The organism is Pantoea sp. Nvir (assembly GCF_009829915.1).
GTDB lineage: Bacteria > Pseudomonadota > Gammaproteobacteria > Enterobacterales > Enterobacteriaceae > Pantoea.
In genome coordinates this window covers 57,672-115,342 of sequence record NZ_SZZW01000003.1, presented here as the reverse complement: position 1 = coordinate 115,342, position 57,671 = coordinate 57,672, and the positions used below count along the sequence as shown (strand labels likewise).

Genomic DNA, 57,671 nt, shown 5'->3' with positions numbered 1-57,671 from the left:
TCCTTATCAGTAACAGCCACATTAATATGTTTTATACCACATAAATAAAATTTAGCAGTTACTGCTATTTTTCCCCCAGACCCTGTACGCTTATATAAAAATATTTAATAAAATAAATATTTTATATACATAATATACACTTATATTAATTTGGTTTCGGCGGTTGCAAAACGAGAAAAATTAAATCTATCAAATAATATTTTTTATATTAATTTTTGAATATTATCGTTTTGTAGTAAAAGTATAAATGGTTAAGCACATCTTATTTTACGATTTTAACGATGCAACTTTTAATCATCTTATAGCACCTGTTGCTACCATCGTCTTAGATTTTTTATGTATATCTTACTGAAGACATAATTAATCTGCACAGCAATATGATGAACTTTAATTACTACAAATATACACGAATGATAAATTTAGATTAGTACCCACCAACGTATTTAATCCATTCCTGAGCGGAAGGAATGGTAAAACAGTACCGATACTGAAACAAGATTATACATAGCAGTGCATTCGGCAACCATTATAACGAGAAAAAGCTTACAAGTAGAAAGAAGTCCGCCTTACTAATAAGGCGCTTAACAGGTTCTATAATATTGCCAATCTAGGTACTGATGATTTTAACTATGCAATATATACTAAAAAGTGGCCTTATCAGCTTCGTGCCATTCTACATAACAGTGTAACACAAAGTTACTCTGCAGAGTAAGAGTATAAAAGAATTTCTCCAGTGACTAGTAGAAGATGTTAAAACATTAGATACAAAGCTATTTTTGGAAGTCAACTTCAGTATAGCCTTATCTTTACATATCTTAATTAAAGTGATGTATTACAATACATATATTTTGCCACTTAACTTTCTTAAAGTTTTACTCTGCCTTCTATATCCGTTAATTCAGTGGGTACATACCGTTAAACTGCTAACTGATACTTCGTGTTAATCCAGAATACCCGAATTTGAAAGTAATATATGCTAAAGTATTAGCATATTTATTTATGATATAAAATTTATAGAAGTTAATCTCCTATCTGCTAAAAGCGCCTTATTAGCTCTATTAGCTTCAGCAACCGAGTAGCAAAGAAATACATGACTACAGCGTGTGTTGAAAAGCAGTGGAAGAGATTGGTAATTATGGGGTTATTAGATTCGAGCGATATGTTACAAAATTATTAATTTTTATGTATTAATTACTATTTACTTTCGTAAATTCCACAAAATTTTACATGTCTGATTAGAAATTTATTATGAATCAATCAAGCTATAACGCAGATGCTATTGAGATTCTGACTGGCCTTGAACCAATTCGCCGTCGTCCTGGTATGTATACTGATACAACACTTCCTAATCATATGGGTCAAGAAGTTATTGATAATAGCATCGATGAAGTACTAGCGGGCTATGCGAAACATGTTGAGGTCATTCTGCATGCAGATCAGTCCTTGGAAGTAATTGACGACGGACGCGGTATCCCTGTAGATATCCATCCGGGAGAAGGTCTGCCTGCGGTCGAATTGATTCTTTGTCGTCTACATACTGGTGGTAAATTTTCCAACAGAAATTACCAGTTTTCTGGTGGCCTGCACGGCGTCGGCATTTCTGTGGTAAACGCGCTATCGAAACGCCTTGAAGTCACAGTACGCCGCAATGGGGAAGTATATGATCTCTTATTCGAGAATGGGAAAAAGATACAGAAAATGACTAAAACTGGCACGGTGGCTAAACGTAATACTGGCACGCGGGTGCAGTTCTGGCCTAATGAAAGTTTTTTTGATAATCCGCTCTTTTCCGTTCATCGTTTAACCCATTTGCTAAAAGCTAAAGCAGTGCTTTGTCCTGGTGTCAAGATCCTTTTTAAGGACAAAATCAACAATACTGAACGGTACTGGTGTTATAAAAATGGACTATCTGAATACTTGTGCGAAGCGGTAAATGGTCGATTGACACTGCCGAAAAAACCTTTTGTCGGCAGCTTTTCCAGCAAGATTGAAGCGATTGACTGGGTTCTGCTATGGCTACCCGAAGGTGGAGAGCTAGTGACCGAAAGCTACGTTAACTTGATTCCAACCATGCAGGGTGGTACGCACGTCAACGGTCTGCGCCAGGGGCTACTTGATGCCATGCGCGAGTTTTGTGAATACCGTAATATCCTACCGCGAGGTGTAAAGCTGGCGACGGAAGATATCTGGAGTCGCTGCTCTTATGTGCTTTCAGTGAAAATGCAAGATCCACAGTTTGCTGGCCAGACCAAAGAGCGCCTCTCATCGCGCCAGTGCACTGCCTTAGTCTCAACGGTAGTAAAAAAGTCATTTAGTTTCTGGCTTAACCAGAATATTCAATTAGCGGAACAGCTAGCAGAGTTAGTAATTAATAGTGCGCAGCAACGTGTGCGCGCTGCGAAAAAAGTAGTGCGTAAAAAGCTCACTAGCGGTCCGGCGTTGCCAGGTAAACTGGCAGACTGCACTGCTCAGGATCTAAATAAAACTGAGCTATTTCTCGTAGAAGGAGATTCGGCAGGGGGATCTGTTAAACAAGCACGGACCCGAGAATATCAGGCAATCATGCCTCTAAAGGGCAAAATTCTCAATACTTGGGAAATTTCTTCCGATGAAGTACTAGCGTCACAGGAAGTACATGATATATCTGTGGCAATCGGCATTGATCCTACTAGTAAAGACCTTAGCCATCTACGTTATGGCAAGATCTGCATACTCGCCGATGCAGACTCAGACGGTTTGCATATCGCTACACTACTGTGTGCGCTCTTTATGAAGCACTTTAGACCTTTAGTTAAAGGCGGCCACGTCTATGTGGCAATGCCACCGCTTTACCGTATCGATCTCGGTAAAGAGGTTCATTACGCGCTTGATGAGAGTGAAAAAGAAAAAGTTCTATATCAGCTCAAGCGCAAGAAAGGCAAGCCGCATGTACAGCGTTTTAAAGGTTTAGGCGAAATGAACCCGCTACAGTTACGAGAAACTACGCTTGACCCAAATACACGTCGTCTAGTGCAGTTAACGGTAGGAGAAGAGGATATTGAGAAGACACTTCGCGTAATGGATATGCTTTTGGCTAAAAAGAGATCTTCAGATCGCCGTCACTGGCTGCAGGAAAAAGGCGATATGGCCAACATTGAAGTGTAATGATTACCACACTACATACACGCATTATTTAGGGCTAGAGCGCTGATTAGCATATTATCCGTACAGGATGAGTAGATAATAATAAGAAACATTACTTTAGAGATTTGTGTATGCTCATTTCGACTACAGCGCTATGGTTCGATATTGCATTTGCTGAGCTGTCTAAGAAATCAAACTAATACAAGCTTGACCTCGTGTTCTAAACAGACTGGCAGAAAGCCTTAAAGTGTTTTTTCGTACTGTGTACCATACAGTACTTCCACTTTCATCAAAGACAGGTCGCTTTTTCTACCTGTGAGAACTAATTCTCTCATACTAATTGAGAATAGCCTAGTGTGCCTGTTTTGTTTGTTGGTCACCGCGTACTACTCCAAAGAAGTACGGCGGACTATATATTTTTGAGGTCCTGTGCACAACATGAAGATGGAATATTGCCCATTTAGCCGACCTATCGTTCGTTATAAGCGGAGTAATCATACGCTAACTTATGCTAGCTGGACAATGGTATAGCGCAAATGACAGATTTTCACACATAACTTTCTCATTAATAACTTGTGAAAATAGAGATGATTACAATGACCTAAGAAATCGATCGTCCGTGTATTTTTTTATTACCTGATTTATCGCAATGCGAATCTGATAGCAGCGTTATATGTATTTCTAATTTGCTTCTTCACAAGTAATGTTTGCAGTAGAGTATAATGTTGTTCTGTAATTTTTTACCAGCTTTTTCATGTTTACTATATTATTTTAGATTTTTTACAATACGATTTTTAATAAACCGCCCCCTATTCCACCATTATGTGCCACAAAGTAAGGATGAGAGTTTAATGAGTGAATTACTGCAGGATAGTGCAGAAGAGCGTATTGCCCTGCACAAATTTACAGAAAATGCGTACCTAAATTATTCCATGTATGTCATTATGGACCGCGCGTTACCTTATATCGGCGATGGGCTCAAGCCAGTGCAACGCCGGATTGTGTACGCTATGTCGGAACTTGGCCTTAACGCTACTGCAAAATTTAAAAAATCTGCGCGAACCGTGGGCGATGTATTAGGGAAATATCATCCGCACGGTGACATAGCCTGCTATGAAGCAATGGTATTAATGGCGCAGCCTTTCTCATACCGTTATCCACTGGTGGACGGACAGGGAAACTGGGGAGCCTCAGATAATCCGAAATCATTCGCAGCAATGCGTTATACCGAATCACGCCTTTCTAAATATTCTGAAATATTACTCAGTGAGTTGGGTCAGGGCACAGCGGATTTTGTGCCTAACTTTGACGGTACGCTTCAGGAGCCAAAGATACTACCAGCACAGCTTCCTAATATTCTGCTAAATAGTACTACTGGCATTGCAGTTGGCATGGCAACCGATATTCCTCCTCACAACCTACGTGAGGTAACACAAGCACTTATTGCCTTGATCGATAAATCAAATACTACTCTTGATGTGTTACTGGATATAGTACGGGGACCGGATTTCCCGACTGAAGCAGAAATCATCACTTCGCGTAATGAAATCCACAAAATTTATCAAAATGGACGTGGCTCTATTCGACAGCGTGCTGTCTGGAAGAAAGAGAACGACCAAGCAGTGATTACCGCACTACCTTATCAGGTTTCCGGTGCACGAGTGCTGGAGCAGATCGCTGCTCAGATGCACAATAAAAAGCTGCCTATGGTGGCAGATCTCCGCGACGAGTCTGATCATAAAAATTCTATACGTCTAGTGATTGTGCTACGCGATAAGTTCTCAGATGTTAATAAGTTAATGTACTATTTATTCGCTACCACCGATCTAGAGAAAAGCTATCGTGTTAATCTAAACATGATCGGCCTAGACAACCGTCCGGCCGTAAAAAATTTACATGAAATCCTATCAGAGTGGCTGGTATTTCGCAGAGATACTGTGAAACGTCGGCTTAATCATCGCCTTGAGTGCGTGCTGCTCCGTCTCTACATTCTTGAAGGCTTGCTGGTTGCTATTCTTAACATTAATGAGGTAATCCATATCATTCGTAGTGAAGATCAACCAAAGTCGGTGCTAATCTCACGTTTCAGGATCGATGAAACCCAAGTGGAAGCGATTTTAGAACTAAAACTACGTAACTTGGCAAAATTAGAAGATATAAAGATCCGCGGCGAGCAAATTAATCTAGGAAAAGAACGCGATAGGATTCAGGCAACTCTCTCCTCCGAACGCAAGATAAATATGCTGTTAAAAAAAGAACTACAGGCTGCTGCTTTTACCTATGGTGACGATCGCCGTTCACCTCTAAACGAACACGAAGAAGTTAAAGCGCTGAGCGAAAATGAGCTGGTGACCTCAGAGTCGGTCACCATCGTGCTATCAAAGATGGGTTGGGTACGTAGTGCTAAGGGGCACGATGTCGATCCGACAGTACTGAGCTATAAGGAGGGCGACAGTTATTTAGTAGCGGCACGTGGCGAGAGTAATCAGCCGGTCGTTTTTATCGACTCTATAGGTCGTAGTTATACACTGAATCCTAACTCTCTGCCACCAGTGCGAGGATATGGTGAGCCGCTGAGCGGCAAATTGTCTTTGCTGCCTGGCACAGTGGTGGAACAAGTATTGATGGCGGCGAGAGATAATAAATTGCTCATTGCCTCTGACGCCGGTTATGGCTTTATTTGCATCTTTGCTAATTTATTGTCTCGCAACCGCTTTGGTAAAACGTTGCTGACGCTACCAGATAAAGCGCGTGTAATGCCTTTATTGGCAATACATCATGAAAATGACATGCTGCTGGCGATCACTAAGGCAGGACGTATGTTGATCTTCCCAGTAGACGAGCTACCGCAGATGTCAAAAGGTAAGGGTAAAAAAATTATTTCTATTCCAGCGGCATCTTTGGTGGACGGTAGTGATAAACTATTGTGGCTGATGATTTTACCGCAGCACAGTATAATTACGCTCTATGCTGGCAAGCGCAAGCTAGTATTGAACAACGAAGACTTGCAAAAATTCCGTGCTGCCCGTGGACACTGCGGGAAATTGTTGCCGCACGGTCTACAATGCATCAAAAAAGTAAAACTGGACACTCCAAGCTCGTGCTATTACCAATAGAGGTAAATTCCCAGAAACAAGGCGCATCTAATCTTTTCTATCGAGCTATAATGAGAAATATATGATATTGATGTTTCGTGCTATTTTTGTTGTTGTCTACTCTATTGTAATTTGTGTTTTTGGTAGCATCTGGTGTCTTTTTTCACCTCGTGATCCGCGACACGTTGCAACTTTTGGTCATTTGTTTGGGCGTCTCTCTTGGGTATTCGGCATTAAGGTAGAGCTGCGTAAGCCAAAAAATGCAGATAAATACGGCAACGCTATCTATATAGCTAATCACCAGAACAACTACGATATGATCACAGTAGCAAATATCGTTCAAGCGAGGACAGTGACAGTCGGAAAAAAAAGTATACTCTGGATCCCTTTTTTCGGTCTACTTTATTGGTTGACCGGCAATTTACTCATAGATCGCAATAACGGAACGAAAGCTTATAGTACTATCAGTCAGCTCATTGACCAGTTTAAAAAAAGAGATATTGCGTTTTGGATGTTCCCAGAAGGGACTCGTAGCCGTGGTAGAGGTATTCTACCTTTTAAACCAGGTGCTTTCCACGCTGCCGTGGCGGCAGGAGTGCCTGTCATCCCTGTAGTAGTTTCTAATACACATGGCAAAATCAACCTCAACCGCTTGAAAAATGGTCTTGTGATTGTCGAAATGCTTCCTCCGGTTGACACTAGTAAATATACTATGCAGTCAATACGCAATCTGATGACTCACTGCCGTACTTTGATGATGGAGAAATTAAACATACTTAATATAGAAGTTGAAATACGAGAAAAGAGCAGCAAACTTTAATTGAACTTTTCCTAGATGCTATTAATTCGATGACGCATGCACATGGCTTTAACAGATTTTTTTCTTCGATAAAATCTTTTTTATAAAAGTGACTTACAAAGCAAAATCTATAAAATAATCGCCTGAATAATTTTTTATCTATGAACAGGATGCAATACCGGTATCAAGAATATGCTTGCTCAATACCCCCTATTAAATATTTTTGCTAACTGATAACTATCCTCTTACTATTATTTAATTATATCCAGCCAGTTATCAGGGTATTGATGCTGTCTTTGATTGTAGTCACATAGCCCTTCTTGCTGTATTTTGATTAATTGTACGGAGGTCCTAATTGACAAGTTTTAAGACGGCGAGGCATCGATATAAAAATATAAACGATGTCGGATAAAAATGTTGACTGGTTTAAGCTATGTGCGCATGTGGATGGATTCGCCATCTGTTAATCAATAAATTTCAGATGTAGGTGCTAGTAGATTAGATCTCGTAAGTACGGATGAAGTGCTAAGGCTATAAGAGTTTTGAAGAGCTTCGTCTTATTCGGTAAAGTACAGGTAAGGTATACTTAAATACACTTTTTAAAAGTTACAAGGGGGATGAAGATTAAGTAACAAACAGGATCTTTTTTCAGTTGTTGGTACCTATTCCCACCACTGATTTTGGAACGTTTTGCTTATTTTATTTCTCTTTTGGTAGTGAATTTTCATTATCTTAGTCTACTTATTTCCTTCTTTACTTTTATGTTTTAGAAGAATATGTTTAGTGTATGAAGCATATTCTTCTAAAACCAGCAAATTAATCATAATTTCAAATAAAATAAGTAGTAAGTAAAAGGATAAACCACTTTGTTAAGTGGTAAACGTTAGCTTAATGCTAACCGTGTTACTGCCATAGAGTAAAAAAAGTTAAGCTGGAGGATAAATATCTTGTATGTTCCTGACAGGTGATATTGCTAGATTTCATGAACTATTAATTAAAAATAACTATGATAACGAATAGGGATTCTTAGACATAAAAAAATTTTCTGTATCTATTCAGCGCGCCTCTATACCAGTACTAGTGAATGTCTCAGCAGGTAACAGCTAGATTATTTATACGTTATACATAATATTGAAATCATTATTTATATAACTCAACGTTATACATTGGGGCAGAAGTAGATATCGGAGTCTTAACGCTTCACGCAACTGTAATATAATCCGCAAAATTTGTTATTTCAGGATTTATAGAACTATCTTGCGGTTATATCAGTTTACGGTTATGAAGACGGACTGAAACTATCATTCCGTTGAGGGAATATAATTAATCGCATGCATGTTAGATGAATGATCTCTAAAAAACTTATATTCATACATCGTTTTACTAGGCTCGCTTCTACCTCCGTTTTTTCCAGATCACTGTAATACTACCTAATAAACCTATTAATAGTAAAATAATAGGCAGTAACATCAGAATAGTCATCATCTGATCTTCATGGCGTTTGATAAAGGGTACCTGATTGATGCCGTAGCCCAATACCACCAAAATCACTACCCAAAGTAGCGCACTAAGCCAGTTCAGCAATTGAAACCGGTTGTTTTGTAGTCCAGAAATACCCGCTATAGTAGGCAGAATAGTGCGAACGAATGCGAGAAAACGTCCTACCAACAATGCTACTAGGCCATGACGCCTAAAGAGTTGCCACGCGCGTTGATGATATTGAGCCGGTAGATTTATCAACCAGCTTTTTACCAGATTTGTATTACCAAGCCAACGTCCCTGAAGATAGCTTAGCCAGCATCCAAGGCTGGCAGCAGTAGTGAGGATAATCATAGTCGGGATGAAATCCATCACACCTTTAGAGATCATAGCGCCCGCCAGTAGAAGCAAACTGTCTCCCGGTAAAAATGCAGCAGGAAGTAATCCGTTTTCTAGAAATAGAGTTAGAAACATCGCGCTATAGACTACCCAAACTAAATTTGGATCTGCCAATGCGGTAAAATCCTGATTCCAGAGAGCGCAAACCATCTTATGTAAAACACTCATCTACGATCCTATATAAGTACAAGGAATTTATTAGCTTTAATCCGCTCTCAAAATTTGAGCGGCGGTCGGTCACCCATTCTACTGTTAAGTGCATATTTAAATTATTCCTGCGTAATGCGTTCAAAACCTGCTGTTAAATCAGCAATTAGGTCCTCAACGTGTTCTAAACCAATATGTAGACGTACTAAAGTTCCCTTAAAATCTATCATTCTGCCTGATGGACGACTCCCTACCATTTCTTCTGGTTGAGTCGCCAGAATCAGCGATTCATAACCGCCCCATGAGTAGGCAATGCTAAAATATTGGAAGTAATCGAGATACAACGCCATTTTTTTGGCGCTCAGTTTTTCATGTAAAATAAAAGAAAAAAGGCCACTACTGCCGCTGAAATCACGTTTCCAGAAGGTATGTCCTTTGCTTTGCGGCAGAGCCGGATGGTTGACGCGTGCTACTTCCGGACGTGTTGTTAGCCACTCAGCTACATGGAGCGCGCTCGCTTCGTGTTGGCGTAGGCGTATGGCGAGGGTGCGCAGACCACGACTAGCCATGTAAGCACTATCAGCATCTATCGTCTGACCCATCATATAAGAGTTCTCACGAAGTTGATCCCAGCAGCGAGTGTTTGCCACAGCCGTTCCGATCATTACGTCGCTGTGGCCAATAAGATATTTAGTACCCGCTTGAATTGAAATATCTATGTCGTACGATAGCGCATTAAATAAAATACCTGCTGCCCAAGTATTATCCATTATGATTACTACTTCAGGTGCTTTTTCGCGTACTGCCGTAACGATTGCAGGAATATCTTGCACTTCCATGGTAATAGAGGCTGGAGACTCCAAAAATACCACACGGGTTTCCGGACGCACTAGCGTACCAATTTCGCTACTAATAGTGTGATCGTAGAAAGTGATTGTAACGCCAAATTTGCCTAATATTTTGGTACAGAAATCCTGGGTCGGCCCATAGGCTGCGTTGCACATTAGCACATGATCGCCTGCTTTGATGAAAGAAAGAATAGCATTAGCTATTGCCGCAACACCGCAGGGATAGAGAACACAACCTGCCCCACCTTCCAGTTCACTCATTGCTTCCTGTAGTGAGAAGTGGGTCAGAGTACCGCGACGACCATAAAAAAGTTCACCTTTTGTACGCCCTAATGTAGCTTTTTTTTTATCGATGAGAGTATTAAAAATTAGGGAAGAAGCACGTTGAATAACGCTGTTGACGGCGCCATGAGTATACCGGTTACTGCGTCCCGCATTGACTAATGTGGTGTCTATTTTTTTTGTTTTCATAAATATCCTGACCTACCGCTTGCTTCCAGGTTTTTACATTACCATAAATGACGATGAGGTTTTACTCAAAACACTGAGATAAAAAGTTCGCTTTGTGGTAGGCGGGCCTGAGATAGCTACGCGCGACATGCAGTTTGTGGTAAAGGCGCAAAGATGTAATGAAAAAATAAAACGATAGGTTAATTTTTATTAATTAATTTAATTTTTATATAAAAATATATAATTTATAATATATTCTATATTAACTAATAAACAAAGCAAGATTGTATCTTGCTATCTGTTATCGCGTAGCTATAAGGTGTAATTTATTAACTGAAGGGCTTTAACTTCTTACATGCATCTCTATAAACCTCCTGATCGATATCTATTATTATGTGTACATTTCGTTATTCAAAATGTGCACATAACAAACAAATTTTCTTAGAGGTTTCCACCGGCGTATGCAAGTAGTTATGCTATTTCAGCTTTCACAAAAGCTAGACGAGCGTAGTCATCGCTAATGTAGAATATGCATTCTCGACCACTATTTTTGGTGAAATTACGTTATGCTTGGTGTTTTTACCAGCCAGATTTTCAGAAATATAATTACTTTGCAGAGTCCTCTTTATGAGGATTATTGCTTCAATGAGAAGAATTTCACCTATGTCTAATTTTTTGCAAGAGGTGGTGCGTCGCCGCACCTTTGCAATTATTTCGCACCCCGATGCTGGTAAAACTACCATAACTGAAAAATTGCTATTATTCGGACAAGCAATTCACACTGCCGGTACGGTAAAAGGTCGCGGCTCTAACCAATACGCTAAATCCGACTGGATGGAAATGGAAAAGAAGCGCGGTGTCTCGATAACTACCTCTGTCATGCAGTTCCCCTATCGAGAAGTGTTAATTAACCTGCTCGATACTCCAGGTCACGAGGATTTCTCAGAAGATACCTACCGTACTTTGACGGCGGTAGACTGCTGTCTGATGGTAATTGATGCGGCAAAAGGCGTTGAGGCTCGGACTCGGAAGTTGATGGAAGTTACACGTCTACGGGATACGCCTCTGTTGACCTTTATGAATAAGCTCGATCGGGATATTCGGGATCCTATAGATTTGCTAGATGAAGTAGAGAGTGAACTGAAGATCTCCTGTGCTCCTATTACTTGGCCTATCGGTTGTGGAAAAATGCTTAAAGGCGTCTATCATCTTTATAACGACGAAATCTATCTCTATCGTTCCGGACAGGGCCATACAATTCAGAAAGTGCGCACTGTCAAGGGACTAAATAACCCTAAGTTAGATACTATAGTCAGCGAAGAGCTAGCAGTACAACTGCGCGATGAACTAGAGTTGGTTAAAGGCGCTTCGCACGAATTCAATAAAGAATTATTTTTAAAAGGCAAAATTACACCAGTATTTTTTGGGACTGCGCTAGGTAACTTTGGCATCGATCATATGCTCGATGGTCTAGTCTTTTGGGCACCTGCACCGATGCCGCGTGCTACCGATGTACGTACAGTAACTGCACAGGAAGAGAAGTTCAGTGGCTTTGTGTTCAAAATTCAAGCTAACATGGACCCAAAACACAGGGACCGTGTTGCTTTTGTGCGCATTGTTTCAGGTAAATATGAAAAAGGTATGAAACTGCATCAGGTACGAACTGGCAAAAAAATAGTAATCTCCGATGCATTAACCTTTATGGCTGGTGACCGCTCGTACGTGGAAAAGGCCTGGCCAGGCGATATAATTGGTCTATACAACCACGGAACTATTCAGATCGGCGATACCTTTACACAAGGTGAAAATATGAAGTTCACTGGCATCCCAAACTTTGCTCCAGAGATGTTCCGCCGTATTCGCTTGTGTGATCCACTTAAGCAGAAACAGTTATTGAAAGGATTATTACAACTGTCGGAAGAAGGAGCAGTACAGGTGTTTCGCCCACTCAAAAACAACGACCTAATTGTAGGTGCAGTGGGGGAGTTACAGTTTGACGTTGTAGTAGCACGTTTGGCAAGCGAATACAATATTGAGGCAATTTATGAAACAATAAATGTATCTACAGCGCGATGGGTTGAGTGCAACGATACTAAGAAGTTTGACGAATTCCGGCGTAAAAATGAAGCTAACCTAGCATTAGACAGCAGTAATAATTTGACCTACATTGCACCGATGATGATGCATTTAAATATAATCCAGGAGCGCTATCCTCAGATAATTTTTCGTAAAACTCGTGAACATTAAACTTGTCCTTCTAATAAAGTTATCTATCCTGAAATAGCCCTCTTTTTGTCTGTTTAGATTTTTAACATTTTATTTTTACTTAACTAGGAAGCCATCAACTAGTTATTCAAGCAAAATACGTAACACTGACTATTATTATTTTGTCGGTTTGCAAAAAGGAGTAGTTTTCCCCTACATCCTAACTTACACAGGCGTGCCATTTTCTGCTGTTATTTTCTTCGTATGCACGCTGGTGGGTAAGCTGACTAAAAGGAGGAAGAGATTGATGAATAAGACTAAGATTATTGGAACATTAATGACTGTAGTGGTGGTTAGCAGCACACTGTTAAATAATAAAGCTTTGGCCGTAGACTCGTTGTCACAGCAAGCCCGTCAAAGCGCTAACAACTTTGGTAAAAAAATTAATGGTTCAATGAAAAAAATAGACGGTTTTATGGATGATAGTGTAGTCACTGCAAAAGTTAAAGCAGCTCTGTTGTATGCCAAAAAAATAAATAGCACAAATATTTCCGTAAATACGAATAATGGCGTAGTAACTCTCAGTGGTTTTGTTACTTCGAAGGATCAAATTAAAAAAGTGATCGCAGTTGTGCAAAAAATAGAAGGCGTGCAATCCGTCAGCGATAAATTGCACGTTAAAGAAAGTAATTTACAAAGTTTGAAAAGATATCCCCGTGGGGATACAGTAATAACTAGGGAAATTAAAGCTCAGTTTTTAGCTGACAATATCATTACGTCCCATAACATTACGGTTAAAACTATCAACGGCATTGTGAAACTTTCAGGTACAGTTGCGACCAAAACTCAATCGGATCATGCTGAAAGTATCGCAAAAGAGATTGAAGGCGTTAAAAGCGTAGAGAATAATTTAACCATACGGTCTTAATGTTACGACTTGGCAGGCCACATTATACCTGATTGACATAAAAAACTAAATTGCTAAGAAATAAGGAGTTAGATTTCACTATAGTTATAGTAAGGAGATACTTATGTTTCGTTGGGGAATTATTTTTTTGGTAATTGCATTGATCGCAGCGGCTTTAGGATTTAGTGGCCTCGCCGGTACAGCAGCATGGTCAGCTAAGGTTGTTTTTGTCGTCGGTATTATTATGTTCCTCATAAGTTTGTTTAGCGGCCGCAAATAAATTTGATTATGAGCATATCGGCATCCAGAGTATAACCAAGCGCCTAAATCCCTAGGCACCACTTAGTAGACCGTATGAGAAGTCATATCACACCATCCCTATGTTGATGATGGAATGACCAGCAGGCAGGCCAGCAGGCAGGATTTAGCCTGCAAGTTCTGTTTTCATTCTGTATCTCATTAATCTTTTTATCGTCATTAATTGGCCGTTGGTAGTTATAATAGTACCAAATCTCTAGTAACTATTGGAGTAGCGATACAAACGTGCATATTAAATAAATTTATTCATTTAGAGAAATTTATTTCGGGGAATAGATAGTAGTGCACGCTCTGCTCTGGAGTACAACATGAGTGCTAGCTAATCCTTAATACATAACTAGATATACATTGGAATTGGATAGCCGTTTATTTATAACTCTTACAACAAGATGTTAGTCCTGTATGATTCTAAATTCAATAACAGGCGAGGATGATGTGACTTCATCACGTATATATTCGTCATGTACTACACTTCATCCCCTTTTGAAGGCATAAGCCGCATGCTCTCTTCTGTTTCAACAAACACGAAATAATTAAATAAAAATAATCTCAGATTGAGTTATTTTAATTAACATTAAACAATAGTTTTAAACTAGATCATTATGGTTAAAAAAATGACTGATATTAAAAATATTATTATAGTTTTTACGTCCTGAACTTTTTCTGTTTGTAGGGCTCAGTCCTTCTTGTAACTTACCGTATAGAATTATATTAACCATATAGAAATAATTAACGCTGTGTTTTCGTTGTTGATTATATACAAATATATAGTGTTATAGAGAGCAACGAGGTCATAAATGTTCGGATTAGACGCTTTTCACTTGGCTAGGATACAGTTCGCTTTTACTGTCTCCTTTCACATAATTTTCCCAGCTATTACCATCGGTCTTGCCAGTTTTTTAGCAGTTCTTGAGGGTATGTGGCTAAAAAGCCGTGACGAAACTTATCGCGACCTCTATCTCTTCTGGTCCAAGGTATTTGCTGTTAACTTTGGTATGGGCGTAGTATCCGGTTTGGTAATGGCATACCAGTTCGGCACTAACTGGAGTGGATTCTCTCAATTCGCAGGCAGTATCACCGGCCCTCTCCTTACCTATGAGGTGCTAACTGCCTTCTTTCTTGAAGCAGGATTTCTCGGCGTAATGCTATTTGGCTGGAACCGTGTCGGTCCTGGCTTGCATTTTTTAGCTACTTGTATGGTGGCGCTAGGTACACTCATCTCTACCTTTTGGATTATTGCCTCCAATAGCTGGATGCATACACCGCAAGGCTATCTTATCCAAAACGGCATTATGGTACCTGAAGATTGGTTGAAAATAATTTTTAATCCATCGTTCCCGTACCGTCTGTTCCATATGTCAGTAGCAGCATTTCTTTCCAGCGCATTTTTTGTCGGGGCGTCTGGTGCATGGCATTTGCTACGCGGCAACAATAACCGTGCTATCCGTACGATGTTTTCTATGGCACTCTGGATGGCGATAGTTGTATCCCCAATTCAGGCGATTATAGGTGATCTTCATGGGCTAAATACTTTACAGTATCAGCCGGCGAAGATTGTTGCGATTGAAGGACACTGGGAAAATTTACCTGGTAAAGCAACACCTCTAATTCTATTCGGAATTCCTGACATGAATGAGGAGCGTACTAAATACGCTCTGGAAATTCCTTACCTTGGCAGCTTGCTATTGAACCACAGTTTGGACAAACAGTTGATGACGTTGAAAAGCTTCCCGAAAGAAGATCGTCCTAATTCGCTGATTATTTTCTGGTCATTCCGCATAATGGTGGTTATGGGATTGCTAATGATTACGCTTGGCTTGGTCAGTCTGTGGCTACGTTATAAAGGTCGTATCTATCAATCACGTCCATTTTTATGGTTTACTCTGTTGATGGGACCTTCTGGGCTGATTGCGTTGTTAGCAGGCTGGTTTACCACTGAGATTGGTCGTCAGCCTTGGGTAATTTACGGAGTGCAACGCACTATTGATGCAGTATCAGGCCGCAATACTCTTCACATGAGCGTTAGCCTAGTAGCCTTTATCCTTGTTTACTCTGCAGTATTTGGCGTGGGTTGCATCTATATGATTCGTCTAGTTCAGAAAGGGCCGATTACAGGCGAAGGTAAAGATGTGCGTTATGGTGGTCCAGGTCATAGTAAAACCCCAGCTCGTCCACTATCTGCAGCATATGGAAGCCTGAACGATCTGCACGAGGAGGGGGAAACAGAATGATTGATCTTTCCATTATCTGGTTTGCGATTATTGTTTTTGCTACCTTGATGTATATAGTTATGGATGGTTTTGATCTCGGTATCGGGTCGCTGTTCTTTTTTAACAAAGATCCGATCGAACGTAACGTGATGGTTAACACCGTAGCACCGGTATGGGACGGTAATGAAACATGGTTAGTTCTAGGAGGAGCAAGCTTGTATGGGGCGTTTCCCCTTGCTTACTCTGTCGTTGCTGATGCTCTCTCGATTCCGTTGACAGCGATGCTGATTGGTCTAATCTTCCGTGGTGTAGCTTTTGAGTTTCGCTTTAAAGCAACGGAAACGCATCGTCCATTCTGGGACAAGTCCTTTATGGCAGGTTCCATCCTCGCAGCCTTTAGCCAGGGAGTCGTAGTTGGAGCGATGATAGATGGTATTCCTGTGATAGACCGTCACTTTAGTGGATCCGTAATGGACTGGCTGGCGCCTTTCCCACTTTTTTGTGGAGTAAGTTTAATAATCGCTTACACATTGCTAGGTTGTACTTGGCTTACTATGAAAACTGATGATGACCTGCATCGGAAAATGTCTGCGTTGGTAACACCGTTGGTGATTGCACTGTTGGTGGTAATTGGCATTATTAGTCTCTGGACACCGTTCAGTCATGAAGCTATCCGGCACCGTTGGTTTAGTTTTCCAAATTTGTTCTGGTTTCTACCAGTCCCAGTTCTAGTGCTACTTTGTTCATGGGGTATTATTCGTACAACCAAGTGCAAAGCGCATTACTTACCGTTCCTGTTAACTCTAGCACTAATTTTCTTAGGATTTTCCGGTCTTGGCATCAGCGTGTGGCCAAATATTGTGCCCCCTTCCATCACTATCTGGCAAGCAGCTGCTCCAGCAATTAGCCAGGTCTTTATGCTAATAGGTAGTCTACTAATTATTCCAATTATCCTTGGCTATACTTTCTGGAGTTACTATGTGTTCCGAGGAAAAATAAAAATGGAAGAAGGATACCATTGATATGCAATATTCAAAATGAGATGGAAAATGTTGAAAACCAAAATCAAAATAGATCTACATTGTGGAAACGTATTCTATGGTTAGTGTTGATCTATGGAGCAAGTGTGTTGGCACTTGGTATCGTGGCTAGTTTGTTACGTATAATGATGACTGCAGCTGGCATGAAAATCCACTAATGCTTTTAATTCTAGAAAAGTCGTAGAGGTTTTGACAAATGGATATTACGAACTGGAAAGAAAATCATTCTGCGGTAATTGGTATGGGTTCTGGAGCGAATATTAAAAATTAAATAAGTGATTACGAAGAGAATAAAAATTGATGTTACAGCATAATAGGACGTCCGGTCTGCTCCCATCAATGAAGTTAGTATGTTATATTGTGCTGGGTGGACAACAATCATAGTGCTTCGGCTACAGATAGCTACTCTTAGTGCCGGTCAGCAGTTACTGGTACAACTCTCGAGTTGTCGTACATTATTTTCAGCGCCATCACAATAATTTTACCTTTATTTGTAGTATGTATGCGTATGCTAAACATAGCAAGCAACCTTAATTAATCCGGCACAGAAGAGGGGGGGTCTCTCCTGTGCCGGATTAATGTGTTTTTTCGAATCCTCTATTTAGGTAACAGTCGGAACTGTTTTTAAAGGCTCACTCTTTTGTCAATGAAAAATAGAAGAGAATAAAAGACGTGCATGATTAAATCAACACCTTTAATCCGCCAAAATTAGTACATAATTACGCTTTTATGGAATATATCAATTACATCTTTGTATTTTAATGTAAAGCAAGTAATTTTATTTACTTTCGTATACTATTCTTCATAGAAGTTTTTTCTTACTTTTAAAAAGTAGAATAATTCTAATGTTAAATGGACAATGTATTAAATATGGCTAATTTTACAAGTAGATAATGATACAATTCAGTCTACTTTTTATGCCAATAAGAAGTGGAGTTTCTCCATGTTTTTTTACCTAAAAACTGCTCAATATTAATTTCATTACTGCATCCCCATTCTAAGAGGATGCGATTAATAGGCTTGTTTTGCTTTATTTATTAAGAAAACATTTATATTTGAAATAATAATACAAAACGCATGAAACTTAGCTCTCTATTTGGTGTACTTTAAGAACAAACTGATATAATACTAATTATATAGTAAGACCTTAGTCTCTACTAATACTACATCTGAAGTTATTTTTTGGAGACAGCATGCCTTAATGCAAGGATAGCAAGTTTTAGCAGGATGCTTTAACAGAAGCTGTTTCATTTTTTGACTTGAAAACATAAAATGTCATGATTTAGCTGTACCATACGTAGGAAAGATGGCAGCTCGCCAACTTTAGTATTCCTTGTAAGACTGTTTACTAAAGAACAGTGTTATCTTGGTCTAGAGAAATACTACTTACTGACAAAACACCCACAAATATCCAGATAAATAATCTAGTATAGGTGTTGACTCAATTTAAGTAGTATGTAAAAAAATATCCGCGATACCTTTAAATTATTTTTAATGATTTAAAGATGTTCCACTGAGTTAATGCCGAGGTTAATATAAAGATGGGGCTGGCTGTCACCAGAAGGTTTATAATTTATATGTATTCATAAGCTATAAAATTTCCCCCTCTATAATTTAAAAAGTAACTGTTAGCGCTAGCGGAATTCTGTAGGAGCTAACAAGCCCCTTGCCTAATAATTTAGGCGTTAGTATCTTACTAACTAGCTGTAAGTGCGCCTCTTTGGCTCCAGATGTTCATAAAACAAAACATACAGATTTATTATTGTATTAATTAATACATAATTATTACAGTCCGAGTATACCGCAACTATCGCATGCTTCTATAAAAAACTTTTTCTATAATTTCTTCATTATTTTATTAACAGAAAGAATAAAAATTCATATGTGGCTGTTGGTTCACGGCAAGGTATTAGCCATCAGCTCTTGCTAGGAAAATATCAAAGTCAAAGTCTAGATTAAAACTTGTCAGGTTGCCTAATGTAATACACCCGCGATATAGTTCGGTAACTACCAAATTAATTGCGTACATTAAATAAATTGCCTATTAGTATCGATGGTAACTATGTTGTACCATGCTTACTTTATATAAATAGCGCCGTGATTCTACAGAAGGATGCCTTGTCATTAGAATGTTATAAACTTGGCTGGGCGACATATTATTAATTACATTAAAAGCACGATCTCTATAGCTGGAGAAGACACGTAGCACACTGCCCGCACCACTATTGTAAGCAGTAATAACTGCATAACGGCGCGATAAAGGATCATGGATGCCACCCAAATAACTTTTTTGCAACAGAGAAAGGTAGGCGGTTCCAGTGTCTATATTGTTCTCTGGGTCGAGTAAATAGTTACGACTTGGCTTGCCCCACTTGCCCTTCATACGAAATACATCGACACCTGCTGTGTGCTGTACTACCTGCATCAGGCCAAGCGCATCAGAATGGCTTACCGCATAAGGATTAAAGCTTGATTCAGTCTGCATGATCGCAAGAATCAGAGACACATCAACATCATACACACCAGCGGCTTTATGCACCATAGGTAGGAACTTATGTGCACGTTTATCAAGATGATTAGGCACCATCAGCATAGTCACTGAATAAATTACATGTAGGTCGGAGACGCGACATTGCAATTTATGTTGTAGGAGATAATCGGCAAAATTACTTGCACGGCCCTGCCAGCGAATAGGCTGGTTAGTATTGTCCAGTACCTGACCATAGAGTAATGGCTCTTTACTAATCACGTTATTATTAGAATCGGAATAAAGGTTAATATCGAGGGAATCGTCACCAACCAGCAGTGTGGCAATGATAGCTTGTCTAAGGTGAGCTATTGGATTAGTAGCGGAAATTGTCTCGATAGTAATGTTACCGTTTTTAAAATTAATGTGACTACGGGTATAATAGTTGTCGCTGTATTTAACATAATCCTTTGGTCCAGCAACTAGGACCTCATTGGTACCCCAAGTATGCTCGATGTTGTGAGCATACTGGCCCATTAAAATATCAAAACTATTGGTATCTTTAATCCATTCTTTTTGGTATTGCGAAGATTTTTTACTTGAGCAGGAAACCAAAAGCGGAGCGATCACCAACAGTGCACATAATATCTTCTTCATTGTAAATGCGTGGTAAAAGCCTGCTTAACCCGGAAGAGAGGGACCTAAGTTCTAAGGTACCATAAAATTATGCTTCTGGTGGCGTGTAGCCTTTTGTATGAACCTCTTTGCCTTCAAACAGGAAATTTATCATTGCCTGCTCGAGAACCTTACGGTCTTCTGGATTAGTCATGTTGAGTTTCTTCTCGTTAATTAACATGGTCTGTTTTACCATCCACATCTTACTGGCTTCCTTAGATATTTCGTTATATATGCGCTTTCCTAGTTCGCCTGGGTATAGCTGAAAATCCTGACCTTCAGCATCGCGCTGTAGATAAGTGCAAAAAATAATGCGACTCATCACTTTTCCTCTTTAATTTTATAGGGGTACAAGGCCAATTTTTTGTAGAGAACGCAACTTGTATAAAATTCGTTGAATCGGAACTGCAAGCCCTACTGAATGTTAGCCCAGCCAAGTTATACAAAAGACAAGTAGGTTCTTCCATCATTTGGCCCGGCAGATAACAATAATACTTAAATTGGTACAATATCTAGATGAAAATGACTGAAGGTATGGTGAAATGCATTTAATATCTCAGTTTTGTATGAATACCACTCGCATGTAGCCAGTTGTGTATCACCTTATTCGGTAATGAACCGCAAAAAACATAATAGTCTACACTATAACCCTGCTGGTAACCTCTATTCTAACCAGACGGTTTCCCCCCCATCCTGTAACAACAAAAATAAGATGTAATGAACTAGCAACGCCTTGTGAGTTTTTTGCCGTAATAACTTGTCTAACCTTAGTTAAGGTAAGCATAATAGCTCTTATTTAGTAGGCAAATTTAGCATTTTTCAAGTGACGCTACAGCTACATTGCCTCCTTATAGGAGGAAATGTAGCATAAGGCCCTTAATTAAAATAAGGGATCAATTTAACCTGAATCTTTTGTATCATCACTTTAGAGACTCAAACATTGTCAGGTGATTTTGCTTGCTACCATAGTAGGCTTTTGCGTCTAAGTTATTGGTACCATTCTAACATCTGCTGCATATGAAGGAAATTTCTACTCATTGCTTTATACTTAGTAAGTCTTTCTTCATTATATAGGTTAAATTATCAATTTAAACATGATTTCAATGCTTATTTTTATTTATAAATTTACATTATATTCCTACCTTTAAATAGAGATATATCATGATTAATAACGTTATCACCTCGGAATTTGATAATAATGGGTTGCCATTACGCCGTATTCGTAGTTTTGTACGTCGCCAGAGGCGGTTGACGAAAAGGCAACAGCTGGCGCTCGATAAATACTGGCCAGAGATGGGCATAGAATTTCAACCTGAAATACTCGATATGACGCGCCTTTTTAGACGCAATAAGCCGGTTGTACTAGAGATTGGCTTTGGCATGGGCGATTCACTTGTAACTATGGCACAGAATAATCCCCAGCAAAACTTCTTTGGTATTGAAGTGCATGCTCCTGGAGTGGGCTCTTGCCTCGCTTCGGCTAAAGAGAAGGGTGTAGAGAATTTACGTTTGATATATCATGACGCAGTAGAAGTCTTTGAGAAGATGATATCGGATAATTCGTTAAGTGTAGTGCAGCTCTTCTTTCCGGATCCTTGGCACAAAGCTCGCCATAATAAACGCCGTATTGTACAGGTGCCGTTCGCCAAGATGGTAATGCATAAGCTAAAGATAGGAGGAGTATTCCACATAGCAACCGATTGGGAAATCTACGCTAAACATATGTTGGAAGTAATGAATAATATTGACGGCTATAAAAATAATTCGAAAAAACAGGAATATATAACGTATCCTCAGGTACGACCAGTAACAAAATTTGAGCAGCGTGGACAGCAACTAGGCCATGGAATTTGGGACTTAATTTTTGAAAGAGTGAAATAATACTTACACAAAGTAGTAGGTATTGTGGTATTGAAGATGAATTTTTAGTAAAAGAATCCCATTAACGGCGTTAATAAATAACCCTATCCTTAAGCAATCTTAAGGGAAATTAAAAATGATTAATTCATAGAAAGATATTATCAAGTCGCAATAAAATTTAAAAAATTTTACTTTGAAAATTATCTGAAGGACTCTGTACGAGAGCGAGTAATATACTACTAACTTAAGTAGTATATCTTAATCATAAAAAAAATCATCCTCTTACAAATTGACCGTGCCAAACTTCTTTTTATATAGAAAACTTGAATTTTACAAGGATATCATCCGTGTGCAGGCTTTTAATATCTTGCACGACTACTCTTCTGATAGGAAAAATTCCAACAAAGAATTCAAAAATAATCTGCCTTTATCGGTGATCTTCCAGTGCGTTTCACTTTCAACTACGTATCCAGCGGTTATTGCCTTATCCATCTGCGATTGAATTGTCTGTTTGTGTAGGCCAGTATAGTGAGTAAATTCTTCGTGCGGAACATCTTCAAATAGGCGGAAGCGGTTCATAAAATACTCGAATGGCTTCTCCGCATCCAAAATCTCATACTGTTTGTCCTGATAGCGACCTTGCATAAAACTATGTGGATGTAGCGTTTTGACAGTACGTACGATAAGTCCATTCATCTGAGTCAGCTTACCGTGTGCACCGCACCCAATGCCAAGATAGTCTCCAAAACGCCAGTAATTAAGATTATGCTCGCAGCGGTAGCCTGGTTTTGCATAGGATGAGATTTCATACTGCTGATAGCCAGCAGTAGTAAGAAGGTTATCACCTTGCTTAAAGATATCCCATAACGTATCATCGTGTGGTAGTATCGGTGGTTGAGAGCTAAACAGTGTATTGGGTTCAATGGTCAGTTGATACCAAGAAAGATGTGGTGCATTAAGCATAATAGCCTGATGAAGGTCGTTTAGCGCTTCCTCCAGCGACTGCTTTGGTAGGCCATGCATTAAATCGAGATTAAAGCTACGTAGCTGCATTCTATCTGCAAGATATGCAGCATGTTTTGCCTCTTTTACGCTATGAATACGCCCTAATATCGCTAGCTTTTGTGGACTAAAGCTCTGCACTCCAATAGAGATACGGTTAATCCCTGCCTGTTGATATGCGCTAAAGCGCTTAGCTTCTACAGTGCTCGGGTTAGCTTCTATGGTGATTTCTGCATCGGCCGCCAGCGGCACCCTCGCCCGAGTACCTTCCATTAGTATATGTATTGAGTCGCTATTCATTATACTAGGTGTCCCACCTCCAATAAAAATAGTACGTACTTCGCGACCGTTTGTTAGCAGTAAATCGTTTTCCAGATCTCGTAGTAGGTGTTGTACATATTCAATATGAGGCACCTCGTCTTTTAACACATGGGAATTGAAGTCGCAGTAGGGACACTTTTTGACGCACCACGGAATGTGGATATAAAGGCTTAGCGGCGGTAAATTATACATTGCACATTACTTCTAGCAGAATTATCAATGCGTTCTTATGATGATAAAAAACATTGTGTTTTGATTATGATCAATTTAGCAGCGGTTGTGCCTAGCTTAGTTAGTACTTAGAAAACAAGATTGTAGCTAAAGAAGGATTTAGAGGCGAAGATGCGACTTATGCCATCTGCACAAGTGCCATAAAAATGCTAGAGATGTCGGATTTTTCACATAGTGTGGGACTACTAACTAACATATATTAGAAATATTCTTGATGATCGCCATCCAGAAATTTTTCTGGCATTTTCATGTTTTAATTTTCTCAAAACTATCTTGTACCCTAATTAATTATCTAGTGTTACACATCATGCTTATCTCCATAAGGATGTTTCTAGCCATCTCTGAAGAATCTAGTTTTCTGCATTTATAGTATACTCTCATAATGGTAATTTTCATAAAGGTTAGTCTAGTATTTTATTGACTCCATTCCTAGTGCGGGTTTAGCTACGATATCGAAATTGAATTAAAGGTGGTAACTATCTCCATTAATTCATGTAATTTACTGGAATTTCCAGTAGCGTAATTTTTTATATAATAGTATCAGTGTTTTTTTAAAGCAGATACCAGAGGCTTGGGAATAAGTCCATGCCGAGAAAATTTAGGGCATAAAGTATTAGAATTACAATCATAGCGGAAAAATCGATACCGCTTATTACAGGCAGGATGTGGCGAATCGGTGCCATTAGCGGCTCAGTTAGCTGAATTAGTATATAATCCAAAGGGCTACGTCCTGAGCTAATCCAGCTCATTAGTGAACGAATAATTATGACCCAAAATACCAAATAACCAGTAGACTTTAGCAGAGCTAGTAGCCCTACCAGAAAGTTTGTAGCGTCCATTGAAAAGACGCCTACATGCATTAGTAGCAAAATTGGATATTTCAGAGTTGCTAGCATAAATGCCAGAAACAGCGAAGCGCTATCAATCGAACCGATATCTGGGATAATACGGTGTAGTGACTTGATAATCGGTTGTGTAATTTGGAGTACGAAATGCAAAAATGGATTATAAAAATCACAACGCAAATACTTCATCCAAACACGCAACAATAGCATCATCATGTACAGGTCGATTAATGTGTTGACTAAAAACGTCAATGTGAACATTAGGTTCCCTCAATCATTATTGAGTATTGGATACATAGTCCCGCACGCCAAAAACTGCGGTGCCAATACGTAGCATTGTACTACCTGCAGTAATAGCCGCCTCCATATCCTTACTCATTCCCAAAGAGAGCGTATCAACTTCAGGATAGTATTGCTTTAAATGATGAAAGGTGTTAGTCGTCATCTGACACGCCTCCAGCTGAAGCTGATAGTCATCCTCAGGAGCTGGGATAGCCATCAATCCCCTCAGATGCAATCGTGGCAATTCTGAAACTTTCTGCGCCAATATATGTAAAGCATCTAACATGATTCCAGATTTACTATTTTCATTACTAATATTTATTTGAATCAATACATTTAGCGGCGGTAGAATAATTGGGCGCTGATCACTAAGGCGTTGAGCAATCTTTTGACTGTCAACGGTATGGCACCAATTAAAGTGTTCTGCTACTAGACGGCTTTTATTAGCTTGTAACGGTCCGATGAAGTGCCACTGTATACCAGGAAGTGTGGTCAGAGCTGTAATCTTTGCGACTCCTTCTTGTACGTAATTTTCACCGAATGCGAGTTGTCCGGTAGCTATAGCTTCTTTGATTGCGCCTGTAGGTTTACTTTTACTTACTGCAACTAGTGTGATTTCTTCGGGATCGCGTCCGCATTGCTTTGCAGCAAGGTAGATTCGTTGACGTATTTTCTGTAAGTTATGCTGGATTGAACTCATAGTCACAAAATTATTAATTGATATAGAAGAAATTGTGGTACCTTTTATTGTAAAATAAAGCACCGTTTTTATACGCTTCAAATTTATATAATGGAGCGATTATGCTGTATTGGGTTAAGACACCCGAATTATCTGGATCGGCGCACTACCGTTATAGCAATACACTATTCACCAAACATTAACTATTACTGGGAGCAGGCTATTTTTTAATATTACTATGTTGCACAAATATAGCGTGTAATAGACAATAGCACATTATTTATTGATTGGCCGTAATTAGACTAATGCACATACATATGCAGTTGGCACATGGTTATGAAAGAATGTTTATGCGTACAGCATAAGTGTTCGACTAACGATCTTTGAAGGGGTTTTTTTTAGAGTAGGGTGGAACACTAGAAAGTATTATGTTAATTGCAGTGAATTTCAGTACTGCAGTAAGCGCACTGACATACATAGAACTCCATTCCATAACAGAAATATCAATTTATTTCTAGCCAATCTTGCAAAATAATAGCAGCCGCATGAGAATCTACCGAGTATTTATTCAGCGCACGGTATCCACCGCGTTCAAATAGGCAGTAGCGTGCTTCGACAGTGCTAAGACGCTCGTCCTGTAGCTCGACGCGAATATCGAAGCGATCATGTAGACATCTAGCAAACTTACGTACACGAGAAGTGAGGTATTGCTCAGATCCATCCATATTAAGCGGAAGGCCTACCACGAGGTAATCGGGCTGCCACTCTTTTAATAACTTCTCTATCTGCATCCAGTCAGGAGTACCGTCTTGTGCTTTCAAAGCGTTAAGAGGGCGAACATTACCGGTAAACAGCTGACCGACTGCAATGCCGATATTTTTAGTCCCGAAATCAAAGCATAAAAGGATTTTTGTCGACATCAAGCGTGCCCAGCATTACTGGTAATGCTATGGATATCAATGCCTATACCGCGCGCTGCTTCACGCCAGCGTTCAGCAATCGGCGTTTGAAATAAAACATTACTATCAGCGGGCGTGGTAAGCCAGGCGTTCTCCATGAGTTCAGCCTCTAGCTGATCTTTCTTCCAGGCACAGTAGCCTAGTGCAACTAGTACATGCTCAGGCCGCGAAGCGGTACCGAGCGATTCCAGTACGTCGCGTGAAGTAGTAATCACTGTGGTATCAGAAATACGGATGCTGGATGAGAAGGTACGTTGTGCGGAATGAAGGATAAAACCACGATCCTCAGCTAAAGGCCCCCCGATAAATATCGGTTTATCCAAAGAAATCGTAGAGTCACGCCCACCGGTATTAATTTTCATTTTTTTTAAAATGTCTTCAACTGTTAGATTTTCTAGCGGTTTATTAATAATTAAACCCATCGAGCCCTCTTCATTGTGCTCGCAAATATAAACCACAGAACGCCTAAAAAAAAGATCTTCTAGCGAAGGCATGGCGATTAAAAAATGATGTTGTAGATTTATTCTCATTCGATGTACCAAAAAAGGACGAGCGCAGAGTGAATATGCTGCTTTAGGTTGGCCACGACGGATCCCAGCTCCAGGGTTAAGCTCATCCTAGACGTTTTTCAATAGCGTCCATCAACATACCTGTGATGGAGATCGGGAATGCAGCTTCGATTTCACATACACATGTGGGGCTGGTGACGTTTACTTCAGTAAGTTTATCACCAATTATATCCAAGCCTACAAAAATCAATCCTTTTGATTTTAGTGTTGGACTTATGCGACGTGCCAAATCCCAGTCGCTTTTGCTTAATGGACGTGCCTCTCCGTGACCACCTACGGCGAGGTTGCTGCGAGTTTCCCCTCTCTGAGGGATGCGGGTTAGACAATAAGGAACCGGTTCACCATCGACTACCAGAACACGTTTGTCACCTTCTTTAATCTCTGGCAGATAATTTTGCGCCATACAGAAACATGAACTATAGTGGGTCATTAACTCTGTAATCACACCAAAATTATGGTCATCCTGCTTTACACGGAAAATAGACGCGCCACCCATACTATCTAGCGGTTTTATAATAATATCGCCATGTTTTTGCCAAAATGCGTACAGTTTTTCTTTACTGCAAGTTACTAATGTATTCGGTGTAAATTCGGGAAACCAGGCAGTATAGAGTTTCTCGTTACAGTCACGTAAACTTTGCGGCTTATTAATGATTAATGTACCTTGTGCTTCTGCGCGCTCTAAGATGTAGGTGATGTAGATAAACTCGGTATTGAACGGCGGATCCTTACGCATCAGGATTACATTGAGATCGGCTAGCATGATATCTTGCTCTCTGCCAAATTCATACCATTTTTTAAAGTTCCGCTCAACATGCATCAAACGAGTACGAGCATGTGAAACACCGCAGCAAATAGAAAGATCGGTCATTTCCATATAGTGAATTTCATAACCACGGCGCTGTGCTTCTAGCAACATGGCGAAGCTGGTATCTTTTTTAATGTTAATGGACGCTATAGGATCCATAACGATGCCAATTTTAATCATTGTTCTTCCTTAGAAACACGGTCTTTACTATTTCCATAAGGTCATGGTCGCTGACTTTAGTTAAAATGCTTAATTCTAGAATTATGTATTAATTCTAGAATCATGTATTATAAAGTACTTTTCAGTTAAATTCATAGTATATGGTTAAGAACATATTAGGTGTAGGCAAAGTCTACCAATAATCTTTTAATAGTTTTTAGCATCTGTCTTTACTTTGCATTGTCTTAAATTGGGTGAGATGTAAAAAAAGATGGAACTCGCGATTGTCAGACCGATGTTCAGGAAGCTTATTATTTTTTTGATACATCTTTCTATCATCAAAAATGATCCTGTTGCAAAAGTTACTTTATCGTTCTTATAAAGTTCCAGACTCTACAGTTATCACACGCACAGTACGTAGCTAATCTTATTAAGACGTTTTTATCCTACTTATCTATGATTGCTACTTATCTACTACCTAATAGTTCAGAATAATATGTGATACGAACTTTTATACATCTCCTGAAATCTAAGAACGGAAAAATTGTAGAAAAGATATTTTCACTCATTAATTTTAACACTAACAAACCTGCTGCATAATACAAGGATTATGATTACCTTACACACAAGTTAAGGTGGTGTTGGTTCGCACCCCAGTAGAATATGTGGACTGGGATTACTCGCTACAGGATGTTTTTAACATGCTTATTTTTAATCTGTTTTTATGCTAAATCTAGCATAATATTGATTTATATTGCATAATTTTAAATTATGCTCGATAAATAAAAAATTAAAAAATGGTGGTAGTGAGAATGCAGATTCATTAAGAGATGCATTTCAGCTAAAGAAAGTTAGAGAACAGTTATTAACTGATAACAGGTTTTTGCAAGTCACGTAAAGATACTCATCTTTACTACATCACTCACAGTGATGTGATATCATGCGTTAAGTAGTATTGCTACTAATATTAGGCGATGGTAGGGAGTGTTGGTGCACGCTTGGGGGTATCAATTTAATTGATATAGTGATGTGTATTATAAAAATATTTTCAATGATTTATAATAAAAAAGCACCGCATCAAAAGTAAAGTACACTTCTATTTCTCTAGAAATAATGCTGCTAGAGTGTTACAGTTTTATGATTGGCAAGTTTTAAAGAATAGCACTATGAGTATTATATTAGAGGGACACCTGCAAAAAAAACAACGACAATAGAAAATATCTCCCTATGTTGGAATCCATGAGTGATATAGAAAGAGAATAAAGAGAATACAGTCCAATATAAAGGTGGGCTTTACAGCCCCGCCTTCGTGTTATAGCGCAGGAATGTTAATCTTGAGAGCCGATATCACGCAGTTTTTTACCGGACATCAAGTTACGCTCGATATGTTCCAAAGAAACATTTTTTGTCTCCGGGATCAGTAGCACCGTCAGCAGAATAAATAAGACGTTCAGCAGCGCATAGAACCAGAAAGTTAGGGCATTGCCCATCGTATTCAGCATGGTAAGGAAAGTTGCACCGACGATCATATTAGCAATCCAGTTGGTAGTAGTAGATACGGTAATTCCAAAATCACGGCCTTTTAACGGCTGTATCTCTGAGCAAAGTACCCAGATAAGTGGGCCAGCACTCATAGCGAAGCCAAGGATAAATATCAGCAGCATAGCGATAGAAAAATACTGCTCTTCTTGTGAATGGATACCGGTATGTAGCATAGTACCAAGGACTACCATGCCGAATGCCATCACTAAAAATCCTAGTATTAGCGTTGGTTTACGTCCCCAGCGGTCTACCAATCCTATAGCAATAAAAGTGGCCAGAACGTTGACCATGCCTACAATAACCGTACCCCACATCTGTTCATTACTATTAGAGAAACCGGCGATTTCAAAGATTTTCGGTGCATAATACATGATGACGTTCATGCCAGTGAACTGTTGCATTACCTGTAATAGTACACCTAGGAACACAGTGCGCCGAAAATTGCTATTACTCTGAAAAAGCTGCCAGCCAGACTGTTTAATTTTCAGGCTCTCACGTATCTCTTCCAGCTCGCGTTTTGCCTGCTCGCTAGTATCTCGTAGGCGATCTAGCACATGCTGAGCGTCGCGGAAGTAACCTCTAGTTGCTAGCCAACGTGGGCTATTGGGCAAAAAAATCACGCCTAACAGCAATAATACTGCAGGGATAGTAATGATACCGAGCATCCAGCGCCAGTTACCTGATTCGCTAAAAGCGGTGTCGGATAGATAAGCAACAAAAATACCGATAGTAATCATTAACTGATAGAGCGAAATCATACTACCACGGATATTCTCAGGAGCTATTTCAGATAGATATAGAGGAGCAGTATAAGATGTAATTCCTACGGCCAGTCCTAGCACCACCCGTGCAACGATAAGAATTTCTGGGTTAGGCACCACAGCAGACCAAAGTGAGCCTATAATAAATAGAATTGCTCCTGCTGTTAGACTCTGTTTACGGCCAAGATGGGACGACATCCAGCCAGAGCTGATAGCGCCGACGGACGCTCCAAACATCATTGAGCTAACAATCCATTCTTGCTGGTGTGCAGTCGCATTGAAATTTTTTGTAATAAACGGCAGCGCGCCTGCGATAACACCGATATCAAGTCCAAATAATAGGCCGGCAAGGGCCGCAAGAAAACAGACAAGAAAGGTCATCACCTTATTTGACGTTCTGCTTTTATGAGCATTACTGGGCATTATACCTCCGATTTTTCATGATTACTTTTTGAATGTTAAAAAAACTTTTCCCATGAAAAAGTGATGTAGATCACGCAAATGTAATCGGTTACACACTTTTTTATAATAAAATTCGACATTCTCAGCAAGAGAATATTAAATGTATAGATAGAGTAAAATTTTGATAAACTTCTAACATTTCATCAAATATCATCTATTAGAGCACGATAAAACAACTATTTTAAGAAAAAAATAAAAGTCATTAAATACTAACTATAAGATAAAAAAGATTTTTAATTTGTAATCGGTAACACCAATTTTTGGTAACCCATAGAAATGTCTTTAAGAAAAGAAAAAGTTTTGAATGCAAAGAAAAAAGATAAATAAATAAAGAAAATATAAAAAACGAAAATTATTCTTTAATTAAGTGAATAGTGCATCCAGTAAATTAAATTTACAGACCAGCTGCTTCGCGTAACTGGACAGCTTTATCGGTTTTTTCCCAAGGAAAGTGTTCACGCCCAAAATGACCGTAAGCGGCGGTTTCTTTATAGATTGGTTGCAATAAATCCAGCATTCTAATTAGTCCATAAGGGCGCAGATCAAAAAATTCGCGCATTAGAAAGGTTAACCGCTCAACTAATATTTTCTCAGTACCAAAGGTTTCTACCATAATAGAGGTTGGTTCTGCTACGCCAATAGCATAAGAAACCTGAATTTCACAGCGATCGGCCAGACCAGCTGCAACGATGTTTTTTGCCACATAGCGCGCTGCATAGGCAGCAGAACGATCGACTTTTGATGGATCTTTACCGGAGAAAGCACCACCACCGTGACGCGCCAAACCACCATAGGTATCAACAATTATTTTACGTCCGGTCAGACCGCAGTCACCCATGGGACCACCGATAACGAAGCGTCCAGTTGGGTTGATGTGATATTTAGTACTGGCACTGATCCATTTGCTTGGTAGGACCGGTTTGATGATCTCTTCCATTACTGCTTCGCGTAAGGTATGTTGGTCAACATCTTCCGAGTGCTGAGTTGAGAGTACTACAGCGTCGATACCAATAATTTTACCGTGGTCATACTGGAAAGTAATCTGACTTTTTGCATCTGGACGTAACCATGGCAATATGCCGTTTTTACGTACTTCAGACTGACGTTGCATTAGACGGTGAGAATAGGTCACTGGAGCTGGCATTAATACGTTAGTTTCATTGGTGGCATAGCCAAACATCATGCCTTGATCACCTGCACCTTGATCCAGCGGATCAGTACGGTCAACACCCTGTTTGATATCTGGTGATTGTTTCCCTATAGCACTTAATACAGCACAAGAGTTGGCGTCAAAGCCCATATCAGAGTGAATATAACCGATTTCACGTACGGTATTGCGAGTAATTTCTTCGATATCGACCCAGGCGCTAGTCGTGATCTCGCCCCCCACTAACACCATACCAGTTTTTACGTAAGTTTCGCAGGCCACGCGCGCTTCGAGATCCTGTTCTAGGATAGCGTCTAGCACGGCATCGGAAATCTGGTCGGCAATTTTATCAGGGTGTCCTTCTGATACGGACTCGGACGTAAAAAGGTGTTTAGCCATTCTGTTCCTTACTTTGCAAATGGTTTAAATGCGACAGCATAGTCTAAGTCAAGTTAACCTATTTGATGCTCCTTCAGGCGAAACCGCGAGCAATTTAATCAGTGTTAGAGTCTCGGAGGTATTACCTGAATATTAACTATTTTAGACGGAAAACCATCTGGACGGCTATTTTAGGTTAAGAAATGAATGAGAAATACCAACCATTTTTCTATTTTTACATTTTTGAAAACATGCTGTAAACCCTAGCAAAAAAACGTGGTTTAAAAGCATGAAAATTCAAGGGACATTATTCCCTAATTTTAATATCAGATAAACTGGACTACATGCTTATATGGCAGATTTCTAATAAAAAAAACATGCATTTCATAAACAAAAAAATAAATACTTGAAATATCTGACAACAAACAGGTTCGTTACATATCGAATAGAGTAAGCACCGCTTAATACAGGAAATTGACATGAATAACTATAATAGGAGCAAAATTCTGTAAGAGAATAACGTTACTTCATAGAACAAAACCACTGCGACACCAACGAAATTGGCAACATTAGCGATGGATATATTCACCACATCCTACAGCACCGTCCGTCCGTACTAAATAAACAAAATATTTAAAATTTCACTATCATGAGAGTAGTATTACTGCGTCTCCTAAAACCGTAGGGCTTTATAAAACCGTTTCAAAAAAATGATGGTGTGTTAGAAGAAGTTAGAAAAGAATTCTATTATTCCTTCTTATGCCTAAAAGATTACGAACATATACTTTTGATACCACCTAACTAGCAGGAGCCATCATAAATATTTATTTATTTATTGATCATCGGTTGGACATCTTATCTCCAACAGAATAGAAACTGAATTGGGGAGTACATTGGCATATGTGGAATAGAGAAAACTCAAAATCCATGTGGGTTCCATCAGATCTATTGATTTGATTTACGAATGGAATACCGGTTATTGCTGATGACTTTTTCTAAATATTTAGCCTTAATATTAACAACGTTAATGCGCAAGGACAGGTGTGGTTAATTGAAAAAATTTTAAAGCAAGAAGGAGATGCAGCGCATCCTAATTTCTTTTACTTGAAAATATCTAGGTAGTAATAGTACTTACTATGATGAAAGTATCATATAGATCTAATAAGTCAGATTATATATGATCTCAATCATTTTAATTGATTTTTTTAGCTGGATATTGTTGTTCTTGAGCTTTTTCATGCATATTTCTGGCAGGGCGCACGAAAATATTCTGTACAAAGCAGGATGAAAAGTTCAAGTTAGCGTGTTCTTTAGCAAGAAGTGGCAAAAGAAAAATGACCATTCGGGTAGGGATAAATGGCTTTGGCCGGATTGGGCGCAATGTATTGCGTGCACTCTATGAAACTGGACGTCGCGATGAAATCACCGTTGCAGCGATTAATGAACTGGCAGAATCACCTTGCATGGCACATCTGCTTAAATATGATACCAGTCATGGTCGCTTTGCCTTTAATGTAGGGCAAGAGCGCGATCTATTGTGGGTAGGAGAAGATATAATTCGTCTCCTGCATCATACTGACATTTTGTCACTACCCTGGCGAGAGCTTGATACTGATGTCGTGCTAGATTGCACGGGTATTTATGGCAGCCGCGAGGACGGTGAAGCGCATCTAGCAGCAGGAGCTAAAAAAGTGCTCTTTTCTCATCCTGGTACCAATGATCTTGATGCCACAGTTGTATTCGGCGTTAATGAACAAGACCTTAAAAAGACTGACTGCATCGTCTCCAACGCCTCCTGTACTACTAACTGTATTATACCAGTAATAAAACTAATAGATGATGCTTTCGGCATAGAGTTGGGAACTGTGACGACAATTCACTCGGCGATGAACGATCAGCAAGTAATCGACAACCATCATAGCGATCTACGTCGTACACGCGCAGCCAGTCAGTCGATTATTCCAGTTGACACTAAGCTGGCTGCTGGGATTAACCGTATTTTCCCGAAATTTAATGATCGCTTCCAAGCTATTGCAGTACGCGTACCCACTATTAATGTTACTGCCATTGATCTCAGTGTTTCCGTATATGAGGCAGTAGGCATTTACGAGGTTAATTCGCTGCTACAAAACGCATCAGAAGAGGCATTCTATGGTATAGTGGACTATACAGAATTACCGTTAGTATCGGTGGATTTTAACCATGACACACACAGTGCCATTGTAGATGGAACGCAAACACGAGTCAGTGGTCAACACTTAATTAAGATACTAGTATGGTGTGACAACGAATGGGGCTTTGCTAACCGAATGCTAGATACAACATTAGCAATGGCTGCAAGCGGGTTTAGGTAAGGCGGCGCGGTTTACGCTTGTCAAAAATTATGAGAATTAACAAGAGGGTTCACCATGTCTGTAATTAAAATGTCCGATTTGGACTTAACGGGTAAGCGTATTCTGATCCGAGCTGATTTTAATGTACCATTAAAAGAAGGGAAAATCATGTCGGAAGCGCGTATCTTAGCTTCTCTTCCTACGCTCGAATCTGCGTTGAAACAAGGTGCAAAAGTGATGGTCACCTCTCACCTAGGTCGCCCAATTGAAGGTGAATACAACGAAAAATTCTCGCTGTTACCTGTCGTTAACTGTTTAAAAAACACACTAGAATTGAATGGTATTAAAGTTACTTTAGCAAAAAATTACCTCGATGGCGTCGATGTCGGTGCTGGTGAACTGGTAGTACTAGAAAATGTGCGCTTTAATAAGGGTGAAAAGAAAGACGATGAAGTTCTAGCAAAAAAATATGCTGCTTTGTGTGATATCTTCGTAATGGACGCCTTCGGTACTGCACATCGCGCAGAGGCGTCTACACACGGCGTTCTCAAATTCGCCTCAATCGCCTGTGCAGGTCCTTTACTTTTGGCAGAGTTAGAAGCGCTAAGTAAAGTGATGAGCAATCCGGAAAGACCGCTGTTAGCTGTGGTAGGCGGTTCAAAAGTTTCAACTAAATTCGACGTACTACAGTCGTTAGTCAAAATCGCAGATACAGTAATCGTTGGAGGCGGTATTGCCAATACCTTTATAGCAATTGACAATAAAGTCGGTAAATCTCTATATGAACCAGACTTCGTCGAAGCAGCGAAAGACCTACGTGATCAGTATGGAATTCCAGTTCCATCTGATTTACGCGTTGGTACTGAATTCTCTGAAACTGCCCCCGCAATTATGAAAAAAAAATCGGCAGTTGCCGATAACGAAGAGATCATGGATCTAGGTGATGAAACGTTACATAAGGTAGAAAAGCTGCTAAAAGAAGCAAAGACCATTCTATGGAATGGTCCAGTGGGCGTGTTCGAGTTCCCGAATTTCCGTAAAGGTACTGAGATTGTTGCTAACGCGATAGCCGACAGTGAAGCTTTCTCTGTAGCTGGGGGGGGTGATACGCTAGCAGCTATCGACCTATTTAACATTAAAGATAAAATCTCTTATATTTCTACCGGCGGTGGTGCGTTTCTTAAGTTCATAGAAGGTAAGAAACTTCCTGCAGTTGAGATATTAGAAAATCGAGCGAAGCAGTAATCTTTTTTTGAAGGAACACGTCTATCGGCCATTTGCCTAGAGTTCTTGCTTTTTGGGATTTTAAAGCTCTGTCTCTAATGCAGATGGTCGGTTAAGCAACAGGACACAACCATGTCTAAGATTTTAGATTTAGTTAAACCAGGCATTGTCACTAACGATGACATTCAAAAGGTATTTCAAGTAGCAAAAGATAATAAATTTGCACTACCGGCAGTAAACTGCGTTGGTACCGACTCTATCAATGCTGTACTTGAAGCAGCTGCGAAAGCGAAAGCACCAGTTGTCGTCCAATTTTCTAACGGCGGCTCTGAATTTATCGCAGGTAAAGGGTTCAAAACTAACAAGACTCAAGGAGCAGCGGTTTTCGGAGCTATTTCAGGCGCATATCATGTTCATCTAATGGCTGAACAGTATGGAGTGCCAGTTATTTTACATACCGACCACTGCACGAAGAAACTACTGCCGTGGATTGATGGCCTGCTGGATGCAGGCGAAGAATATTTCAAGAAAGCTGGGAAACCTCTTTTCTCTTCCCATATGATCGATCTCTCTAAAGAGTCTTTAGAAGAGAATATCAAAATTTGTAGCAAATACCTAGCGCGTATGGAGGAGCTAGGTATGACGCTAGAGATAGAGCTGGGTATAACAGGCGGTGAAGAAGATGGTATAGATAATAGCCATGCTGACTCTTCGGCATTTTATAGCCAACCGGAAGAAGTAGATTATGCTTATACTGAACTAAGCAAAATTAGCAAAAGTTTTACTATCGCTGCTTCTTTCGGTAATGTGCACGGCGTCTATAAGCAGGGTAATATTAAGCTAGTGCCAACTATTTTACGTGATTCGCAGAAATATGTATGTAAAAAACATGGTTTACCTCCTAACTCACTAAACTTTGTTTTCCACGGAGGTTCCGGTTCTTCTGCTGCTGAAATCGAAGAATCGATAAAATATGGCGTTATCAAAATGAATGTCGATACCGATGCACAATGGGCAACTTGGGCAGGAATCATGCAGTACTACAAAAAGAATAAAGAGTATCTACAAGGCCAGCTTGGCAATCCACATGGTTCAGACATCCCAAACAAAAAATATTATGATCCGCGTATCTGGTTGAGAGCTGCACAATCCTCTATGGTTATGCGCCTTGAGCAGACTTTTAAAGAACTTAATGCCATTGATCGTCTATAAATAAAGTTATCTTCCCCATTGGTTAGCTGATCGCGCTAATCAAAGAACGTAGCTTGGAGTAGCTTTTATCGTCTTGATAACATCAGAGCTACAATAATGGACTATATTTGCTAGTTTTGTGTCTGCTAAAGCACATTGTGTCTCAATCTGTTAGTGAGGGCGGTAGTACATTGGATGTGGATTATCGTTAGCCGAAATTGGCGCTGAAAGTATAAAAATACAACTAATTTTCATTGCTAAACGTAACTAAAAAATCATAAAAACATAAAATGTTAGAATGGGAGAAGCTACTCGGTACGAGTACTATTTTGATTAAATCATTAAAGATATTAAAAATATTAAAGATATCAAAAAATAGAGTGACTATTATGAGTTATGAATCAAATATCTGCTTTTCAGCAAAAGAATGGTATTGAATAAAAAAATATGAATATTTTCTCCCCTTTGCTCATTGGAAATGAGCTAAAATATGACCTCTCCCAAAGAGAGGTTAATCATCTGTGTTACAGCGTAATCGTGTGGTGATGGTATCGGGTGAGTGTTATTCAGTGAATACTGAATAACATTTATTTTTGGAAAATAATTTTAAAAGCAAGTTACATAAAATAAGTTTAGTGAATCTAGTAAAATATTCAGAAAATGGGATATGCTTAGGCGCGTGTTTTGTTTTTTAGAGCAATAGACTGCTAAGCATTGTTCTCAAAAAGCTGCTGTATCCTGTTCCTTTGGCCATCTTGGGTATCACAGAAAGAAGGGCTGTGAGCAATTAGTCTTTCGATGAGTTAGCGTATTAAGCTACTTTCTGTAACAAAGTCCTATGAGTAGATCATACTACTTTAAATGAAGTAGTTTTCCGCTTGCCAGTTTGTATTTAGTCTACGGATACGGAATTGTCCAGCAAGTTGAACCATGTCGTTAAGTTGCACAAAAACTTCTAATAAATTAACAATATGGTAGAGGTAGTTCACTCCACCAGATGATAGATCAAAATTTTGATATTAGAAAACCTAATGCATATTGCTGAGATGTGCAAAAGCGACTACGGGGGGGGGTTGTAAAGCTCGAGCGTGCCGAGCTGATTGACAAGGCATAGTTTGAGGTGCACCGGTAAGTACGCTAGTACAGTTTTTGAAGCAAGGAATAGATAAGAAAATCTTTCTAGAGTCTAGAAGTTCACTGCTAGTGATAATAGCAGTGGAGTGGTACGATGTTCTTATCTCTCAACTACTCCTTTTCTCTATCAGCTCATTGTGTGTAACAGTGCTAATCGCTTCTGGCCTTACTGGCTCGCAAGGTGGTACATGCACACTTGATTACATATTTACGGCTAACCAAACAATTTTCTACCTGCTTGATACGTTATCATATGCAGACTCAATAATAATGTATACTGCCTATGCAGTCCGAGCTTAAAACTACGTTTATTGATCACCATCCAGTACCTGAAGGGTTAGTAATTTTGACGTTTTATTTTTGTTCCTCCCTTTGCAGGTAACGGGGAGTGAGCTGCTATGCCAAGAAAATTTTTTGATATGATAAACAGTAATTTTGGTATTTAAAGTACCTTAGAGGTCCTTTCTTTGAGATTGCTTCTAAGCTTCTAAAGCGATCTTTTTTGATAAAAGAGCCTCTTGTATTCATTAAGTATTGTTTTATGCTACTCTCATTTTCTTTAACCTATAGATTTAACCATGCCATGACACAAGATGAACTGAAAAAAGTCGTAGGCCTAGCTGCACTGCAATACGTACAACCTGATACCGTAGTTGGTATTGGCACAGGATCTACTGTTATGCACTTTATAGATGCCCTTGCTACGGTGAAACATCTAATTAAAGGTGCGGTCTCCAGTTCAGAAGCTTCAACCCTAAGATTGAAAAATCTTGGTATCACAATATTCGATCTCAATGAGATCGATACTTTGTCGATTTATGTGGACGGTGCGGATGAGATCAATCCTCATATGCAGATGATTAAAGGTGGCGGCGCAGCTCTAACACGTGAGAAGATCGTCGCAGCTGTTGCAGAAAAGTTCATCTGCATCGCTGACTCTTCAAAAGAAGTTGATATGTTAGGGAGTTTTCCACTTCCGATAGAAGTAATCTCAATGGCGCGCACTTATGTTGCTCGTGAATTAGTCAAGCTTGGTGGTATGCCAAAGTATCGCCAGCACGTTGTTACTGATAACGGAAATATTATTCTCGATGTACATAATTTGCGTATTGTTGACCCAATTACAATGGAAAAAACTATCAATGCGCTGCCAGGCGTGGTGACAGTAGGACTATTCGCTATGCGTGGCGCGGATATAGCTCTAATAGGCATGGCTGATGGCATGGTGAAAATTATGAAAAAATGATTTTTATAGCACGTTAAAGCTTTTTAGGTTATGTGTTATCTGTTATTTTTTTTCTATGCGTTTCGTGGATTATTCAACGCTAGATTTTTTGTGAACTATCCTTTTTGCAGGTATATATGTATCAATAACTGGATAATAAATTATATTGCAGCGAAAGAATTTTTTGATATTTTGATAGGTAGGAATGGGCTTATGGCAGGTATTGTTCAAATCACCATAGGGTTAGGGAAATGGCAAAGCTATCTCTGGAAAAAGGCAAAATTAAATTCTTACTGGTAGAAGGTGTACATCAAAGCGCATTGGAAAATCTATACGCATCAGGTTATACCAACATTGAATTTTATAAAGGCGCATTGAATGCAGAATTATTGAAATCTTCTATCCGTGATGCTCACTTTATTGGTATTCGTTCCCGCACTCAACTAACAAAAGCAATTCTCTCCTACGCAGAAAAACTGATAGCTGTGGGATGTTTTTGCATTGGCACCAATCAGGTCGATCTTAATGAGGCAGCAACACGCGGCATTCCAGTTTTCAATGCTCCGTTTTCTAATACACGTTCAGTTGCCGAGTTAGTTATCGGTGAAATGTTGATGATGTTGCGTGGTATTCCAGAAGCAAATGCAAAATTACATCGCGGTGTCTGGAATAAAAATTCTGTAGCCTCTTTCGAGGCACGCAGCAAAAATCTCGGCATTATTGGCTACGGCCATATTGGCATGCAACTTGGTATACTAGCCGAAAGTTTGGGTATGCATGTTTTTTTCTATGATATTGAAAATAAGCTACCGTTGGGCAATGCCATGCAAGTAAGGAATCTTGCCGATCTACTGAATATGAGCGATGTAGTAAGCCTGCACGTACCAGAAAACCATTCAACACAGAATATGATTAGCGTACAAGAACTAATGCAAATGAAAGAAGGAGCCTTGTTGATTAATGCTTCACGTGGCACTGTCTTGGATATTCTAGCACTTTGCAATGCATTGAAGAATAAACACCTTGCTGGCGCAGCAATTGATGTTTTCCCGATTGAGCCAGCTACTAACAGCGACCCTTTTAATTCACCGTTGTGCGAATTCGATAACGTAATTCTGACACCGCACATTGGTGGTTCAACACAGGAAGCACAGGAAAATATCGGTATTGAAGTAGCAGGTAAACTAGCCAAATACTCTGATAACGGTTCTACACTCTCTGCAGTCAACTTCCCAGAAGTATCGTTACCGATACACGGTACTAATACTAGCCGTTTGCTACATATTCATGGAAACCGTCCGGGCGTACTAACGGCAATTAACCAAATTTTTACAGAGCAAGATATTAACATCGCTGCGCAGTTCCTTCAAACTTCGTCGTTAATAGGTTATGTGGTAATTGATATTGATGCACCGAAGGATTTAGCAGATAAAGCTCTGCAGCTCATAAAGATGATTCCGGGAACGATTCGCGCTCGGTTGTTATACTGACATCTCTATTTTTTAAAAAAATAGGAAGCTGTTAGTTCGCTCTCAACATATTTTTATTAAAATTAGACTTTGTTGCAGGTAAGCTGTGTTAGTAAAAGTTCATCTGCTATGATGTCTTTAACATCCGCTATTACCATCATCAATGTCGGTCCTGATAATCTTTATCATTCCCATTGCCATAACTGCGATGGTGTTAACACTACAGGCAAGGCAATGTCCCATTGCATAACAGGCAATTTCTCTACCTTCTGAAAGTCATGCGCCACACCAATAGGTAAAAAACCTTGCTGTCTCCAATTTTGTAATGCGCGATCGTAAAATCCACCCCCCATGCCAAGCCTTTGCCCTCTATTATCAAATGCTACCAGTGGTACTATCATCACATCCAACCTATCTAATGTAATTATCTGACGGACATCTAGTGGCGGTTCCGGAATATTTAATTTATTTAGGACCAAAGGTGTTTGAGGGGTATAACTTAGAAAAAGTAGATGACCTGCTGCAAAGGGGTGTAGGACTGGTAGGTAAATTTGTTTTTTCTGTTTCCAGAATTTAGCGCTTAATAAGAGGGTATTAATCTCACCGTCCACTGGAATAAATAGAGCGATATGGACCGCGCTAGCAATTCCCTCAAAACTAACTGCGCGTTCTGTTAGCATATCCGCTGCCCGTTGCTGTTGTTCTTCCGTCAGGGAACGTCGCAGATTTCGCAAGTGCTGACGAATAAAATTTCGTTGCTCGAGTAGTAGAACGTGAGACATATGAACTTTACCGATAGCTCCTAATTATATCACTCAGAACGTAAAATAAATGCAAAATTATAAGGAGGTACGCGTTGCCACCGTAATCAATCCACCAACCTTCTTAGGTGAACCGAATAGAGTAGACCACATTTTGTCGATATAAAATATTAGTTTTAATTCAGAAAACATGTCCCCCTTCTCTACTATTCTAATAAAAATTTATTGCACTATTAATGTAATATGTACAATACAAAGTAATATTCAGACTTCTTACCCAGAAATTTAGTGATGCACTATTGCTCTGCAATATCCTCTCCGACAGTCTGCTACAATAGACATTATTCTATGTTATTAACATAGTCATGTATTTTCACTTTTCCTTGCTCTAATTCATGGAAGATATTTAACATAGTAATGAATACTATTTACAAGCATTCATTGAGTTTACTTATAGTCATCTTTGATCTATTTTTTCGTTCAGAAGGGAAATACACTTTTAATAAAAAAACCGAAAAATTGTATATCTACCGGTATATGCAGATATACTTTACTTTTCTACTGATTACTGTGCCCACAACTCACCATCTTGTGCTCCATACATATCGAGTTATGGCATCTATAACTATATAGATACGAAAATAATGAAGAATTATTCTTCTGAAAACCTTGGGTAATTATTAGTTGTTTAATAAGCACTTATTCTTTCAATAACGAATTATCTGATGTGTTCAAAGAACATCACTGCTGATTATAATGCGCTGAATTTTCTTTATCGCAATTAAAGTTAGAACTAACACTAATTGAATTAAATAGCCTGATCAGTGGCATTCCCCATACATATAGAATCCGAAAAATAAAGGATTTTTGTGTCAGCCAATACTACTCGATGATAAGCATATTAGTGTATTTGACGGTGCGGTACGATGTGATGTGTAGGCTTAGTGAATAATGTATTCTCTTTAGCCTATGCTATAAAAGATAGCAATCTAAAGCAATACCGTTAAAGGCGGTAATTGAACATGTGATTGTATCATGACAGATTCCATGTGTTCGCTACTGACTACCTACGCAGTATAGAAGCTAATTCTATATTAAACTATGTATTTTGTTGCACGCAGAAGTGCTAGTTCTTACGAAGAGGTATAAACGTGATTTCTCTGAACTCTTTCCAGCATCGGCGGCAGAGACTGTTAACGAAAATGGTTCCGAGCAGTGCCGCCCTGATTTTTGCCACACCGTTAGTGACGCATAGCAGCTATAGTGAATACCTTTTTCGTCAGAACAGCAACTTCTGGTATTTTACCGGCTTCAACGAGCCACAGGCGCTACTGGTACTGATTAAAAGCGACGATACTCATAATCACAGCGTATTATTTAACCAAGCACGAAATCTCACTACAGAAATATGGTTAGGCAGGCGGTTAGGTCAGGATGCAGCACCTGAAAAATTATGTGTAAACCGTTCACTACCTTGGGACGATATAGCCCAGCAACTGCATCAGTTGCTTAATGGACTCAACGTGATTTACCACGCACAGGGTGAATATATGGAAGCAGATAAATTAGTATTCACCGCACTGGATAAGCTACGTCGTGGTTCCTTCCAAAACCTTAGCGCGCCTGCTATCCTTATAGACTGGCGTCCTTGGGTATATGAAATGCGCTTGTTCAAGGAACCTGAAGAGATCGAGCTTCTGCGCCACGCTGGCAGAATTAGCGCGCTGGCTCATACGCGTGCTATGGAAACTTGTCGACCTGGCCTATTTGAATACAATCTTGAAGGAGAAATTCATTACATCTTTAACCGTAATGGGGCACGGTTTTCTTCTTATAACACTATTGTCGGTTCCGGTAAAAACGGCTGTATTTTACACTATACTGATAATAAGAGCGAACTTCAGAATGGAGATCTAGTGCTAATCGATGCTGGTTGTCAATTCCACGGTTATGCTGGAGATGTTACTCGCACCTTTCCGGTTAATGGCAAATTTAGTGCCCCGCAGCGAGCTATTTACGACATCGTGCTTGCTTCTCTCTATAAGGCGCTCTCTCTCTTTCGGCCCGGTATAAGTATCCGTCAGGTTAATGAAGAAGTCGTACGTGTCATGGTCAGTGGAATGTTAAATATAGGCATTTTATTTGGTGAAATTGAGGCCTTAATTGAGGAAAACGCGCACTGTCATTTTTTTATGCATAGCCTAAGCCACTGGTTAGGGTTGGATGTACATGACGTCGGTCATTATGGTACCCCTTTGCGCGACCGTGTTCTTGAATGCGGCATGGTATTAACCGTTGAGCCTGGACTCTACATTACAGAGGATGCTGATGTTCCCTTAGAATATCGCGGTATTGGTATTCGCATAGAAGATGACATTCTAATCACTGCAACAGGTAATGAAAACCTTACCGACAGCGTAGTAAAAGACGCTGATGCCATTGAATCTCTGATGGCGGCGGCGCGTTAAGTGTGAGTATTATCATTTTTTGCCCAGAGACCCACTATGATTGGTATTGTGCTTTAAAAAACACTTCTAAACTATAAACCATGGCAATTAAAGTTTATTTCAGCGAATAAGTGTGATATTTCCGTATCTGCAATAAAACTTCACAGTATGATGATCGAGTAATATAATTACTTATTTGCATATACTACTCGCTCTGAAGTGCAGTGCATTGCAGATGCTAATATCCTTACCATTCGCAGACATCTTTAAATAGATGTGCAATGACTTGGTGCATTATATAAATTTTTATGAATATATAATGTATATATTACTCTTCCAGTAGTAACAAATTTTGTCTCAAATATTACACCTAGTTGAATAAAGAAATTATGATATAAGACTCAAGCATATACATTACCTGAAACTATGTGGTAATTCACCATCCTTATACTACCAGTGTATAAAGTAGAATGAATATTCATATTTTAATTGTATGATATAAGTTTGTTTTAACAAGTTTTTAATGTTGCTAGTAAGCAGGGATTATAAGCTTTTGGATGATGCGATAATGAAAAATTAATTAGTTACTTAGGCCCTTTCTTTTCTGATGAGTTTTCTAAAATAGTATCAGTCATAGATTTAGCTGGCTGTTACTACTGGATCTATCTTATATAGTAGATCTAGGTTTAACCTCCTAGCAGAGCTGTTTCTATAACATACGGTATCTTTTCCAGTATTTACTTAATATCATTTCCTATTCAGTTCAGAATATTTCATATCATACTAATAGTATGAACTTTTTATTGAGCTAGACAGTAATATCCCTACCATCATCAATATGATTTGTCTTTATCTTTTTCGAGATTCACGAAAAGAGGTTATGAAATAGAATTAGTCCTCTAGTAAATAGTGCAATGGTTGGATATTTAGGTGGCCACCATCATCGCCTTCAACACGTAGTACGCTATTTGACTCTAGATCGTTTTTCATCACTGCTTGAACCCATATAGTGCCATTTTCAAGCTGAATGGAAGCCAGTACCGTTCCAGTGCAGCGCCATCGCTCACCTATCTGTATCTCTAAAGAATCACTCGGTGCTGGTAGCCGGTTTGCATGTCCTGCTAACCAGTAAAGAGCACGCTTATTTGTGCCTCTAAATTTCGCTCGAGCGACCATTTCCTGTCCGGTATAGCAGCCTTTTTTAAAGCTGATGGCGTCCAGCTCTTGCAAGCTAGCAGCTTGCGGGATTAGCTGTGCGGAGGTCTCGAGTTCGATAACTGGAATACCTGCCTCAATATCTAGCGCTAACCATTGTATGCTGTTATTAAGTTGAGCACAGTCCAGATGTTGCTTTAATGCCTGCGCCTGTGTTTCGTTTGTTATAATTAAAAAACGCTCGGAGGGTTTTGGGAACCATAGTAAGGTACTGTCCTCCTGCTGTACTACTGGGGTGTTATTGTTCGGCAATATCTCAAAAAAGCTACTTAATGCAGCACCTGTCTGAAAACCAGCCACGCCTAGTAGCACCGCTTCATCGTCTGGTGTAAGTGTTACTTTGGAAAATACTGCGTATTTTTTTAATTGAGTTAGCTGTATTTCTCGTAGCTTGCGTCGCAGAAGATAAGAGTAACCGTCACCGCGATGAAACAGACGAATAGTGCTCCACATCTTACCGTTCGAGTTACAGTGTGCCGCCAACTTATGTTGATCAGCGCTTAACTCGATGACGTCTAGAGTGAGTTGTCCCTGAAGATAAGCCATACTATCAGGACCCTTCACCGACACAAGTGCCCAGTCATTGAGTGACATAAGGGTTAATGGCAGAAGAGAAGCGGCCATAGGCGGTCTAGAAGGTAAGTTAAAAATAGGCATTGGCTATCCTTATTTTAAAGTTAATTCTTCATACCATGTTATGCCACACCGGCTTTGTACAATATATCACAGATATGTAGCCATCAATCGTGAATTCACACCACGTTAACCAACTGTTGGAAGCTTGTGTATTGCCTTTGTATAGCCTGAGTGACATATTTATGTAGATGTGATACAGTCAAAGCATATTGGGGGTACTATTTTAATGTAAGAAAGTATTAAAGATGCATATTTATGATAAATCACGTATTTACTGGGCGTGTCGTCGCGGCATGTTGGAGCTGGATGTTGCTATCATGCCGTTCTTTAAATATGAATATGACACCCTAAGTGACACTGAAAAAAAGGCTTTTGTGGGACTACTTAAAAGTGATGATCCGGATATTTTTTATTGGATAATGAATTATGGGGCACCAGCCGACCCAGACCTAAAACACATCGTCACTCTAATTCAACAGAGTCACCATGAACGTGGTCCCGTGGCGCAGTAACAATAGTAATAGATCAGGTTGGTAGGCCGATGTCGTTAAAAACACTGCGGGAACAGATATTTTGTATTGGTTCAGTTGGTGATCCTGAGTAAATATGCTACAGAAATAATACAGCAATATATGCTTGCTCCTGCAGGAGTCTAGTTTTGATATTCGCTCAGCTGTGAGACACAAATTTTATACTGCAAATGATTTATATAATAAAGGATTATATATCTATTCCGTGAACTATTACGGCTTGACTATGAAAGACTTTAGAATGCCTGAGGGATTTATTGTAAGTGTAAGGTAAAGTAGATAAGGAGCTAATAATTATTTTAAGCAAAGAGTCTTTTGATTGTCTGAAGCAACACTATTTTCACTAACTTGAAAGACGCGGTGCATAGCAGATGATGTGCCGAGTATCTATTGTAAAATAAATCTTGAGCAGTAGTACAAGCTCTGAGTATTTTACGCTATTCAACGCACACTGTTAATCCTGGCTGATTAGCATGATCATTTTATGTAACCAGGTAATGCAGAAACTAAAATAAAAGATGTTCAACCAGCATAAGTGTAGTGGACTCATAGCTAGTGATTCAATCAGTTGAACTACGGCAGCGTGATATCCGCGGCCAGGATTACCTACCGGCGGATCTTCCACCGTTGCTTAAAAAAATCTATCTACATCGCGGCGTATGTAGTGCGGCTGAGCTAGAACGCAGCGTAAGGCATCTATTGCCTTTTACCACGCTTAAGGGACTGGATAAGGCGGTGGAGTTACTGCACAAAGCTCTGATTAACGGTCAACGCATTATGGTCATAGGTGATTTTGACGTCGACGGTGCGGCTAGTATCGCGCTGACGGTGCTAGCGCTACGTAGCATGGGTGGACATAACGTGCAACATTTAGTGCCTAACCGCTTTGAAGATGGCTACGGCCTAAGTCCAAAAGTAGTTGAGTACTCGCATGTCCGTGGCACGCAGCTTATACTGACAGTAGATAACGGCATCTCTTCACACGGTGGCGTAGAGTGCGCACATCGGTACGGTATCCCGGTGCTGATCACCGATCACCATCTGCCAGGCGAAACCCTCCCTGAAGCTGAAGTAATTGTTAATCCTAACCTCAACGACTGTGCATTTCCTTCTCGCACGCTGGCAGGTGTTGGAGTCGCTTTTTACGTGATGATGGCACTGCGCGCTCATTTACGTAAGTTAAATTGGTTTGATACAAAGCTCGCAGAGCCGAATTTAGCAGAATTGTTGGATTTAGTCGCTCTCGGTACCGTCGCAGACTTAGTACCGTTAGACTTTAATAATCGAATTCTAGTATGGCAGGGAATAAATCGTATTCGAGCTAATAAATGTCGCCCTGGTATCCGTGCGTTGATAGAGATTGCCAATCGAGATATGAGTCACTTAGTGGCAAATGATCTTACCTTTGGTATTGGACCTCGACTAAATGCGGCAGGACGACTTAATGATATGTCAGCCGGTGTGGCGCTATTGTTAACTGAGGATATAGAGCATGCGCGTATGCTAGCCCTTGAGTTGAATATGCTGAATCAGAAGCGCAAAGAGATTGAGCAAAACATGCAAAGCGAAGCACTGTCGCTTTTTATGAAATTGACGCATCAGCAGACCGACCTGCCGCTAGGTTTAGCCTTTTACCATCCTACATGGCATCAGGGCGTTATCGGTATTCTGGCCGCCCGACTGAAAGAGTATTTTTATCGTCCAGTAATCGCTTTTGCGCCAGCGGGCGATGGCATGTTAAAAGGCTCAGGTCGTTCTATTCCACGCTTACATCTTTACAACGCACTGGAGAAGCTAAAGAGACTCTATCCTGGATTAATATCAAAATTTGGCGGCCACGCTATGGCAGCAGGTTTATTACTAAAGGAAGTGCACTTTGAAGAGTTTCGTCAACGATTCGCTGAATTAATGGGGCAGTGGTTAAACAAGGAGCTTTTGCAGCATGTCATCTGGTCAGATGGTACGCTGCAACCGAATGACTTCAACATACAGACCGCTGAGCTGTTACGTGAAGCTGGACCCTGGGGTAAGTCATTTCCTGAACCTATATTTAACGGAAAATTCAAACTTTTACGACAAATTTTGATTGGTGAGCGTCATTTGAAGATGATAATAGAACCGCTTGGAGGTGGCCCATTGCTTAACGGTATTGCTTTTAATATCGACACGGGTTTATGGCCTGATAAAAGTGTGCAACAAATACAATTAGCCTTTAAGCTGGATATTAATGAATTTCATGGTAACCGATCATTGCAGTTAAGAATTGAACATATCTGGCCGCTAAATTAATCGTGCTTAACAGCTCAGCCTTCATAACTCGACTGTTAAGCACGATTAATTTTTATACTAGAGTACGATTATGGTGTAACTTTTGCTAGAATAATTAAGTTCAAGTACCGGATCTAAGTTATTTCCGAAACCGCTCATCTTCTTAGCAGTTACAAGAAGATAGGCATACCTTAATTTTATTGAACTCTGCCTACCTGTGAGGAGGGTTGCTAAAGTTTTTAACACCTCTTTATTCAGTATTATGCTCCTTGTATTTGAAGTCTATGGTTATCTTTCTAGGACAGAATGAGTTAGCGAGTACATCCCAACTGTAACTGCAACAAATGTCCTCTAGGTGCGTGTTTAGTACGCAGAGTAAGGAGTGCAGATATTAAAAAATAACTTACACAGAAGAGTGTTGTTTGCACTACACGATTGAAAACCTATAATATCCCGATTCTTTCAGTTAAACTATGTACTCTTATTTTAAATGTTTAGCACAAAGAACTAAAAGGCATGTTTGAAATTAATCTACTTAAAAATCGTATGCAGGACCTCACTGAGCGCAGTAACGTTCTTAGGGGGTATCTTTGACTACGATGCTAAGAAAGAACGCCTAGAAGAAGTAAACGCTTATCTGGAGCAGCCGGGTATCTGGAATAAACCTGAACGCGCGCTGGCACTAGGTAAAGAGCGCTCGTTACTAGAAGTGATTATCGATACTTTCGATCAGATATACTACGGTCTGGACAATGTTAAAATCCTGCTTGAATTAGCGGTGGAAGTTAACGATGAAGAGATTTTTAAAGAAACTGTTGATGAACTCAATGCACTGGAAACTAAACTTGGTGCACTAGAATTTCGTCGTATGTTTTCTGGAGAATATGATAGTGCTGGCTGCTATATCGATTTGCATGCTGGCTCAGGCGGCACCGAAGCACAAGACTGGGCTAGCATGTTGTTGCGCATGTACCTCCGATGGGCTGAAGCTAAAGGATTTAAAACTTCAATTATAGAAGAATCAGTAGGGGAAATAGCTGGGATCAAGTCCGCTACTATACGTGTATCAGGAGAGTACGCTTTTGGTTGGCTGCGTACTGAAACAGGTGTACATCGCCTAGTACGTAAGAGCCCGTTCGACACTGGTGGACGCCGCCATACCTCTTTCAGTTCTGCCTTTATTTACCCGGAAGTAGATGAAGAGGTGGGTATTGAAATTAACCCTGCAGATCTACGAATTGATGTTTACCGCGCGTCAGGTGCTGGCGGTCAGCATGTTAACCGTACCGAATCGGCCGTACGTATCACCCATATTCCAACTGGAACAATAACGCAGTGTCAGAATGACCGTTCTCAGCATAAAAATAAAGATCAAGCTATGAAACAGATGAAAGCAAAGCTTTATCAGCTTGAGATACAAAGGAAAAACATGCAAAAACAGGCTCTAGAAGATAGTAAATCTGATATCGCTTGGGGCAGTCAGATTCGCTCATACGTGCTAGATGACTCTCGCATCAAAGATCTGCGTACGGGCGTTGAAACCTCCAATACTCAGGGAGTACTGGATGGTGGGTTGGATCGTTTTATTGAAGCAAGTCTAAAAGCAGGTCTATAAGGAAGCGATATGTCTGAACAAAAACTGCAGAACACTCGGGTTCCCTTTGAGTTAAATAACGAAATGAAAAGGCGTCGAGAAAAACTCGGTACACTGCGTAAAAACGGAATGGCTTTTCCTAACGACTTTCGCCGAAATGCTACCTCAGACCAGTTACACGAACAGTATGATAAGAAAAGCAACACAGAATTAGAAGGGCTTGGTATCGAAGTAAGCATTGCTGGTCGTATGATGACACGTCGCATTATGGGCAAAGCATCTTTTATTACGTTGCAAGACGTAGGTGGGCGTATTCAGCTCTACGTGGTGAGTGAACATCTGCCGAAAAGCTTCTATAACGAGCACTTCAAGAAATGGGATCTAGGTGATATCCTGGGTGCCTGCGGTAAGTTATTTAAAACAAAAACCGGTGAGCTGTCAGTTCACTGCAATAAGCTGTATCTGCTGACCAAAGCATTGCGCCCACTGCCAGAAAAATTTCACGGATTGTCCAATCAAGAAACTCGATACCGTCAGCGCTATTTGGATTTAATTGCTAACGATGAGTCACGATATATTTTTAAAGTGCGCTCTAAAATCATGACCGGCATCCGCCAGTTCATGATGAAACGGAATTTTATGGAAGTCGAAACTCCAATGATGCAAGTGATACCAGGCGGTGCCCTAGCTCGTCCGTTTATTACTCATCATAATGTATTTGATATAGATATGTATTTACGTACTGCACCAGAGCTCTACTTAAAACGTCTAGTGGTCGGGGGTTTTGATCGCGTATTTGAAATCAATCGTAACTTTCGTAATGAAGGCATTTCGCCACGTCATAATCCCGAGTTTACTATGATGGAACTCTATATGGCTTACGCGGATTACAAGGATTTAATTGAGTTAACTGAAAGTTTGTTCCGCACCTTAGCACAGGATATTCTAGGTACGACCAAAGTGCTTTATGGCGATCAAGAATTTGATTTTAGTAAGCATTTTGAGACACTCACCATACGCGAAGCGATTAAAAAATATCTTTCTGAAATTGAGATAGCGGATCTAGATGACTTTGATAAAGTAGTGGCGATCGCGCAGTCACTCGGTATTAAAGTTGAAAAAAGATGGGGTGTAGGTCGTGTAGTAACAAAGATCTTTGAGGAGACAGCGGAGGCAAACCTAATTCAGCCAACCTTTATAACTGAATACCCTGCAGAAGTATCTCCTTTAGCACGCCGTAACGATAAGAATCCAGAGAATACTGATCGCTTTGAATTCTTTATCGGTGGTCGTGAAATTGGTAATGGTTTTTCCGAGCTCAATGATGCTGAAGATCAGGCTGAGCGTTTCCAGCAACAAGTTACTGACAAAGAGGCGGGTAACGATGAAGCAATGTTCTACGACGAAGATTATGTCACTGCACTGGAGTACGGTCTCCCCCCCACAGCAGGTCTGGGCATTGGTATTGACCGCATGGTAATGTTGTTTACTAATAGCCATACTATCCGCGACGTGATTCTTTTTCCAGCATTGCGTCCTAGCGTAAAGTAACATCAATATTTCTAGTTTATGAAATATTTTTCAAGATTATATCGAGTAATATGTGTATATTGATATGATATAATCATCATACAATACGGTATAACTATGTATAAATTTAGTTTGATATTAAAAAGTTATTTTCCTAATTGTTAGGATAAGGGTAATATACATTAATACTTATGATTTTTTATCTAAAAAAACTTCTTTTAGTTATTCAGACATATTAATAATCATGATTAAACTTTTTTCTTAAAAAGGGAAAAGGGGTTTGTTGAATTGTTCAATACATTAACTATTAACATAGAAGTAATTTTATTAACTAGATAATTTTCCAGTATGGAACGGAACTACACTACTCGATCTAGAAAATAAGCTACTTATTTAAAAGTTCACCATCTCGCTGTAGTATTAACTATGATGGCGGTATTTACTGCTAAATTTTTCCCCAGGTCGGGATGTTTGTTCTTATCAAGCAAAAAAATATACTGAATTTGTGATTCAGTCAAAAATGATGTAGATTTTGTATTTCTTCTATGGTGGCGTAAATGCCATATTCATATGGTTTTATAAATTACTTGTTGAACTTAGTCATTATTCAGGGGAGCATGCATAGGAACTGCAAAAGCGCTCGCATTTAATCGACTTTGATAGGTTCTGATATCTGTTCATCATTTATTAGCGGGAAATAGATAGGAAAGATAGGAGTCTACTTGGCATTCACAAATAAAATTTGTTTACCGTAGCACACAGCAAGTTAAAATTATAATTTTACCAAAGCCCTTTTTAAACCGGTAGCTATCTTAAACTTAATTATATTACGCTTAATTAGCGCGAAAGTAGGAGTGTTTTATTATACACTTATCTTATATTTGTATCTTACAACGATTAACTAATATAATTAATGCTACCTAGTTTGATATAGAATAAAATAAAAAATCCTAGGTAACATACTACCAATCTATGTATTAGATACCATAGATTTATTATCGCAGTCAACAAATTATAGTATTTATATACTACGAAATAGCGATCGGTATGGACTAAACCATTTTTTTGTTCACTACTGTTGACTTTTTTCTTTGTCTGAGCAAAATAGCTTTTTTAGATTTTTACATAGTTCTGCTAGGTTGTAAAGTGCTTATTACACAGATGGCGTGCTATAATGTCCTGAATATGTATTTGGCCGAATATCCGCTATTGTAGGATAATCAAAAATAACATTACTATCCATGTTATATCCTTTGAGGTATGAGAGCACTGTCTCATATGCTTTTCGCCTTGTCCACATTAGTAGCTCTTACCACGCATTCAGATTTATGCTAGCTGTTGCTGTTTATCAGCGAATATTGATAAGTCGTTGTTCTTTCAAAATTTATCATTCTATTTAAAACATTGGCAATATTTCTATTCTTTTGCTATTTGAATTAATGATTAAATATAATCGTACAGTAAATAATACTGCCTGATTGTCAAACAGCAAAACTTCACTAAATTTTGCTCCTGCTGCAACACTTTCTTGCAAAATATAGAGAGTGCGTGATCATGCATCTATGATTTTATAATCATAGTGATGCATTTTAAATTTCTATAATTTTTTAAGAAAGTTACTTTTTGCTTCAGCTGGTCTTCCTGAAATCATGTGCCAAGAAAAATTGGCCACTTGGTTTTTCAAGTGATCGGCGTAGATTAATAGATCATATTGTATTAGACAGAAGATACAAGCAATTGTCGGTACTGCTAAATATGCGTAGTATCTGTCATATGTTAAATATATAGCACCACTCGCTTTCTATAAATGGCGTATACCTGATTTTAGTAAGATTAATATTGACTTATAGCATTGCACTGTGCCTACTCATAATCCTCTCCTAGCAGGTACTGGAGTACTTCTTGAAATAATATTCTGCTTGATATGGAAAAGCGTTGTATAAAAAAAGGTGCTTACTAGTGACTTTAGTGATTAGAAAACACTGTAGAACTAGAGAGCAACAGGCTAGTACTTCCCGAATTGGCGCGTATTATCTATGACCTAAATAATAAGGTCTAGTTCATCGAGCAACGCTGAACCTCTTCGAAGTATGTGTAATAAGCATATGTACTGCGTGCGTTACCCTGACAAGGAGCCGTAGGATGAAAGCTACTGTAATCGCATTATAAGCTTATAGTGCGGATGATGCTTGTGAGTTGTGATTCATTGATGTTGCAATTTGTGTGATATGACGATGACCTTTGGTCATCAACGCGTAGCATATCTTTAGTAGCAAATCTCTATACTTCGTATCTTATTTATATTTTCTATAGCAGGATATTCTGTGGATTTTGTATAGAAATTTTCAAAAAATACGTTCTTTCAACACGGCACGATTCTGACTTAATAGCCTTGACTACAGGAGAATTGAAGTATGCCACGCCCATTATCTGACTGTACTACCGCACTTAACTCCGTACAGCTGTTACTGCTGGCACAGCAATACAACGGCCCGTTTTGGGCATATGACGTAGAAATTATTAAACAACGCATTAAACAGTTGCATGCCTTTGATATAGTGCGTTTTGCACAGAAAGCTTGTTCTAACATTCATATACTTCGTTTTATGCGCGCCGAGGGCGTTAAGGTGGATGCCGTTTCTCTAGGCGAGATCGAACGTGCGCTAGCAGCGGGCTATAGGCCGGGCAACGAAGATATAATTTTTACCGCTGACGTTTTTGACAGACCAACCTTAGCGCGTATCTCTGAATTAAATGTACCAGTGAATGCTGGTTCGATGGATATGCTACATCAGTTAGGCAATACCTCATCAGGCCACGCCGTATGGCTGCGTATTAATCCCGGATTTGGACACGGCCACAGCCAAAAAACTAATACTGGAGGTGAAAACAGCAAACATGGTATCTGGCACAGTGAGTTACCAAAAGCAGTTGAAGTTATTGAAAAGTATGGTATGCGTCTTGTAGGACTGCATATGCATATCGGCTCTGGTGTTGATTACAACCATTTGCAGCAGGTATGCGATGCGATGGTGGATCAGGTAATTACACTTGTTCATGACCTTGATGCAATTTCTGCTGGAGGCGGTTTAACCATTCCGTACCGTTTTGGCGAAGAGGCTGTCGATACCATGCATTATTTTAGTTTGTGGGATGCTGCACGCGAGCGTATCGCCTTACATCTGGGCCATCCGGTCAAGCTAGAGATTGAGCCTGGTCGTTTTCTAGTCGCTGAGTCAGGTGTACTAGTATCTCAGGTCCGCGCGGTAAAAACCATGGGCAGTCGCCACTTTGTGTTGATAGACGCAGGCTTTAGCGATCTGATGCGTCCATCGATGTATGGCAGCTACCATCATATTTCGCTACTCGCGGGCGATGGTCGTGCCGTTGATGATCAAACACTTGTTGATAGTGTGATAGCAGGGCCGTTGTGCGAATCAGGTGATGTTTTTACTCAGATGGAGGGTGGTAAAGTTGAGACACGTGCGTTGCCTGCGGCGCAAATTGGCGACTATCTCGTGTTCCACGATACGGGTGCCTATGGTGCGTCGATGTCTTCTAACTACAATAGCCGTCCTCTAATTCCTGAAATTCTTTTTGAGCAGTGCGTGCCTCGTGAAATTCGACGTGCACAAACTATTCAAGAGTTACTGGAGCTGGAAATAGGCTAAGGGATAGGAAAACACAGCCTCTGTCTTTGTCATTTTTTACTATCAATAAAGCAGTAAGAGCAGAGTAATAAGAGAGACGCTAGCCTGATTTTTAGCTCGGTCCGCTTACCGATTGTCGTCTTACCAGTGTTGGACTAAACATATTAGTAACTTCTGGCAGTGGCTGCGCGTGAGCTAGAGCCAGCGCCAGCTCCGCAGCTTGCTGAGCCATGGTGACAATAGGATATCGCACTGTGGTCAGGCGTGGACGAACGTAGCGTGATACCAGTACGTCATCGAAACCAATCAGCGACATCTCTTCCGGTACACGCACGCCGTTATCGCTCAGTACAGCTAGTGCACCAGCAGCCATTGCGTCGTTATAGCAAGTTACGGCGGTAAAATTACGGCCACGTCCCAATAACTCAGTCATCGCTTGCTCACCCCCGATTTCATCTGGTTCTCCTAGTGCTACTAGCCGATCATTGTAAGGTAGGGCGTATTCACTCAGAGAGTCGTAATAGCCCTGAAGTCGATCTTTAGAGTCAAAAATTAGATGCGTCGAACAAATAAAGGCAATATTCTGATGCCCTTGCTGGATAAGATGGCGCGTCGCTAGCCAGGCGCCATAGCGCCCATCAAGTACGATACAGCGCTGCTCAAGGCCTTTCAGTAGTCGGTTAAGTAACACCATTCCCTGCACCTGCTTCATTAGTACTTGTAGTTCGGTGTCAGGAATTTTTTTCGCGTGTACCACTAGCGCTGAGCAGCGATGACGCATTAGTTGATCAATTGCTTGACGTTCCTTTTGTTCATTATGATAGCCATTGCTAATCAACAAGAATTTGCCGTTTTTTCTGGCTACCCCATCAACTGCCTTAACTATTGCTCCAAAAAAAGGATCGGAAACATCGCTAACTACCAGCCCCAAAGTCTCAGTAGATTTCTGCGCAAGTGCTCGTGCATGAGCGTTAGGATGATATTGTAATTTTTCCATTGCTTTACTAACGGCTTGACGCGAGTTTTCGCTAGCTTTAGGCGAATTGTTAATCACACGGGATACTGTGGCAACGGAAACACCCGCCAACCTAGCAACATCCTTTATTGTAGCCATGCGTTATGACATTTCCTGGGGAAAACGTTTACATATGCTAGCATGTGTTAAGGAAAAGTTGTCTTACATCCAGTAAGTAGAATGGATGTATTGTCGCAAAACTGGACAAAATTAAAGGGTAATCCTGTGCCAGGATGACAGAGTTTCTGGTTTTTCTCTTACTTTTTTTAGTCAAAGAAGTAAGAAGGTATAAGCATTATCTCTAGCACGCTGGAATATTTAACTATAGTGTTGAAGAGGATTAGCTACTGGCAGCTCATCCTATTACGGGATGATAGTTAGATTATGATCTAAAATATTATTGTTGTTTTGTCCATCAGTTCTATCTGTACCGCTACCAGCTAGATCACAGCGGATAAAGAAGGTCATTATTCAAAATAATGGCTCTACCAAAGTAACGATCTACTCTAATTCACCTTAGAGCTGTGCGTCCTAATTCATGAGCACATAATTTCTTTAGCTATTTGTCTCTCCTAAGATAAGAGGCAATTGACTCTAATTAATTTATTAATCTGTTTCTACAGAACAGTAGGCTTAAAGACGCACTCTTGTTAATTTCCTCGTAGAATCGATAGCTGACAGTATCTATGTCAGCTTTTTATAAAGCCATACGCAGTAACGGTAAAGAAGTAATTCTTAACGAAGTCAGTCTTACTTGGTAATCCTCTAGTGATCGTAATCACTTATCACGCACCTAACGGTAGTAAGGTCATATTAGCGGATAAAAATAGACTCTGCTCTGATTTTTTTTACAATCAACCCACCACCCAGTGGGTATCAATACGTTAGCCTCCTGACACACCAATTGGGACATATTCAACGAACCAAAATACAGCAAGAATTTAGTTCAGGCAAACAGTGTATTTTATGTTAAAGACGCAGTAAATCAGCAGAGCTGATAATAGCTCGATTGCTTAGCTCAATTTTTAAACCTGAAAGCAGCGTACTAGGTATTTCCTTACAGCAGAGAACACTTCACGATCCATATAGGAAAGTTTCTATAAAATGTTTTTAGTGTCGAGGGTACGGAAGCATTAACGCGGTAAGCCGCGTATAATGTGCTGCGGGCATGATGGCGCATGTAGTTAACTTGCGTAAACGGCAATTTATGTTGCTGTGGCAGGAGAGGGTATGGTTGCGGTCAGAAGTGCGCATTTAAGTAAGGCAGGAGAGTTCGCTCTTG

General features: G+C 39.8%; 37 protein-coding genes (1 of these 37 only partly in view). 22 read left to right on the top strand and 15 right to left on the bottom strand.

From position 1 onward, the window contains the following. Positions 1 to 1,248 precede the first annotated feature (1,248 nt). The 3 genes from parE (at position 1,249) to FD729_RS03270 (ending at position 7,038) form a co-directional block, all read left to right on the top strand. Positions 1,249 to 3,144, top strand: a complete 1,896-nt coding sequence (gene parE / locus FD729_RS03280; RefSeq protein WP_159931857.1) for a DNA topoisomerase IV subunit B — start codon at positions 1,249 to 1,251, stop codon at positions 3,142 to 3,144. Positions 3,145 to 3,974: 830 nt separating this feature from the next. Beyond that, entirely contained in the window at positions 3,975 to 6,239 is a 2,265-nt protein-coding gene (gene parC / locus FD729_RS03275) for a DNA topoisomerase IV subunit A (RefSeq protein ID WP_159931856.1), read from the top strand. Between the two features lie 61 nt (positions 6,240 to 6,300). After that, positions 6,301 to 7,038, top strand: coding sequence for a 1-acylglycerol-3-phosphate O-acyltransferase (locus FD729_RS03270; protein ID WP_159931855.1), 738 nt, complete (start codon positions 6,301 to 6,303; stop codon positions 7,036 to 7,038). Positions 7,039 to 8,412: 1,374 nt separating this feature from the next. On the opposite strand, the gene FD729_RS03265 is transcribed toward FD729_RS03270, so the two are convergent. Both FD729_RS03265 and metC read right to left on the bottom strand, forming a co-directional pair. Next, positions 8,413 to 9,063: a DedA family protein gene (locus tag FD729_RS03265; RefSeq protein WP_159931854.1), complete on the bottom strand. Its 651-nt coding sequence runs from the start codon at positions 9,061 to 9,063 to the stop codon at positions 8,413 to 8,415. A 101-nt stretch (positions 9,064 to 9,164) separates the two neighbouring features. Further along, positions 9,165 to 10,361 (bottom strand): cystathionine beta-lyase, encoded by a 1,197-nt coding sequence (gene metC / locus FD729_RS03260; protein WP_159931853.1) that lies wholly within the window; start codon positions 10,359 to 10,361, stop codon positions 9,165 to 9,167. Positions 10,362 to 11,003: 642 nt separating this feature from the next. Here metC and prfC point away from each other — a divergent pair. The 6 genes from prfC (at position 11,004) to FD729_RS03230 (ending at position 17,178) form a co-directional block, all read left to right on the top strand. Continuing rightward, positions 11,004 to 12,587 (top strand): peptide chain release factor 3, encoded by a 1,584-nt coding sequence (prfC, locus tag FD729_RS03255; RefSeq protein ID WP_159931852.1) that lies wholly within the window; start codon positions 11,004 to 11,006, stop codon positions 12,585 to 12,587. A 265-nt stretch (positions 12,588 to 12,852) separates the two neighbouring features. Continuing rightward, positions 12,853 to 13,473 carry a molecular chaperone OsmY gene (osmY, locus tag FD729_RS03250; RefSeq protein WP_159931851.1) on the top strand — a complete coding sequence of 207 codons (621 nt, stop codon included), beginning with the start codon at positions 12,853 to 12,855 and terminating at the stop codon, positions 13,471 to 13,473. 103 nt (positions 13,474 to 13,576) lie between these two features. Beyond that, entirely contained in the window at positions 13,577 to 13,732 is a 156-nt protein-coding gene (locus FD729_RS03245; RefSeq protein WP_159931850.1) for a DUF1328 domain-containing protein, read from the top strand. Positions 13,733 to 14,567: 835 nt separating this feature from the next. Then, positions 14,568 to 16,001: a cytochrome ubiquinol oxidase subunit I gene (locus tag FD729_RS03240; RefSeq protein ID WP_159931849.1), complete on the top strand. Its 1,434-nt coding sequence runs from the start codon at positions 14,568 to 14,570 to the stop codon at positions 15,999 to 16,001. Further along, positions 15,998 to 17,002, top strand: coding sequence for a cytochrome d ubiquinol oxidase subunit II (gene cydB, locus FD729_RS03235; RefSeq protein WP_159931848.1), 1,005 nt, complete (start codon positions 15,998 to 16,000; stop codon positions 17,000 to 17,002). The genes FD729_RS03240 and cydB overlap by 4 nt, the downstream gene beginning before the upstream one ends. A gap of 20 nt (positions 17,003 to 17,022) precedes the next feature. Further along, positions 17,023 to 17,178, top strand: coding sequence for a DUF2474 domain-containing protein (locus tag FD729_RS03230; protein WP_204162613.1), 156 nt, complete (start codon positions 17,023 to 17,025; stop codon positions 17,176 to 17,178). A gap of 1,886 nt (positions 17,179 to 19,064) precedes the next feature. Here FD729_RS03230 and mltC read toward each other — a convergent pair. After that, positions 19,065 to 20,144: a membrane-bound lytic murein transglycosylase MltC gene (gene mltC / locus FD729_RS03225; RefSeq protein ID WP_159931847.1), complete on the bottom strand. Its 1,080-nt coding sequence runs from the start codon at positions 20,142 to 20,144 to the stop codon at positions 19,065 to 19,067. A gap of 67 nt (positions 20,145 to 20,211) precedes the next feature. Next, positions 20,212 to 20,484, bottom strand: coding sequence for an oxidative damage protection protein (locus tag FD729_RS03220; RefSeq protein ID WP_159931846.1), 273 nt, complete (start codon positions 20,482 to 20,484; stop codon positions 20,212 to 20,214). 839 nt (positions 20,485 to 21,323) lie between these two features. Between FD729_RS03220 and trmB the strand changes: the two genes are divergently transcribed. After that, entirely contained in the window at positions 21,324 to 22,043 is a 720-nt protein-coding gene (gene trmB, locus FD729_RS03215; protein WP_159931845.1) for a tRNA (guanosine(46)-N7)-methyltransferase TrmB, read from the top strand. Positions 22,044 to 22,397: 354 nt separating this feature from the next. Here trmB and hemW read toward each other — a convergent pair whose 3' ends face one another. The 8 genes from hemW to metK form a co-directional block, all read right to left on the bottom strand. Next, positions 22,398 to 23,537: a radical SAM family heme chaperone HemW gene (gene hemW, locus FD729_RS03210; protein ID WP_159931844.1), complete on the bottom strand. Its 1,140-nt coding sequence runs from the start codon at positions 23,535 to 23,537 to the stop codon at positions 22,398 to 22,400. Positions 23,538 to 24,127: 590 nt separating this feature from the next. After that, on the bottom strand, positions 24,128 to 24,682 hold the full coding sequence (locus tag FD729_RS03205) for a YggT family protein (protein WP_159931843.1): 555 nt from the start codon (positions 24,680 to 24,682) through the stop codon (positions 24,128 to 24,130). 16 nt (positions 24,683 to 24,698) lie between these two features. Next, on the bottom strand, positions 24,699 to 25,403 hold the full coding sequence (locus FD729_RS03200; RefSeq protein WP_159931842.1) for a YggS family pyridoxal phosphate-dependent enzyme: 705 nt from the start codon (positions 25,401 to 25,403) through the stop codon (positions 24,699 to 24,701). A gap of 482 nt (positions 25,404 to 25,885) precedes the next feature. Then, positions 25,886 to 26,302 (bottom strand): Holliday junction resolvase RuvX, encoded by a 417-nt coding sequence (ruvX, locus tag FD729_RS03195; RefSeq protein ID WP_159931841.1) that lies wholly within the window; start codon positions 26,300 to 26,302, stop codon positions 25,886 to 25,888. Beyond that, on the bottom strand, positions 26,302 to 26,865 hold the full coding sequence (locus FD729_RS03190) for a YqgE/AlgH family protein (protein ID WP_159931887.1): 564 nt from the start codon (positions 26,863 to 26,865) through the stop codon (positions 26,302 to 26,304). Before FD729_RS03190 ends, ruvX begins: the two co-directional genes overlap by 1 nt. An 88-nt stretch (positions 26,866 to 26,953) precedes the next feature. Continuing rightward, positions 26,954 to 27,898 (bottom strand): glutathione synthase, encoded by a 945-nt coding sequence (gene gshB / locus FD729_RS03185; RefSeq protein ID WP_159931840.1) that lies wholly within the window; start codon positions 27,896 to 27,898, stop codon positions 26,954 to 26,956. A 1,307-nt stretch (positions 27,899 to 29,205) separates the two neighbouring features. Then, positions 29,206 to 30,603 (bottom strand): sugar porter family MFS transporter, encoded by a 1,398-nt coding sequence (locus tag FD729_RS03180; protein ID WP_159931839.1) that lies wholly within the window; start codon positions 30,601 to 30,603, stop codon positions 29,206 to 29,208. A 433-nt stretch (positions 30,604 to 31,036) separates the two neighbouring features. Then, positions 31,037 to 32,188, bottom strand: coding sequence for a methionine adenosyltransferase (gene metK, locus FD729_RS03175; RefSeq protein WP_159931838.1), 1,152 nt, complete (start codon positions 32,186 to 32,188; stop codon positions 31,037 to 31,039). Positions 32,189 to 33,501: 1,313 nt separating this feature from the next. Here metK and epd point away from each other — a divergent pair. The 5 genes from epd (at position 33,502) to serA (ending at position 40,764) form a co-directional block, all read left to right on the top strand. Next, on the top strand, positions 33,502 to 34,521 hold the full coding sequence (gene epd / locus FD729_RS03170) for an erythrose-4-phosphate dehydrogenase (protein WP_159931837.1): 1,020 nt from the start codon (positions 33,502 to 33,504) through the stop codon (positions 34,519 to 34,521). Positions 34,522 to 34,575: 54 nt separating this feature from the next. After that, entirely contained in the window at positions 34,576 to 35,745 is a 1,170-nt protein-coding gene (locus tag FD729_RS03165; RefSeq protein WP_159931836.1) for a phosphoglycerate kinase, read from the top strand. Between the two features lie 111 nt (positions 35,746 to 35,856). Then, on the top strand, positions 35,857 to 36,936 hold the full coding sequence (fbaA, locus tag FD729_RS03160; RefSeq protein WP_159931835.1) for a class II fructose-bisphosphate aldolase: 1,080 nt from the start codon (positions 35,857 to 35,859) through the stop codon (positions 36,934 to 36,936). A 1,696-nt stretch (positions 36,937 to 38,632) separates the two neighbouring features. Then, the gene (gene rpiA, locus FD729_RS03155; protein ID WP_159931834.1) at positions 38,633 to 39,295 is read left to right on the top strand and encodes a ribose-5-phosphate isomerase RpiA; all 663 of its coding nucleotides are present in this window, start codon (positions 38,633 to 38,635) and stop codon (positions 39,293 to 39,295) included. Between the two features lie 230 nt (positions 39,296 to 39,525). Continuing rightward, a complete protein-coding gene (gene serA, locus FD729_RS03150; RefSeq protein ID WP_159931833.1) occupies positions 39,526 to 40,764 on the top strand; it encodes a phosphoglycerate dehydrogenase in 1,239 nt (412 codons plus the stop codon). A 164-nt stretch (positions 40,765 to 40,928) separates the two neighbouring features. Here serA and FD729_RS03145 read toward each other — a convergent pair whose 3' ends face one another. Beyond that, the gene (locus FD729_RS03145) at positions 40,929 to 41,525 is read right to left on the bottom strand and encodes a 5-formyltetrahydrofolate cyclo-ligase (protein ID WP_159931832.1); all 597 of its coding nucleotides are present in this window, start codon (positions 41,523 to 41,525) and stop codon (positions 40,929 to 40,931) included. A gap of 1,130 nt (positions 41,526 to 42,655) precedes the next feature. Here FD729_RS03145 and pepP point away from each other — a divergent pair. Then, complete coding sequence (gene pepP / locus FD729_RS03140; RefSeq protein WP_204162610.1) at positions 42,656 to 43,972, top strand: Xaa-Pro aminopeptidase; 1,317 nt, start codon at positions 42,656 to 42,658, stop codon at positions 43,970 to 43,972. 870 nt (positions 43,973 to 44,842) lie between these two features. Here the strand turns inward: pepP and ygfZ are convergent. Continuing rightward, positions 44,843 to 45,823, bottom strand: a complete 981-nt coding sequence (ygfZ, locus tag FD729_RS03135) for a tRNA-modifying protein YgfZ (RefSeq protein ID WP_159931831.1) — start codon at positions 45,821 to 45,823, stop codon at positions 44,843 to 44,845. Between the two features lie 224 nt (positions 45,824 to 46,047). Between ygfZ and sdhE the strand changes: the two genes are divergently transcribed. The 5 genes from sdhE (at position 46,048) to lysA (ending at position 55,395) form a co-directional block, all read left to right on the top strand. Continuing rightward, complete coding sequence (sdhE, locus tag FD729_RS03130; protein WP_159931830.1) at positions 46,048 to 46,314, top strand: FAD assembly factor SdhE; 267 nt, start codon at positions 46,048 to 46,050, stop codon at positions 46,312 to 46,314. Between the two features lie 573 nt (positions 46,315 to 46,887). Continuing rightward, positions 46,888 to 48,621 (top strand): single-stranded-DNA-specific exonuclease RecJ, encoded by a 1,734-nt coding sequence (recJ, locus tag FD729_RS03125; RefSeq protein WP_236421735.1) that lies wholly within the window; start codon positions 46,888 to 46,890, stop codon positions 48,619 to 48,621. A gap of 495 nt (positions 48,622 to 49,116) precedes the next feature. After that, a protein-coding gene (gene prfB / locus FD729_RS03120; RefSeq protein WP_159931829.1) for a peptide chain release factor 2 occupies positions 49,117 to 50,215 on the top strand; the annotation gives its coding sequence in 2 pieces (ribosomal slippage) (positions 49,117 to 49,191 and positions 49,193 to 50,215; 1,098 coding nt in all). A gap of 9 nt (positions 50,216 to 50,224) precedes the next feature. After that, positions 50,225 to 51,745 (top strand): lysine--tRNA ligase, encoded by a 1,521-nt coding sequence (lysS, locus tag FD729_RS03115; protein ID WP_159931828.1) that lies wholly within the window; start codon positions 50,225 to 50,227, stop codon positions 51,743 to 51,745. A 2,393-nt stretch (positions 51,746 to 54,138) separates the two neighbouring features. Continuing rightward, positions 54,139 to 55,395 carry a diaminopimelate decarboxylase gene (lysA, locus tag FD729_RS03110; protein ID WP_159931827.1) on the top strand — a complete coding sequence of 419 codons (1,257 nt, stop codon included), beginning with the start codon at positions 54,139 to 54,141 and terminating at the stop codon, positions 55,393 to 55,395. A 91-nt stretch (positions 55,396 to 55,486) separates the two neighbouring features. Here the strand turns inward: lysA and galR are convergent, their stop codons facing one another. After that, complete coding sequence (galR, locus tag FD729_RS03105) at positions 55,487 to 56,488, bottom strand: HTH-type transcriptional regulator GalR (protein ID WP_159931826.1); 1,002 nt, start codon at positions 56,486 to 56,488, stop codon at positions 55,487 to 55,489. Between the two features lie 1,131 nt (positions 56,489 to 57,619). Here galR and relA point away from each other — a divergent pair. Further along, a protein-coding gene (gene relA / locus FD729_RS03100; protein WP_159931825.1) for a GTP diphosphokinase crosses the window boundary here: on the top strand, positions 57,620 to 57,671 show its start. It continues 2,171 nt past the right edge of the window; the window shows 52 of its 2,223 coding nt (coding positions 1-52); the start codon lies at positions 57,620 to 57,622; its stop codon lies beyond the right edge, outside the window.

Excerpts from the sequence above, each read along its gene's own strand:
- parE (WP_159931857.1), top strand. The coding sequence starts at position 1,249 with ATGAATCAATCAAGCTATAACGCAGATGCTATTGAGATTCTGACTGGC.
- parC (WP_159931856.1), top strand. The coding sequence starts at position 3,975 with ATGAGTGAATTACTGCAGGATAGTGCAGAAGAGCGTATTGCCCTGCAC.
- FD729_RS03270 (WP_159931855.1), top strand. The coding sequence starts at position 6,301 with ATGATATTGATGTTTCGTGCTATTTTTGTTGTTGTCTACTCTATTGTA.
- FD729_RS03265 (WP_159931854.1), bottom strand. The coding sequence starts at position 9,063 with ATGAGTGTTTTACATAAGATGGTTTGCGCTCTCTGGAATCAGGATTTT.
- metC (WP_159931853.1), bottom strand. The coding sequence starts at position 10,361 with ATGAAAACAAAAAAAATAGACACCACATTAGTCAATGCGGGACGCAGT.
- prfC (WP_159931852.1), top strand. The coding sequence starts at position 11,004 with ATGTCTAATTTTTTGCAAGAGGTGGTGCGTCGCCGCACCTTTGCAATT.
- osmY (WP_159931851.1), top strand. The coding sequence starts at position 12,853 with ATGAATAAGACTAAGATTATTGGAACATTAATGACTGTAGTGGTGGTT.
- FD729_RS03245 (WP_159931850.1), top strand. The coding sequence starts at position 13,577 with ATGTTTCGTTGGGGAATTATTTTTTTGGTAATTGCATTGATCGCAGCG.
- FD729_RS03240 (WP_159931849.1), top strand. The coding sequence starts at position 14,568 with ATGTTCGGATTAGACGCTTTTCACTTGGCTAGGATACAGTTCGCTTTT.
- cydB (WP_159931848.1), top strand. The coding sequence starts at position 15,998 with ATGATTGATCTTTCCATTATCTGGTTTGCGATTATTGTTTTTGCTACC.
- FD729_RS03230 (WP_204162613.1), top strand. The coding sequence starts at position 17,023 with ATGGAAAATGTTGAAAACCAAAATCAAAATAGATCTACATTGTGGAAA.
- mltC (WP_159931847.1), bottom strand. The coding sequence starts at position 20,144 with ATGAAGAAGATATTATGTGCACTGTTGGTGATCGCTCCGCTTTTGGTT.
- FD729_RS03220 (WP_159931846.1), bottom strand. The coding sequence starts at position 20,484 with ATGAGTCGCATTATTTTTTGCACTTATCTACAGCGCGATGCTGAAGGT.
- trmB (WP_159931845.1), top strand. The coding sequence starts at position 21,324 with ATGATTAATAACGTTATCACCTCGGAATTTGATAATAATGGGTTGCCA.
- hemW (WP_159931844.1), bottom strand. The coding sequence starts at position 23,537 with ATGTATAATTTACCGCCGCTAAGCCTTTATATCCACATTCCGTGGTGC.
- FD729_RS03205 (WP_159931843.1), bottom strand. The coding sequence starts at position 24,682 with ATGTTCACATTGACGTTTTTAGTCAACACATTAATCGACCTGTACATG.
- FD729_RS03200 (WP_159931842.1), bottom strand. The coding sequence starts at position 25,403 with ATGAGTTCAATCCAGCATAACTTACAGAAAATACGTCAACGAATCTAC.
- ruvX (WP_159931841.1), bottom strand. The coding sequence starts at position 26,302 with ATGTCGACAAAAATCCTTTTATGCTTTGATTTCGGGACTAAAAATATC.
- gshB (WP_159931840.1), bottom strand. The coding sequence starts at position 27,898 with ATGATTAAAATTGGCATCGTTATGGATCCTATAGCGTCCATTAACATT.
- FD729_RS03180 (WP_159931839.1), bottom strand. The coding sequence starts at position 30,603 with ATGCCCAGTAATGCTCATAAAAGCAGAACGTCAAATAAGGTGATGACC.
- metK (WP_159931838.1), bottom strand. The coding sequence starts at position 32,188 with ATGGCTAAACACCTTTTTACGTCCGAGTCCGTATCAGAAGGACACCCT.
- epd (WP_159931837.1), top strand. The coding sequence starts at position 33,502 with ATGACCATTCGGGTAGGGATAAATGGCTTTGGCCGGATTGGGCGCAAT.
- FD729_RS03165 (WP_159931836.1), top strand. The coding sequence starts at position 34,576 with ATGTCTGTAATTAAAATGTCCGATTTGGACTTAACGGGTAAGCGTATT.
- fbaA (WP_159931835.1), top strand. The coding sequence starts at position 35,857 with ATGTCTAAGATTTTAGATTTAGTTAAACCAGGCATTGTCACTAACGAT.
- rpiA (WP_159931834.1), top strand. The coding sequence starts at position 38,633 with ATGACACAAGATGAACTGAAAAAAGTCGTAGGCCTAGCTGCACTGCAA.
- serA (WP_159931833.1), top strand. The coding sequence starts at position 39,526 with ATGGCAAAGCTATCTCTGGAAAAAGGCAAAATTAAATTCTTACTGGTA.
- FD729_RS03145 (WP_159931832.1), bottom strand. The coding sequence starts at position 41,525 with ATGTCTCACGTTCTACTACTCGAGCAACGAAATTTTATTCGTCAGCAC.
- ygfZ (WP_159931831.1), bottom strand. The coding sequence starts at position 45,823 with ATGCCTATTTTTAACTTACCTTCTAGACCGCCTATGGCCGCTTCTCTT.
- sdhE (WP_159931830.1), top strand. The coding sequence starts at position 46,048 with ATGCATATTTATGATAAATCACGTATTTACTGGGCGTGTCGTCGCGGC.
- lysS (WP_159931828.1), top strand. The coding sequence starts at position 50,225 with ATGTCTGAACAAAAACTGCAGAACACTCGGGTTCCCTTTGAGTTAAAT.
- lysA (WP_159931827.1), top strand. The coding sequence starts at position 54,139 with ATGCCACGCCCATTATCTGACTGTACTACCGCACTTAACTCCGTACAG.
- galR (WP_159931826.1), bottom strand. The coding sequence starts at position 56,488 with ATGGCTACAATAAAGGATGTTGCTAGGTTGGCGGGTGTTTCCGTTGCC.